Annotated in this window: 46 protein-coding genes (1 of these 46 running past the window's edge); 26 read left to right on the plus strand and 20 right to left on the minus strand. The window is 62.3% G+C overall.

Features of this window, described 5'->3' with window-relative positions; translation table 11 throughout:
- On the minus strand, window positions 1-311 hold a 311-nt coding region (locus AC0Z8Z_RS12335; protein WP_485619286.1), incomplete at its 3' end, for a hypothetical protein.
- 333 nt (window positions 312-644) lie between these two features.
- Window positions 645-1058: a winged helix-turn-helix transcriptional regulator gene (locus AC0Z8Z_RS12340; RefSeq protein WP_485619287.1), complete on the minus strand. Its 414-nt coding sequence runs from the start codon at window positions 1056-1058 to the stop codon at window positions 645-647.
- An 84-nt stretch (window positions 1059-1142) separates the two neighbouring features.
- Here AC0Z8Z_RS12340 and AC0Z8Z_RS12345 point away from each other — a divergent pair, with 84 nt between their 5' ends.
- From AC0Z8Z_RS12345 to AC0Z8Z_RS12365, 5 genes are all read left to right on the plus strand, one after another.
- The gene (locus tag AC0Z8Z_RS12345; RefSeq protein WP_485619288.1) at window positions 1143-2000 is read left to right on the plus strand and encodes an SDR family oxidoreductase; all 858 of its coding nucleotides are present in this window, start codon (window positions 1143-1145) and stop codon (window positions 1998-2000) included.
- A 143-nt stretch (window positions 2001-2143) separates the two neighbouring features.
- A complete protein-coding gene (locus AC0Z8Z_RS12350; protein WP_485619289.1) occupies window positions 2144-2452 on the plus strand; it encodes an RcnB family protein in 309 nt (102 codons plus the stop codon).
- Window positions 2453-2534: 82 nt separating this feature from the next.
- The gene (locus AC0Z8Z_RS12355; protein WP_172612454.1) at window positions 2535-2855 is read left to right on the plus strand and encodes an RcnB family protein; all 321 of its coding nucleotides are present in this window, start codon (window positions 2535-2537) and stop codon (window positions 2853-2855) included.
- A gap of 169 nt (window positions 2856-3024) precedes the next feature.
- Window positions 3025-3954 carry an AEC family transporter gene (locus AC0Z8Z_RS12360; RefSeq protein ID WP_485619290.1) on the plus strand — a complete coding sequence of 310 codons (930 nt, stop codon included), beginning with the start codon at window positions 3025-3027 and terminating at the stop codon, window positions 3952-3954.
- A 48-nt stretch (window positions 3955-4002) separates the two neighbouring features.
- Window positions 4003-4929, plus strand: coding sequence for a LysR substrate-binding domain-containing protein (locus AC0Z8Z_RS12365; protein WP_485619291.1), 927 nt, complete (start codon window positions 4003-4005; stop codon window positions 4927-4929).
- Between the two features lie 149 nt (window positions 4930-5078).
- Here the strand turns inward: AC0Z8Z_RS12365 and AC0Z8Z_RS12370 are convergent, their stop codons facing one another.
- A complete protein-coding gene (locus AC0Z8Z_RS12370; RefSeq protein WP_485619292.1) occupies window positions 5079-6320 on the minus strand; it encodes a serine hydrolase domain-containing protein in 1242 nt (413 codons plus the stop codon).
- Window positions 6321-6549: 229 nt separating this feature from the next.
- Window positions 6550-7569, minus strand: a complete 1020-nt coding sequence (locus AC0Z8Z_RS12375) for a branched-chain amino acid aminotransferase (protein WP_122625417.1) — start codon at window positions 7567-7569, stop codon at window positions 6550-6552.
- A 280-nt stretch (window positions 7570-7849) separates the two neighbouring features.
- On the opposite strand from AC0Z8Z_RS12375, the gene AC0Z8Z_RS12380 reads away from it, so the two are divergent.
- Window positions 7850-8674: an HDOD domain-containing protein gene (locus AC0Z8Z_RS12380; RefSeq protein WP_485619293.1), complete on the plus strand. Its 825-nt coding sequence runs from the start codon at window positions 7850-7852 to the stop codon at window positions 8672-8674.
- A 233-nt stretch (window positions 8675-8907) separates the two neighbouring features.
- A complete protein-coding gene (locus AC0Z8Z_RS12385; protein WP_485619294.1) occupies window positions 8908-9750 on the plus strand; it encodes an NAD-dependent protein deacetylase in 843 nt (280 codons plus the stop codon).
- A gap of 174 nt (window positions 9751-9924) precedes the next feature.
- Here AC0Z8Z_RS12385 and AC0Z8Z_RS12390 read toward each other — a convergent pair whose 3' ends face one another.
- The gene (locus AC0Z8Z_RS12390; protein WP_485619295.1) at window positions 9925-11040 is read right to left on the minus strand and encodes a DUF2817 domain-containing protein; all 1116 of its coding nucleotides are present in this window, start codon (window positions 11038-11040) and stop codon (window positions 9925-9927) included.
- A gap of 1198 nt (window positions 11041-12238) precedes the next feature.
- On the opposite strand from AC0Z8Z_RS12390, the gene AC0Z8Z_RS12395 reads away from it, so the two are divergent.
- The 9 genes from AC0Z8Z_RS12395 (at window position 12239) to AC0Z8Z_RS12435 (ending at window position 24075) form a co-directional block, all read left to right on the plus strand.
- Window positions 12239-13111, plus strand: coding sequence for an energy transducer TonB (locus AC0Z8Z_RS12395; RefSeq protein WP_485619296.1), 873 nt, complete (start codon window positions 12239-12241; stop codon window positions 13109-13111).
- Between the two features lie 52 nt (window positions 13112-13163).
- A complete protein-coding gene (locus AC0Z8Z_RS12400) occupies window positions 13164-13871 on the plus strand; it encodes a MotA/TolQ/ExbB proton channel family protein (RefSeq protein WP_205483110.1) in 708 nt (235 codons plus the stop codon).
- Window positions 13871-14272 (plus strand): ExbD/TolR family protein, encoded by a 402-nt coding sequence (locus AC0Z8Z_RS12405; protein ID WP_205483107.1) that lies wholly within the window; start codon window positions 13871-13873, stop codon window positions 14270-14272. Before AC0Z8Z_RS12400 ends, AC0Z8Z_RS12405 begins: the two co-directional genes overlap by 1 nt.
- 216 nt (window positions 14273-14488) lie before the next feature.
- Entirely contained in the window at window positions 14489-17227 is a 2739-nt protein-coding gene (locus tag AC0Z8Z_RS12410) for a TonB-dependent receptor (protein ID WP_485619297.1), read from the plus strand.
- Between the two features lie 60 nt (window positions 17228-17287).
- On the plus strand, window positions 17288-19240 hold the full coding sequence (locus AC0Z8Z_RS12415) for an extracellular solute-binding protein (protein WP_485619298.1): 1953 nt from the start codon (window positions 17288-17290) through the stop codon (window positions 19238-19240).
- Between the two features lies 1 nt (window position 19241).
- Window positions 19242-20312, plus strand: coding sequence for a microcin C ABC transporter permease YejB (locus AC0Z8Z_RS12420; RefSeq protein WP_485619299.1), 1071 nt, complete (start codon window positions 19242-19244; stop codon window positions 20310-20312).
- Window positions 20312-21334, plus strand: a complete 1023-nt coding sequence (locus AC0Z8Z_RS12425) for an ABC transporter permease (protein ID WP_485619300.1) — start codon at window positions 20312-20314, stop codon at window positions 21332-21334. The genes AC0Z8Z_RS12420 and AC0Z8Z_RS12425 overlap by 1 nt, the downstream gene beginning before the upstream one ends.
- Before the next feature lie 8 nt (window positions 21335-21342).
- On the plus strand, window positions 21343-22935 hold the full coding sequence (locus AC0Z8Z_RS12430; RefSeq protein WP_485619301.1) for an ABC transporter ATP-binding protein: 1593 nt from the start codon (window positions 21343-21345) through the stop codon (window positions 22933-22935).
- 84 nt (window positions 22936-23019) lie between these two features.
- Window positions 23020-24075: a permease gene (locus AC0Z8Z_RS12435; protein WP_485619302.1), complete on the plus strand. Its 1056-nt coding sequence runs from the start codon at window positions 23020-23022 to the stop codon at window positions 24073-24075.
- Window positions 24076-25096: 1021 nt separating this feature from the next.
- Here AC0Z8Z_RS12435 and AC0Z8Z_RS12440 read toward each other — a convergent pair.
- The 6 genes from AC0Z8Z_RS12440 to AC0Z8Z_RS12465 all read right to left on the minus strand — a co-directional run bounded on the left by AC0Z8Z_RS12440 (window position 25097) and on the right by AC0Z8Z_RS12465 (window position 31800).
- Complete coding sequence (locus AC0Z8Z_RS12440) at window positions 25097-25630, minus strand: GNAT family N-acetyltransferase (RefSeq protein WP_485619303.1); 534 nt, start codon at window positions 25628-25630, stop codon at window positions 25097-25099.
- Between the two features lie 7 nt (window positions 25631-25637).
- Window positions 25638-27122 (minus strand): xylulokinase, encoded by a 1485-nt coding sequence (xylB, locus tag AC0Z8Z_RS12445; RefSeq protein WP_485619304.1) that lies wholly within the window; start codon window positions 27120-27122, stop codon window positions 25638-25640.
- Between the two features lie 43 nt (window positions 27123-27165).
- Window positions 27166-28164 carry a LacI family DNA-binding transcriptional regulator gene (locus tag AC0Z8Z_RS12450; protein WP_485619305.1) on the minus strand — a complete coding sequence of 333 codons (999 nt, stop codon included), beginning with the start codon at window positions 28162-28164 and terminating at the stop codon, window positions 27166-27168.
- Between the two features lie 26 nt (window positions 28165-28190).
- Complete coding sequence (locus AC0Z8Z_RS12455) at window positions 28191-29132, minus strand: ABC transporter substrate-binding protein (RefSeq protein WP_485619306.1); 942 nt, start codon at window positions 29130-29132, stop codon at window positions 28191-28193.
- A gap of 64 nt (window positions 29133-29196) precedes the next feature.
- On the minus strand, window positions 29197-30189 hold the full coding sequence (locus AC0Z8Z_RS12460; protein WP_172612481.1) for an ABC transporter permease subunit: 993 nt from the start codon (window positions 30187-30189) through the stop codon (window positions 29197-29199).
- Between the two features lie 15 nt (window positions 30190-30204).
- Window positions 30205-31800, minus strand: a complete 1596-nt coding sequence (locus tag AC0Z8Z_RS12465; protein ID WP_485619307.1) for a sugar ABC transporter ATP-binding protein — start codon at window positions 31798-31800, stop codon at window positions 30205-30207.
- A gap of 686 nt (window positions 31801-32486) precedes the next feature.
- On the opposite strand from AC0Z8Z_RS12465, the gene AC0Z8Z_RS12470 reads away from it, so the two are divergent.
- Window positions 32487-33356, plus strand: a complete 870-nt coding sequence (locus AC0Z8Z_RS12470; RefSeq protein WP_485619308.1) for an isocitrate lyase/PEP mutase family protein — start codon at window positions 32487-32489, stop codon at window positions 33354-33356.
- 153 nt (window positions 33357-33509) lie between these two features.
- On the opposite strand, the gene AC0Z8Z_RS12475 is transcribed toward AC0Z8Z_RS12470, so the two are convergent.
- Window positions 33510-33953 carry a (R)-mandelonitrile lyase gene (locus AC0Z8Z_RS12475; RefSeq protein WP_485619309.1) on the minus strand — a complete coding sequence of 148 codons (444 nt, stop codon included), beginning with the start codon at window positions 33951-33953 and terminating at the stop codon, window positions 33510-33512.
- Between the two features lie 94 nt (window positions 33954-34047).
- Between AC0Z8Z_RS12475 and AC0Z8Z_RS12480 the strand changes: the two genes are divergently transcribed.
- The gene (locus AC0Z8Z_RS12480; protein ID WP_485619310.1) at window positions 34048-34947 is read left to right on the plus strand and encodes a LysR family transcriptional regulator; all 900 of its coding nucleotides are present in this window, start codon (window positions 34048-34050) and stop codon (window positions 34945-34947) included.
- A gap of 9 nt (window positions 34948-34956) precedes the next feature.
- Here AC0Z8Z_RS12480 and AC0Z8Z_RS12485 read toward each other — a convergent pair whose 3' ends face one another.
- The gene (locus AC0Z8Z_RS12485; protein WP_485619311.1) at window positions 34957-37326 is read right to left on the minus strand and encodes a DNA polymerase II; all 2370 of its coding nucleotides are present in this window, start codon (window positions 37324-37326) and stop codon (window positions 34957-34959) included.
- A 226-nt stretch (window positions 37327-37552) separates the two neighbouring features.
- On the opposite strand from AC0Z8Z_RS12485, the gene AC0Z8Z_RS12490 reads away from it, so the two are divergent.
- A complete protein-coding gene (locus AC0Z8Z_RS12490; RefSeq protein WP_485619312.1) occupies window positions 37553-38788 on the plus strand; it encodes a M20/M25/M40 family metallo-hydrolase in 1236 nt (411 codons plus the stop codon).
- Between the two features lie 611 nt (window positions 38789-39399).
- Here AC0Z8Z_RS12490 and mnmH read toward each other — a convergent pair.
- From mnmH to treS, 4 genes are all read right to left on the minus strand, one after another.
- Complete coding sequence (gene mnmH, locus AC0Z8Z_RS12495; protein ID WP_485619313.1) at window positions 39400-40509, minus strand: tRNA 2-selenouridine(34) synthase MnmH; 1110 nt, start codon at window positions 40507-40509, stop codon at window positions 39400-39402.
- The gene (gene selD / locus AC0Z8Z_RS12500; RefSeq protein ID WP_485619314.1) at window positions 40509-41543 is read right to left on the minus strand and encodes a selenide, water dikinase SelD; all 1035 of its coding nucleotides are present in this window, start codon (window positions 41541-41543) and stop codon (window positions 40509-40511) included. Before selD ends, mnmH begins: the two co-directional genes overlap by 1 nt.
- Before the next feature lie 364 nt (window positions 41544-41907).
- Window positions 41908-43056 carry an MFS transporter gene (locus AC0Z8Z_RS12505; protein ID WP_485619315.1) on the minus strand — a complete coding sequence of 383 codons (1149 nt, stop codon included), beginning with the start codon at window positions 43054-43056 and terminating at the stop codon, window positions 41908-41910.
- Window positions 43057-43408: 352 nt separating this feature from the next.
- Window positions 43409-45478 (minus strand): maltose alpha-D-glucosyltransferase, encoded by a 2070-nt coding sequence (gene treS, locus AC0Z8Z_RS12510; RefSeq protein WP_485619316.1) that lies wholly within the window; start codon window positions 45476-45478, stop codon window positions 43409-43411.
- 213 nt (window positions 45479-45691) lie between these two features.
- Between treS and pdxR the strand changes: the two genes are divergently transcribed.
- The 5 genes from pdxR (at window position 45692) to AC0Z8Z_RS12535 (ending at window position 51944) form a co-directional block, all read left to right on the plus strand.
- Entirely contained in the window at window positions 45692-47137 is a 1446-nt protein-coding gene (pdxR, locus tag AC0Z8Z_RS12515; protein WP_485619317.1) for a MocR-like pyridoxine biosynthesis transcription factor PdxR, read from the plus strand.
- Between the two features lie 644 nt (window positions 47138-47781).
- Window positions 47782-48888 (plus strand): Gfo/Idh/MocA family protein, encoded by a 1107-nt coding sequence (locus AC0Z8Z_RS12520; protein ID WP_485619318.1) that lies wholly within the window; start codon window positions 47782-47784, stop codon window positions 48886-48888.
- A gap of 250 nt (window positions 48889-49138) precedes the next feature.
- Entirely contained in the window at window positions 49139-50722 is a 1584-nt protein-coding gene (locus tag AC0Z8Z_RS12525) for an aldehyde dehydrogenase (NADP(+)) (RefSeq protein ID WP_485619319.1), read from the plus strand.
- Window positions 50723-50933: 211 nt separating this feature from the next.
- Window positions 50934-51509 (plus strand): DUF1349 domain-containing protein, encoded by a 576-nt coding sequence (locus AC0Z8Z_RS12530; protein WP_485619450.1) that lies wholly within the window; start codon window positions 50934-50936, stop codon window positions 51507-51509.
- A gap of 93 nt (window positions 51510-51602) precedes the next feature.
- Complete coding sequence (locus AC0Z8Z_RS12535) at window positions 51603-51944, plus strand: FKBP-type peptidyl-prolyl cis-trans isomerase (protein WP_485619320.1); 342 nt, start codon at window positions 51603-51605, stop codon at window positions 51942-51944.
- Window positions 51945-52018: 74 nt separating this feature from the next.
- On the opposite strand, the gene AC0Z8Z_RS12540 is transcribed toward AC0Z8Z_RS12535, so the two are convergent.
- Window positions 52019-52933: a LysR substrate-binding domain-containing protein gene (locus tag AC0Z8Z_RS12540; protein ID WP_485619451.1), complete on the minus strand. Its 915-nt coding sequence runs from the start codon at window positions 52931-52933 to the stop codon at window positions 52019-52021.
- Window positions 52934-53125: 192 nt separating this feature from the next.
- On the opposite strand from AC0Z8Z_RS12540, the gene AC0Z8Z_RS12545 reads away from it, so the two are divergent.
- Together AC0Z8Z_RS12545 and AC0Z8Z_RS12550 are read left to right on the plus strand one after the other, a co-directional pair.
- Entirely contained in the window at window positions 53126-54052 is a 927-nt protein-coding gene (locus tag AC0Z8Z_RS12545) for a DMT family transporter (RefSeq protein ID WP_485619452.1), read from the plus strand.
- Window positions 54049-54852 (plus strand): NAD(P)H-dependent oxidoreductase, encoded by an 804-nt coding sequence (locus tag AC0Z8Z_RS12550; protein ID WP_485619321.1) that lies wholly within the window; start codon window positions 54049-54051, stop codon window positions 54850-54852. Before AC0Z8Z_RS12545 ends, AC0Z8Z_RS12550 begins: the two co-directional genes overlap by 4 nt.
- Before the next feature lie 113 nt (window positions 54853-54965).
- On the opposite strand, the gene AC0Z8Z_RS12555 is transcribed toward AC0Z8Z_RS12550, so the two are convergent.
- Window positions 54966-57350, minus strand: coding sequence for a response regulator (locus AC0Z8Z_RS12555; RefSeq protein WP_485619322.1), 2385 nt, complete (start codon window positions 57348-57350; stop codon window positions 54966-54968).
- 68 nt (window positions 57351-57418) lie between these two features.
- A protein-coding gene (locus AC0Z8Z_RS12560) for a response regulator (RefSeq protein ID WP_122538564.1) crosses the window boundary here: on the minus strand, window positions 57419-57671 show its 3' portion. It continues 209 nt past the right edge of the window; only the last 253 of its 462 coding nucleotides appear in the window; its start codon lies beyond the right edge, outside the window; its stop codon occupies window positions 57419-57421.

A 57671-nucleotide genomic window follows, 5' to 3' on the forward strand; every position in this document is an offset into this window, starting at 1 on the left:
GGCAAGACGCCAATCAAATTGATGCCCAAACTGACCCAATCCAGCGGATCGCGCTTCTCACTCGTCGCCAGCCGAACGATGTCATTCAGCGCATCGACCAGCGCCATGATGTTGCCCACTACAGGCAAAAAGCCGGCAGCGCTCTTGATCCGTTCAAGGGAGACGACCCCGCCGCTGATGTCCTGCAGCCAGGCATCGACATTGGCCGCGCCGGCCCCGACGTCCTCAAGCTGAATCAGATCAAGCGGAACGATCGCCAGCTGAGGCTCGTTTTTTGCGTCGCTGCCGGACGTAACTGCGGGGTTTGCCAAGGATGCTCTCCGTGCTCAAAAAACCATCCGAAAAGGCGTGAATGCCAATCCGGGGGCCACGGGGATATCAAGGCTTGTGCCAGTTATGAATTAGCCAAGCAAAATCAATAACTTAAGAAGAATAACGACGGGTTTTTAGCGAGCGCCAACCCTAAGAACAAATAAAAGTGCGCAAGAAGTTGCGCACCCCTGCGCAACTTCTTGCGCACTCGTCTGCAGGCCACGAACAACGTGGCCTCAAACGTATTAACCACACAAACTTAAACGATCAACTGCGCAACTTCTTGCGCATCATGGCACTACAACACCAAGCCCCTAACCCACCCTACCCGATCACTCCACCACCGCTGCCCTACCCTCCCGCGCGGCCAGAATGCGCGGCAGATTTTCCTCGATCCAGGTCGTCAGCCCGTCCATTTGCAACGCCACCTCCTCGCCCATCGGCGTCAGGCGGTATTCGACGTGGGGCGGCACCACGGGCAGTGCCTTGCGGTCGACAAACCCGTCCTGTTCCAGGCTTTGCAGCGTCTGCGAAAGCATCTTCTCGCTAATACCGCCGATCTTGCGCCGCAGTTCGCTGAACCGGTGCATGCCGTCCAGCAACACCACGAGCACCAGCACGCCCCAGCGGCTGCACACATGATTGAGGATCTCCCGCGACGGGCAATCCCTGGCCAACACCTCACCGGTACGGATGCGCTCCAGCAAGGAAACGCTGCCTGCTGCGGGAATAGCACTGTCGTTCATCACGCTTACCTTTTTGTACGTACTTACGAAAGGTTAGCACGGTGATTATGCTGGAGGCTCATTCAATCTCGTTCGGGACTCATCATGATCGTCATCACCGGTGCATCAGGTCAGCTAGGCCGCCTCGTCATCGCTCAATTGCTCGAAACCGTACCCGCCTCGCGTCTTGTTGCGGCCGTCCGAGATCCGGCGAAAGTGGCCGATCTTGCCGCCAAGGGCGTGCAGGTCCGCCAGGCCGATTATTCACAGCCCGCCACACTGGACCGCGCCTTCGAAGGTGCCGAGAAGGTCCTGCTGATCTCGTCCAGCGAAGTGGGACAGCGTGTCACTCAGCATCAGGCGGTGATCGAGGCGGCCAAACGCGCCGGGGTGAAACTGCTGGCTTACACCAGCGTGCTCCACGCCGACACCTCCGCGCTGGGGCTGGCGGAAGAACACAGGCAAACCGAGGCGGCACTGGCGCAATCCGGCGTTCCGGCGGTGGTGCTGCGCAATGGCTGGTACCACGAAAACTACACCGCCGGCGTGGCCCACGCGGTGGCGAACGGCGCGCACTTTGGCAGCGCGGGCGAAGGCCGAATCAGCTCTGCCGCGCGGGCCGACTACGCACGGGCGGCAGCCGTTGTGCTGACAGCGGCTGAGGATCAAGCGGGCAAGGTGTACGAGCTGGCCGGCGACGAGTCCTACACGCTGAAGGAATTCGCCGCTCAGATCGCGGAGCAATCCGGCAAGCCCGTTATCTACACCGATCTTCCAGAAGCCGATTACAAGGGTGCGTTGCTGCAGGCCGGGCTTCCGGAATTCGTCGCCGAGCTACTCGCCAACTCCGATACCGCCGCCGCCAAAGGTGCGCTGTTCGACGACAGTCGGCAGTTAAGCCGCCTGATGGGCCGGCCCACCACGCCGCTGACCAGCAGCATTGCTGAAGCGCTATCCCGGTAACCTCGCTGCCGCCCCCCGTCCCGTAACAGCGGTCGCAACCGCAACCGCAGGCGGGCGGCGCGCCAGCACGGGCAGTGAATGATTTTCGCCCTGCACGGTCGGAACTAATGACAGCGCATCACGCGCTGGCCAAGGAGTTTCGAATGAACAGCAAATCGCTCATTGCCGGTCTGGCGATTCTGGGATGCATTTCCGTTGCGAGTTTCACGGTGCAAGCCGCCGACGCCACGGAGCCGACCATTCAACCTTCCAGAGACAACATGCGGGAGCTGGAAGTCGGCAGCCGTTCACCGCAGGAATTTCAGCGCCCGGCAGCGGCCATCAAGGACTGGAAAACCAAGGGTCTGGAAGAACCGGCCAAGATGAGTCAGTGGGTGCGCATCAACGACAAGTACGTCGAAGTGCAGACCACCAACGGCCAGATCACCAAGATTGTTCCGATTGAAAAATAGGCCGGGGCACTGACCCAGCGCGCCGGGTTTGCGTGGCGCGCGCCAACGCCAAGAACGTATAAGAACGACCAGAGGAATTCCCATGAACATGAAAAAACTGATGGCCAGTGTGGCCGTGGTCACTTGTCTGGGTGGGGCCAGCGCCGCTGCCATGGCGCAAACCCCTGCGACCAAGAGCGTGCAGGCGGAACACACCAATGAACAGTACAAGGTCGGCGACACCACCCATGACCTGTACAAAGACGAGCGTGTCGGCGTCAAGGACTGGGAGGGCAAGGGCCTGCACGCGCCAAAGGAAGGTACGCAATGGGTGCTGATCAGCGATAAATACGCGCTGATTAACATGGAAGACGGCAAGGTCCTCGACATCGCGCCGGGCAACCTCAAACCGCTGAAAAAGTAATTATCGCTATGCCCATCACCGTGCCCGACGCCCGTCGGGCATCGCTTTGTCCGCCTCGCCATACAAACGCCCGCCCCCTTCATTTTTTCGCTGACAAGAAAGGTTGCAGGCTAACGATCGCGCCCTCTACTCTGCCGCTCTCGTTTGTTGCGCCATAGGCCCGGGTTCGATGTCTTCCGTCTTGAATGTCTTGCTGCCCATTTTCGCCCTTATCCTGGTGGGTTACCTCTGTCGCCGTACCAACCGCCTCGGACCGACCGCCGCCTCTGAAATCAACCGTATGGTGGTCTGGCTGTGTTTGCCAGCACTGCTGTTCACCGCCACGGCACGCGCCACCTGGGAACAGATCTGGCACCCGGGCTTTGTGCTGACCTTTACCCTGTCGACCATGGCAATGTTCGTCATTACCTTGCTGCTGTGGCGCAGAAAGGCGGGTCATTTTGCCGATGCCAGCATCGATGCCCTCAGCGCTTCCTACGCCAACACGGGCTACATCGGTATTCCGTTGTGCGTCATGGTGCTGGGCCAGGAAGGCCTGGAACCTGCGCTCATCGCGTCGCTGCTGGTGGTCTGCGTGGTGTTCGGCATCGCCCTGGTGTGCATCGAAATCGGCCTGCAAAGCGAGGCCCGGGTTCACCGCATCGTGCTCAAAGTGCTGCTGGCGCTGGCAAAAAACCCGTTGGTGGTGTCGCCTATTCTTGGCGCCTGCTGGGCATCGACCGGCGTGGCATTGCCGGGTGCCCTGGATAAATTCCTGACCCTGCTGGGTGCTGCGACGACGCCCTGCGCGCTGATTTCCCTCGGCCTGTTTCTCGCCCAGAAACAGCAAGGCCCCCGTGAGGGCACGACGCTGCTGGTGCTGATCAAGCTGATTGCCCACCCGCTGTTGACTTGGTTTCTGGCCTTTCGGGTGTTCCACCTGCCGCCGCTGTGGGCCCACTCGGCGCTGCTGCTGAGCGCCCTCCCCACCGGCACCGGGCCGTTCATGCTGGCCGAGTATTACAAGCGCGAAGCGTCGGTGGTGTCGAGCACGATCCTGATCTCGACGCTGGGCTCGCTGGTGACGCTGTCGCTGTGCATTTATTACATCAACGGTTGACGGGCTGGCGTCGGGCAAAGGCTCGGGCATAGAGGTGGGTGCGTCGCAATGAACAAGCTGGATTTGCTGAAAACCTTCGTCAGGGTCGCCGAGCTGTCGAGCTTCACCCACGCGGGTGATGCCTTGGGCTTGCCGCGCTCCACGGTATCGGAGCACGTGCGCAGCCTCGAAGAACTGCTCGGCGCGCGTCTGCTGTTGCGCACCACGCGCAAGGTGCAGGTAACGCCCGACGGGCAGGCGCTGTATGAGCGCAGCAAGGATCTGCTCGGCCAGATGGACGAGCTTGAAGGTTTGTTCCGACAGGACAGCTCGGCGCTCAGCGGGCGGCTTCGGGTGGACATGCCTACCGCCATCGCGCGACGACTGGTACTGCCACGGCTGGGTGATTTTCTTGAGCGGCACCCGCTGATCGAACTTGAGATCAGCAGCACGGACCGGCGCGTCGATCTGGTCCGCGAGGGCTTTGATTGCGTGCTGCGCATCGGTGCGTTGCCGGACACGCCGCTGGTCGCGCGCAGCGTTGGCCTGTTTCGGATGATCAACTGCGTGAGCCAGGGGTACGCCGACCGCTTCGGCATTCCGCGAAATCTGGAAGAGCTGCAGCAGCACCGGCTGGTCAACTATGCGCCGGCATTTGGCGCTGCCGATGCGCTGTTCGAATATTGTCGCGAGGGCAAGGATTTCCACGTGTCGATGCCCTGCAGCGTGACGGTGAACAACATCGAAGCCTATGAAGCGGCGTGTGTCGGCGGGCTGGGTATCATCCAGATTCCGCGCCTGGCTGCCCCTTACCAGCAGCAGCGCGGTAACTTGATCGAAATCCTTCCCGAGTACCGGCCGACCGCGATGCCGGTGTCGCTGTTGTACGCCCATCGCCGGCATCTCCCCCAGCGATGCCGGGTGTTCATGGACTGGATGGAGGCGTTACTCGCGGAATATGGGGTCGAGCGCAAGGGCTCGCGGGAGCGGCGTTAGCGGGGCGGGTAGGACCGGCTTTAGCCGGGAAGGCGTCTGCGAAGACTCCGCAAAAATGATGTCGTTTGCACAGGCCTTTTCCCGGCTGAAGCCGGTCCCACTGAGGTCGCGTACATCCAGTGGACCCGGCTATATATCTCACTCATCAATCACTTCAACGCCGCGACCACCGCATCGAAGAAGGCCATCGGGTCGATGGGATCTTTGTCCACCGGTTTGGGTTGCGCGCCGAAGGTGACGATCACGACTTTATTGGCCGGGTTGACGTAGATGTTCTGGCCCTGAATGCCGACCGCCGAATAGGCGCCATCCTTCACCGACGGCGCGGTCCAGGCGGTCCACCACATGTAGCCGTAATCCAGGCTCTTGCCGCCCTTGAGGGTGGTCGGCCGCGTCGCTTCACTGACCCAGCCGTCCGGCAGAATCGAGGTGCCGTTGATCTTGCCGTCGTTCATGAAGAACAGCCCGAAGCGCCCGTAATCCCGCAGCGTGGCGCTGATCCCGCTGCCGCCGATCTCCACGCCGTCAGGGGAGTCCAGCCACCACGTCGCGTCGCTTTCCATGCCGAACGGCTGCCAGATTTTCTTCGACAGGTACTCGGCCAGCGGCATCTTCACCGCGCCTCGCACAATCTCGCCGAGGACCTGGGTTTCGCCGGTGCTGTAGTTGTTCACCGTACCGGGCTCGGCAGCGCGCGGCAGGCTCGCCATCAGCGTCATGGCCGAGTGAGGCTGCTGGGAAATCTGCGCCTTGAGCAAGGCCCTGCGGTCCGACGCCGGATCGGTGTAGGTTTCGTTCCACTTCACCCCCGACGACATCATCAGCACGTTGCGCACGGTCACCCCTTCATAGGCGCTACCTTTGAGGGCCGGCACGTAATCGACCACTTGGGCGTCGAGGCCCTTGATCAAGCCATCCTTGATCGCCGCCGCCGTCAGGGTCGAGGTGATGGATTTGGCCATCGACATCGACATCCAGCGGGTTTTCTCGGTGTTGCCGCGCTGGTAAGTCTCGAAGACGATCTTGCCGTCCTTGATCACCAGCATCGCGGTAATGCTGTCCAGCGCCACGAAGTCGTACAGGTCGTACTTTTTGCCCTCGACGGTGAAGCGCACGTTGGGCAGTTGCCGGTCTGACTTGGGCAGCGCATAGGGGTGTTCGCCGGCCTTGATGGTGTGGGTGGGAAACAGCCGGCCGATATTGCGATAGGTGCTGACCGCCAGGTCCGGGAGCATGGCGCCGTCGTAGATCTGCTCGACCGTGCCGATGGGCTCCTGGGCGTGGGGATAGTCGTCGGCCCACACGGTGGACACGGACACGGCGGCCAGCAAACCGAGGGACAGGGCCAGCGGCCGGCTGAAGGCGGCAGGACGAAAGACGGGTGAGTGCATGACGTATCCTTTTTTGTCGTCGGTAAAGGACGCTGAATTCCCGACTAAAGCCGGTGCTACTGAAAGCACGCGCCCGTTCCAACCATAGCCCACCCACCGGCGTTGCACCGGGCGATCAGTTCACTGATTTCATACCCTGACATCTGCGATGACGTACGTGAGCGAAGGGAGGGCGAAAAAAAACCACCGCACGAAAGCGGTGGTTTTCAGGCTTGCAGAACGCGTCGGATCAGACCTTGACGATCCAGCCCGCCGGGCCTTCGATGTCGCCGGACTGAATGCCCGTCAGCTCTTTGTACAGGCGCTGGGTCACGGGACCGACGTCGGTTTCGCTGTGGAACACGTGCAGTTTGTCTTTGTAGCTGATGCCGCCGATCGGGGTGATCACCGCCGCAGTGCCGCACGCGCCCGCTTCCTTGAACAGGTCGAGCTTGTCGATGAACACCTCACCTTCGGTGACCTTCAGGCCCAGACGGCTTTGCGCCAGTTCAATCAGCGACAGGCGGGTGATGCCCGGCAGCACGGACGGCGATTTCGGCGTGATGAACTGGTCGTCGTGGGTGATGCCGAAAAAGTTGGCCGAGCCGACTTCTTCGATCTTGGTGTGGGTCAACGGATCGAGGTAGATGGCATCGGCGAAGTTGGCTTTCTTGGCCTCGGCGCCGGGCATCATGCTCGCTGCGTAGTTACCGCCGACTTTCGCAGCGCCGGTGCCTTGTGGCGCGGCGCGGTCATAGCTGGAGATGACGAAGTTGTGCGGTTTCATGCCGCCCTTGAAGTACGGGCCCACCGGGATGCAGAACACCGAGAAGATAAACTCGGGCGCAGCACGCACGCCGATGTTGTCGCCGACGCCGATCACGAACGGACGCAGGTACAACGCCCCGCCGGTGCCGTACGGCGGAATGAAACGCTCGTTGGCGCGAACCACTTGCTTGCACGCTTCGATGAACTGCTCGGTCGGCACATGGGGCATCAGCAGGCGGCTGCAACTGCGCTGCATGCGCGCGGCGTTCTGGTCGGGGCGGAACAGGTTGATCGAGCCGTCCTTGGCGCGATAGGCCTTGAGGCCTTCGAAGCATTGCTGGCCGTAATGCAGCGCGGTGGAGCCTTCGCTGATGTGCAGCACGTTGTCTTCGGTCAGGGTGCCTTGGTCCCACGCGCCATCGCGCCAGTGAGCCAGGTAGCGTTTGTCGGTCTTGATGTAGTCGAAGCCGAGCTTGTCCCAGTTAATGCTTTCGTTACCCATGACACCCTCTATGTCCAGGCCAGCGCGGCCGGGAGTGTCCGGCGTCTGGCGTTTCATCGATAAGGCCCGGAGCAGGACGCGACCCGTTCCGGTGTGTCGCCATATTACTGATTTTTCTCCGCGCAAACCGCCTCGCCGGCAGATGAGCTGAAAAAGATCCGCCGGGGCCCGATTCAAGCGTTGGAGTTTGTGCCGTCTGTAGCAAAACCGCTGGCGGACCCGTGCAGTTTCGCCAATGTTGCCTATGGTGTGTAAATCGTCCGAGACAGGAGCAGCACCCATGGGTATCGATCAGTTGTTTGCCGATTTGAGCAGTCTTCCCAGCATTCCCAAGGTGGCGCAGGACCTGATCAAACAGTTCGACAGCCCGTCGTCGGACTTGGGCAGTATCGCCGGCAATATCGAAAAGGACCCGGTGATCGCGGCGAAAATCCTGCGGCTGGCCAACTCCGCGCGCTTTCGCGGGGCACGGGAATCGTCGAGCATTGAGGACGCGGCCATGCGCCTGGGCTTCAATACCCTGCGCACACTGGTGCTGGCGTCGGCGGCGACCGGCGCCTTCAAGGCAGGACCCAGTTTTGATTTGAAGGGTTTCTGGCTGAAGAGCTTTCAGGTGGCAGGGATCTGCCGTTTGCTGGCGAAGCAGTCCGGCGCCGATGGGGAAATCGCCTTCACTTGCGGGGTCATGCACGACATCGGCGAGTTGTTGATCCAGACCGGCGCGCCCGCCGTTGCCGAGCGCATCAACAGCGTGACCAAGACCGGTACGACCGGGCGTGCGGCGATTGAAACGTTGCAGTTGGGTTTTGGTTACCCGGAAGTCGGCGCCGAACTGGCCCGGCGCTGGGGACTGCCGGCGGTCATCCAGAACGCCATCGCCTATCAGGCGCGGCCGATGCAGGCGCCGGGGGACGCAACCCAGCCACGGATTGTTGCTCAGGCACTGACTATTTCTGCCGCGCTGGAAAATCACGGCGGCGCCACCGCGCAGGCGAAGCAGGAAGTGGATGGCCCGCTGCTGGAGGGTGTTGACCTGGATGCGGTGTTCGCGGCGCTGCCGAAGGTGCTTGAGGATGACAAGGCGTTTGCGGAGTTGTTGAGCTAGTCAGGGTCCGGGTTGGAGATTGATAGTGCTTACACCGGCTTCTTCCCGGCTGAAGCCGGTCCCACACATTGACCGCGGCCCGACTGACACAACGCGGTCAACCTGCAGGACTGGCTTCAGCCGGGAAAGCGTCAGGCCTCACACTGCAAAACCGATGGTGCTCAATCAGGCCCCTTCCCGGCTGAAGCCGGTCCTACTAGTATCAGCGCACAGCCGCGATTGAGGACCTGTGCATGCCTGATGTACCCGATACCCATGTCGACACCCTGCTGCACTGGATGCAAGACCGCTCGTTCGTCGTGCTGACCGGCGCCGGGATCAGCACCTCTTCCGGGATTCCGGATTACCGCGACAGCGAGGGCGTGCGTCGGGGTCGGCAGCCCATGATGTTTCAGGAATTCCTCAATGCGCCCGAGGCCAGGCGTCGCTACTGGGCAAGGGCGATGCTGGGCTGGCCGCGGGTTCGCGTCGCGCAACCCAACGCGGCCCACGAAGCGATTGCGCGCTTGCAGCAGCATGACCTCATCAGCGGCGTCATCACCCAAAACGTCGACACCTTGCACGATCAGGCCGGCAGTCATGACGTGGTGGAATTGCACGGCAGCCTGCATTGGGTCCTGTGCCTGGACTGCCGCCAGCGCTCAGAGCGGGACATCGTTCAGCTGACCCTCGTCGAGCAAAACCCTTACCTGGCGGGCGTCGATGCGGTTCAAGCGCCTGATGGCGACACTTTGCTCGACCCCGCCTTCGAAGAGCGCTTCCAGGTGCCCCACTGCCCCCACTGTGACGGTGAACGCATGAAACCTGACGTGGTGTTTTTCGGTGAGAACGTGGCGCCACCCACTGCAGCCAAGGCCATGCAGCGCGTGGACGACGCTCAGGGCCTGTTGGTGGTGGGGTCGTCGCTGATGGCGTTCTCGGCGTTTCGCCTGTGCCGCACGATCAAAGATCAGGGCAAACCGCTGATCGCCATCAATCTGGGGAAAACACGGGCCGATGATCTGCTGGATCTCAAGATCGAAGCCTCCTGCGAGGTGTTGTTGCCGGCCTTGGCGCAGCGGCTGCTGGTGGGTTAACGGAAGCAATGACAGGTGGGAGATCTCCGCCTTCCTGACCCAGGCCTGTCGCGCGGCAAACCTCGTCCATGTGGGAGTGAGCTTGCTCACGAAGAAGGCATTTCAGTCGCTGAAGATTTAGCGGATGGCCCACCCTATATCGTGAGCAAGTCCGCTCCCACCTTGCCCGATCCCTCATCTGATTGCGCGAATCCCCGGCAACGCCGCCAACGCCCTGTTCCACACCTGCCGCGTCCTCACCCACGCCACCTCCTGCCAGTCCGGGTCCACCGGATAGAACTGCTCCAGCAGCCCTTGCTTGATCCGCCGCCCCGTCTCGTCCAGCGGATCGCCGTGCAGGTGCAGCCAGTGATCATCACGCAAATGCCCATGCACCGCCGCCCCCGGGTACGTGCCGCACTCGATGACAAACGGCATTAAGTGCACGCCCGGCAGCGCGTCGAGGAGCATCTGCGAGGTGTAACCGGTGGAGGTCGCCGCGACACCGGTTGCGCTGACCCGATTGGCGCCGGTGATCAGCGTGAACAACCAGGGCCCGAACAACGCCCTGGCGTCCTCCAGCGCGGGGTAGGCTGACTCGACGATGCTCATCAGCATCGGATGACCGTAATCCCCCGCGCCGGTGTGCAGGTCAAAGCAGGTCACCACCTCGGCATCCTGCAAGTACTCCCCGACGATGCTGCGCAGCGTGCGATTGGACCAGCTCGGCTCGCTGCCGCCGAAAAACAACCCATCGGGGAATGCGTACTGCCCCGCTTCCACTACGGACATCAACCCTGCCCAGCCCAGCCCATCGATCGCGGCCTGAAACTGCGCATCCGCCTGGTCGCGCTTTGGCCCGCGCAGCTCCGCGCAGGCATAAATGTCATGGACGTCGCCATAGGCACGGTTGTCCGGCAATGGTCGGCTGAAGTCTAGGTAGTTGCGGTTCTGATCGAGGTTGTCCTCGTTGACCCGGCGCATCCACGCCGTGCCCCAGGGGTTGATCAGGTGAATCATCAGGATCGCCACGCCCTCGGGCAATGCGCGCGGATCAAAATCTTCCAGCCAGCGGCTCTGGCAATCGGAACCGTAATAGCCCTCGACGCCGTGGGTGCCGCTCAACGCCACCAATACCCGCCGCGCCTGCGGATCGCCGAGCCAGGCGACGTCCGTGGCCAGCGTCTCGCCAAAAGGCCCGGCCAGCGGATGGACGTATTCGCTCACCCGCGCACCCGCAGTGGTCGCTGCCGCAATGAAGCGCTCGCGAAGCTGGCGATAGCCCGGACGATCGGGAAAAAGGTGGCTCATGAATGCGCTCCAAAGGGGGTGACACCGAGCGTACAGGCCCGTACCAGACAGGCCGTACGCCACGAAGAAGAGACACTGCGTCAGAAATGTTACAACCGGACACGTTTTGGCACACTTCTTTCTAGTAATTCTCGAGTGGAACGTCAGTACCACGAAATGCCTCGCGTCCAGCCCAGGCTGCCGGGAGTCTACGCTGCCGAACGGTGCGAACCCCGCACCCGTGTGCAGGAACCGGACACTACCCCGTCCGAAACAGTGCAGGACGCCGACCAGAAGTCTGGCGTCCGTCGATAAGGAATTCGATTCGTGCCAGACATGCGCCCTTCATACCCCACACGCCCGCGCCGCACATTGCCTTTTCCGCTGCACCCATCTGTCAGCGAGCCTGCCGTCCGCCACATTTCCCTTCAGCGCTCCGGCTGAGACGCGGCGGTCACTCGCTGGAGTGCCCGATATTTTTTTCGTTTCAATGGCTGTCGCTTTTATAGCGATCCGGCCGCCACTTTTTATTGTCCTCTTTCGGCATAGATGCGCCCGCTCAAATAACGTTTTAAATAACGAGCAGGAGGGATTGCTGTTGATCCACACACACTAAAAACGATCAGTCATCATTTTTAGGAAGTGTGCGTCACTGTTAGCAACCCTTCACCTTATGACTGACAAGTCACACATTCAGGACTTACCACAATGATCACCTAAGCACTTACGCACCAACTTGCACCCACTTACTCAAGTTTGGTGCAACGCACTTCTGATTGAATCGGAACAGGTCACCGTGCAAACCCGCGGTGAACCTGAGTAGATAGGTTCGTCCCGTGGTTCGGCAACTTACCCTGCTTCCATAGAGTGAACAGACCCACCCCTGACGAAATTCGCTAAAAAGTTACAGGAATGCGACATCGCCCCTGTATAAGCCAGAAACCTCTAGCTAGAGCCCTGCACTGGCATAGCGGTTGCAATAGCGATGTTCGTTAGCCAGTGACGCTGAAACAAAGACGTACTTCTTCGTACTCAACAAGCAATCAGGGAACTGCAATGTCGTCTCCATAGCTCACGCTGCCACAGCACCTATAAGAGTGGTTCTTCAGAGACCTGCTCTCCCAGGCCTCGTGCTTGCGACAGCACGGACGTCAACTTCAAACAGGGCAACTTGTTTGAACGGACCCTTATTGCCCTTCAACGACCCGAGGGAGCTTTAATGAATGACGCGGTAAAAACGAAAGCCATACCTGGCCCGGCGCCGGACGCACTGTCCATGGCCTGGCCGCGTATTCCTTTCAAGGAAAACACATCGCGCCCGGGTGAATTAAGCCGGTCGCACGTGTTGATATTGATTGCCGCCTCGGTCCTTATTCACGGCGCCCTCTGGTGGTATATGCAAACCGCCAAAGCCGACGTCCCGGAAGTTGCGCCGCAAGTGCCCGAGATGACCGTGGAACTGACCAGCCCGACACCGCCAACCCCGGAAACTCCACCTGAGCCACCGCCACCGCCGCCTCCGCCTGAACCGCCACCGCCACCACCGCCGCCCCCTGAACCGGAGCAACCGGTCGAAGACCCCGACGCGGTCAAGCCGCCGCCGAAACCGGTGGAAAAGCCCGTCGAAAAACCGAAGGTCGAGAAGCCCAAGCCGGTGAAGAAACCTGAACCGGTGAAAAAGCCGACACCGCCCGCACCGCCCGCACCCGCTGCGCCTAGCCCACCGGCGCCTGCCGCCCCGTCACCTTCGCCAGCGCCACCTGCGCCGGCTGCTGCGCCGGCTGCTGCACCGGCGGCATCGGTCAAGGAGTCGGCGGCGATTTCCGGGCTCGCCAGCCTGGGCAACCCGCCACCGGAATACCCCGGCGCGGCGTTGCGCAAGGGCATGGAAGGCCGGGTAATCCTGCGCATCAAGGTGTTGCCGAACGGCCGCGCCGGCACGGTGGAGGTGACCAAATCCAGCGGCAAGCAGGTGCTGGACGATGCGGCGGTGGAAACGGTGCGCAACTGGAAGTTTATTCCGGCCAAGCGCGGCGACACCCCGATCGAAGGCTTCGCGACTCAAACCATCGACTTCAAGCTGCCCGAATGAACCCGGTCAGCCCATCAACAATAACTCTTAATATAGCGGGTGAGGTGTAACCATGAACGAATCGATCTCTTCGATGATAGTCCCCGGCGTACTCTGGGCGCTGGTGGTGTTTTCGGTGCTGAGCTGGGGACTGTTGCTGATCAAATCCGCACAGTACGTACGCTTGAAGACCCAGAACAAACAGTTCGCCAAAGCCTTCTGGGCGGCGCCGGATCTGCTCACCGCCGCCGAGCACTCCAGTCAGTACCCGGGCTCTCTGGCGCGGATCGCCAACAGCGGTTTCGAAGCCATGGCGGTGGACGAAACGCCGCGCAACACCCAGCAGCTCGCCCACACCATCAACCGCTCCGACCGCCTGGAACGCAACCTGCGCCAGCAGATCCAGAAAGAACGCCGCGCCCTGGAAGCCGGTCAGGCCATTCTCGCCAGTATCGGCAGCACGGCGCCGTTCATTGGCCTGTTCGGTACCGTCTGGGGAATCATGGAAGCGTTGCAGAGCATCGGCGCCAGCGGTTCGGCGAGCCTGGAAACCGTCGCCGGCCCCATCGGTCACGCGCTGATTGCCACGGGTGTCGGCATCGCCGTCGCCGTGCCGGCGGTGCTGATCTACAACTTCTTCCTGCGCCGGCTCAAGCTCGCCGTCGCCGACATGGATGACTTCGCCCACGACTTCGACGCCCTCGCCCAGCGCAGCGCCTTCGCCATCAACCGTCAGGCCATCGCCAGCAAGCACAGCCAGGCTGTGCGGGAGGCGAGCTGATGTCGTTCTCCACCCAAGACAGCGATGAAGTGCTCAGCGAAATGAACGTCACACCGCTGGTGGACGTGATGCTCGTGCTGCTGGTGGTGTTCATCGTCACCGCGCCGCTGATGACCAACGCGATCAAGGTCAACCTGCCGAAAACCGACGCTGTCGCCGCCGCCGACAAGAAAGACCCGGTGGTGGTCAGCGTTGATCAGGACGGCAAGTTCTACCTGGCCAAATCCGAAGTCGCGCCGGAATCCCTGGAGCTCAGCCTCAAGGACGTCAAGGCCAAGGACCCGGAGGTGCGCGTGCAATTGCAGGCCGACACCAACGTCAACTACGGCCAGGTGGCCAAGGCGATGGCGTCCATCGAGCGCTCGGGCATCACCAAGATTTCAGTGATGACCTCGAAATGATTGGCCCATGACCCGCCGTTGATCTGCACTTGAAGCAGACGCCGCACCCGCTGCGGCGCTGCTCACCCTTCTCCCGATTCACCGCCGTCCGGTTTTTTGCCCCGGAGGGGAGCGGCTTGCTTGAAATAAGGAAATTCCCGACCGCTACCACCGCGTCGGAGCAACGAGGGCTCACAAGGCCATTTCAATAACATCTGGAATAAGTCGGAAACTACCATGCTGATGAGCTTTCCCGGTTTTACCCTCAAGCCCCTTGTTGTTGCCGTACAACGCCACCCCCGTGCACTGATTTGCGCACTGGCGGTCGGCATGACCCCGGCCTATGGCGCCGACAGCACGGACAGCGCAGCCGAGGCCGCGACCGGCAGTGAAGCCGCTGTGCCCGCTGCAGCGGTGGCTGCCGCGCCGGCGACCACCCAGCTCAAACGGGTGGAAGTGACCGGTTCGGCCGTGCGCCGGGCCGATGCGGAAACCGCCGTGCCGGTGACCATCCTGCGCGCCGATGAACTGAAGAAACAGGGCGTAACTACCACCGAACAAATGGTCCAGCGCATCACTGGCAGCCAGTCAATGATGAACAGCGCAGGCTCGGTCGGTGCGTCAACCGGCGGCGCGTCCTATGCCGACATGCGCGGCATCGGTGCCAACAAAACCCTGATCCTGCTCAACGGCCGTCGTCTGGCCAACAACGCCTTGTCCGGCGTCGGCACGCCCAATGGCAGCGCCATCGACCTGAACATGATTCCGTTCGCCGCCATCGACCGCATCGAAGTGCTGCGCGACGGTGCCTCGGCGCTGTACGGCACCGACGCCATCGGCGGGGTGATCAACTTCATCACCAAGAAGTCGCTGACCGACGGCACCCTGAGCCTCGGCGGCGACACCCCGACGGCCAGCGGCGGCGGCGCCAGCAAGGACGTCAGCGCCAGCTGGGGTTTCGGCGATCTGGATGAAGACCGCTTCAACGTCATGGGCGTGTTCAACTACAACAAGCAGCAAAACCTCGACGCCAACGACCGCTCTTTCGACAAGGATTACGTCCCGGGCCGCGGCCTCAACCAGACCTCGGGCACCGCTTACCCCGGCAACTACTACCAAGGCAATAACAGCAGCAACCCCCTCGCGCCCAACTGCAACGGAGCCAGCCTGGTCAGCGTGAACGGGCTGTGCCGGTTCAGTACCCGCGAGTACATCGACCTGGTGCCGCAGACCGAGAAGACCTCGTTCTTCGGTCGCGCCACCGGCAAGCTGGCCGAAGACCACAACGTCAGCCTCGAATACTTCTTCGCCCGCAACAACAACGCCACCAGCATCGGCCCGGCGCCGTTGACCGGCCTGAGCATCGACCCGTCCTCCCCGTATTACCCCGGCAACGGCATTACCCCCGGCCCGAACAACTTCGCCCTCGACCCGACCCAGCCGGTGGACACCGCCTGGCGTGAAACGGCCGCCGGCCCCCGTGGCAGCAAGGACCAGAACACCAACCAGCGCCTGTTGCTGACCTTCGACGGCACCGTCGGCGGCTGGGATTACAACCTGGGCGCCAACTACAACCAGAGCAAGGTCGTTTCCAGCGTGACATCGGGTTACGCCAGCGACGCCGCCCTCAAGGCGGGCCTGGCCAGCGGCCTGCTCAACCCGTTCGGCCCGCAATCGGCGGCGGGTCAGCAGTACATCGACGATGCGGCGTACCACGGCGAATACTCCACCGCCGTTGGCCGCGTTTATGGCGTGGACGGACGTATCAGTCGCGAGATCGGTAACTGGTTCGGCGCCGGGGAATCCGGTCTGGCGCTGGGCGGCGAATACCGCAAGGAAAAGCTGCACCAGAACTACGAGGACTTCGTCGACGACATCAACAGCCTGGGCCTCGATTCGGCAGGCTCGGTGTCCGGCGATCGCACCGTGAAGGCCGAATACGCCGAGCTCAACGTCCCCGTCATCGACAGCCTGGAACTGACGGCCGCCGTGCGCCACGACAAATACAGCGACTTCGGCAGCACCACCAACCCGAAATACTCGTTCCGCTTCCAGCCGTTCAAAGAGCTGGTCATGCGTGGCGCGTACAGCGAAGGTTTCCGTGCGCCGTCGCTGTACGAGCTGTACGCCCCGCAGAGCCTGGCCTACAGCCAGGGTTACTACGATGATCCGACCCTTTGCGCCGGCGGTACCGTGCAACCGGGCGGTCAGGCGGGTCGTGACTGTAATCAGCAGTTCCTCAACCGCAGCGGCGGCAACGCGAGCCTGTCCCCGGAGAAAGCCCGCAACGTGACCCTGGGCTTCGTTTATCAGCCGATGAACAACCTCTCCATGGGCCTGGATTTCTGGTGGATTCACATCTCCAACCAGATCCAGTCGTTCCCGGAATCCACCGTGTTCGATCAGTCGGATCTGTATGGCGACCGCATCATCCGCAACGCCGACGGCTCCATCGCCAACATCGTGACGGGCAACTCCAACCTGGGCATCGTCAAGACCAACGGTGTCGACGTGACCCTGGACTACCGCTTCCCGAACACGCCGTATGGCCAGTTCGGCCTGGGGCTGACCGGTACCTACGTCAACCGCTACGACTTCCAGAACATCATCGACGGTCCGTACACCGACAAGGTTGGCGACTTTCAGGGTGATGGCGTGATTGCGCGCTGGAAACACGTGTTGATCGGCAGCTGGACCCTGGGCGACAGCCGTGCCTCCCTGACCAACCGCTTCACCAGCGGCTACAACGACTACGACCGCAGCACCAACGGCACCGTGCCGTCGTATTCGCTGTGGGACCTGTCGGTGGGCCATACCTTCGAGAAGGTGCTGGACCTCGATGCCGGCGTGCGCAACCTGTTCGACCGCGACCCGCCGTTCACCAACCAGGCCTACAACTTCCAGTCCGGCTACGACCCTCGTTACGCCGATCCACTGGGCCGCACGCTGTTCGCGCGGGCGACGTATCACTTCTAAGCGCTAGTGCCCGACGCGCCATTCCTGCGGCGCGTCGGGCTGCTCACAAGGATTGTCCGCATGTCTGCCACCCCCTTCTCCTTGCCGCGCCGCTTGCCGGGCACGGCATTGCTGTACACGGTGCTGTTTTTTACCTCGCTGTTGTCTGGCGCTCCTCAGGTGTTCGCCGCACCGGTGCACGCGCTGACCGTTTATGGTGAAGCGCCGAAATATGCCGCTGATTTTCAGCATTTCGATTACGTCGACCCTGATGCGCCCAAAGGCGGTTCCATGAGCCGCGCGTCCGAGGAGATCGGCCAGTTCAACTACCTCACGCCCTATGTCGATCAAGGCATTTCCGTGAGCCAGATCGATACGTGGGTATATGCGCCACTGGCCTACCGCTCACTGGACGAGCCCTACACGGTGTACGGGCTGGTTGCCGAGAAAATGGAACGCGATCCCGACAATCTGTGGGTGCGCTTTTACCTCAACCCCAAGGCGCGCTTCGATGACGGCACGCCGATCACCGCCGAAGACGTGCGCTACACCTGGCAGACGCTGATAACCCAAGGCAGCTTCAGCTATCGGCCGCTGTACGCCGACGTCAAGGACGCAGTCATCGAAGCGCCGGGGCAGATCCGCTTCGATTTCAAGACCGGCACCAACCGCACCCTCGCCCTGGACCTCGCCAGCCTGCGCATCCTGCCCGAGCACTGGTGGAAGACCCGCGACTTCACCAAGGGCGGCGGCTTCGAACCGCCGCTGGGCAGCGGGCCGTATCGGGTCGCGCGGGTCGACGCCGGGCGCAGCGTCAGCTTCGAGCGGGTCAGGGACTGGTGGGGCAAAGACCTGCCGGTCAGCCGTGGGCTCTACAACTTCGACGCGCTGACGGTGAATTTCTATGGCGATGTCGACGTGGCCCGTCAGTTGGTCCAGGCCGGCAACTTTGATTACAACCGCGAGTTCTCCTCGGCCGGCTATGTCGTCGGCTACACCGCGCCGAGCCTGCAGGACGGCCGTCTGCAAAAGACCATTCTGGCCAAGCGCCGCCCGGTGGCCGGTCAGGGCTTCGTGTTCAATCTCGACAAACCGATGTTCCAGGACCGGCGCGTGCGGGAAGCCCTGGCGATGCTCTGGGATTTCGAATGGGTCAACGGCCAGATCATGCGCAACTTCTATGTGCGCGAACAAACCTACTTCCCGAAAAGCGAAATGGCTGCCACCGAGCTGCCCGACGCCCAGGAGCTGAGCATTCTCGAGCCCTTGCGCGGGCAGGTGCCGGACGAAGTCTTCAATCAGGGCTGGCGCGCACCGAAGACTGACGGCAGCGGCTACATCCGCGACAAGCAGCTCAAGGCCCTGAAGCTGTTGGCAGATGCCGGCTGGCACGCGAAGAACAACCGGCTGGTGAACGCCGCCGGTCAGCCGCTGGAATTTTCCTTCCTCGACGGCCAGGGTGGTTTCGAACGGCTGGTGCTGCCGTACAAGCGCGTGCTCGCGCAGATCGGCATCACCCTGAATTTCCGTCGTGTGGACTCGGCGCAGTACATGAACCGATTGAACGCGCGGGACTACGACATGATCGTGGTCACCCTGCCCAGCAACGGCAATCCGATCCTCTCTCCCGGCCGCGAGCTGTACAACCTGTTCGGCTCGCAGAGCGCCCGGCAGGTCGGCAGCTCCAACGCCATGGTGCTGCGCAACCCCGCGGTCGACCGCCTGATCGACGGCCTGGTCGCGTCCAATAACCGCAACGACATGCTGCACTACGCGCGGGCGCTGGATCGGGTTTTGCTGTGGGGTTTCTACATGATTCCGAACTACTACTCCCAGGGCACGCCGGTGGTGTTTGCCAACCGTTTTGGCAAGCCGGCGATCGAGCCGATCTACGACGTCGGCCTGGAAAGCTGGTGGGAAGTCAGCCGAGTGCCACTGACCGATGCGCAAATGGCCGCGCAAATGCCCGCCCGTCCGGCGCCGCAGAGCAGCGTCGCGAATACCCATGCTGCACCGATTGCGGAGGGCCAGTGACATGCTCGCCTACACCCTGCGTCGCCTGTTGCTGATCATTCCCACGCTGCTGTGCATTCTGGTGGTCAATTTCCTTATCGTGCAGGCGGCGCCGGGCGGTCCCGTCGAACAAGCCATCGCCCGGGTTCAGGGCATGGCCCCAACGGGCGGCATTGGTGGCGGCGGTGGCGAAGTGGCGGCCACCGGCGGGATCAGCCGGGGCGCCCAAGGCCTGGACCCTGAACTGGTGGAAGCCATCAAGCACCAATACGGGTTCGACAAGCCGCTGCACGAGCGGCTGTGGCTGATGCTGACCCATTACGCGCAGCTGGACTTCGGCAGCAGCTTCTTTCGCGGCGCCACGGTGACCGGGCTGATTCTGCAAAAGCTGCCGGTGACGATCTCCCTAGGGCTGTGGGCGACACTCATCACGTACCTGATCTCGATCCCGCTGGGCATCCGCAAGGCCGTGCTGCATGGCAGCCGCTTCGATGTCTGGAGCAGCACGGTGATCATCATCGGCTACGCCATCCCGGCGTTCCTGTTCGCCATTCTGCTGATCGTGGTGTTTGCCGGCGGCAGCTACTGGAGCTGGTTTCCGGCCCAGGGGCTGTTCTCCGACGACTTCGACAGTCTCTCGCCGCTGGGCAAGCTGCGCGATTACCTCTGGCATCTGGTGCTCCCGGTCAGCGCGCTGGTCATCGGCGGCTTCGCGACCCTGACCATCCTCACCAAAAACAGCTTCCTCAACGAGATCGGCCGCCAGTACGTGGTCACCGCCCGGGCCAAGGGCCTCAGCGAGCAGCGCGTGCTCTACGGCCACGTGTTCCGCAACGCCATGCTGCTGGTGGTGGCGGGCATTCCCCAGGCGCTGATCGAGGTGTTCTTCGCCGGCTCGCTGCTGATCGAAACCATCTTCGGCCTCGATGGCACCGGCCGCATGAGCTACGAAGCGGCGGTGTCCCGGGATTACCCGGTGGTCTTCGGCACGCTGTTTCTGTTCACCCTGTTCGGCCTGTTGATCAAGCTGGTGGGCGACCTGTGCTACACGCTGGTCGACCCGCGCATCGACTTTTCCGCGAGGAGCGCCTGATGTTCGAGTTTTCCCCGCAAAACCAGCGCCGCCTGGCCAATTTCAAGGCCAACCGGCGGGGCTGGTGGTCGCTGTGGCTGTTCGTGGCGCTGTTGGTCATCTGCCTGTGCGGCGAACTGATCGCCAACGACAAGCCGTTGATCGTCCGCTATCAGGGCCATCTGTACTTCCCGGCCGTGCATCAATACCTGGAAACCGACTTCGGCGGCGAGCTGCCTTTCGAGCCGGACTATTCCAGCGACTACGTGCGCAAACTGATCGCCGACAAGGGCGGCTGGATGCTCTTCGCACCCATCCCCTTCAGCTACGACACGGTCAATTACGAACTCCGCGAGCCCTCGCCCAGCCCGCCCAGCGCGCGCAACTGGCTGGGCACCGACGACCAGGCCCGGGACGTGATGGCGCGGGTGCTGTTCGGCACCCGCGTGTCGATCCTCTTTGCCTTGGCGCTGACCGCCATCAGCACGGTCATCGGCGTGTTCGCCGGGGCGTTTCAGGGCTATTACGGCGGGCTGGCGGATTTGATCGGCCAGCGCTTGCAGGAGGTCTGGTCGGGGCTGCCGGTGCTGTACCTGCTGATCATTCTGTCCGGTTTCGTCGAGCCGGACTTCTGGTGGCTGCTGGGGATCATGTCGCTGTTTTCCTGGCTGGCGCTGGTGGACGTAGTGCGCGCCGAGTTCCTGCGCGGGCGCAATCTGGAGTACGTCAAAGCCGCCCGCGCCCTGGGCCTCAGCGACGGCGCGCTGATGTGGCGGCACATTCTGCCCAATGCCATGACCAGCACCCTCACCTACCTGCCATTCATTGTCACCGGCGCTATCGCCACACTGACCGCGCTGGATTTCCTCGGCTTCGGCATGCCCGCTGAAAGCGCGTCCCTGGGCGAACTGATCGGCCAGGCCAAACGCAACTTGCAGGCGCCGTGGCTGGGCGTCACGGCGTTCTGTGCCCTGGCGCTGATCCTCACGCTACTGGTGTTCATCGGCGAAGCCTGCCGTGACGCTTTCGATCCCCGAACTTGAGCGCTGCCATGACTGACCCTCTGATCCAGATCCGCAACCTGCGCGTGGCCTTCAACGGCGCCGAAGTCGTGCACGGCATCGACCTCGACATCCAGCCCGGCGAGTGTCTGGCGCTGGTCGGCGAATCAGGCTCGGGCAAGTCCGTGACCGCGCATTCGATCCTGCGCCTGCTGCCGGCCAAGTCCGTGAGCACCCAGGGCAGCATTCGCTACAAGGGCGTCGATCTGCTTAAAGCCAGCGACAAAGCACTGCGGGGGCTGCGCGGCAACCGCATCGCCATGATCTTTCAGGAGCCGATGACCTCGCTGAACCCGCTGCACACCGTGGAGAAACAGATCGGCGAAATCCTCGCCCTGCACAAAGGCCTCAAGGGCAAGGCCGCCCGCGAGCGCACCCTGGAGTTGCTCGGGCTGGTGGGCATTCAGAACCCGCCGCAGCGGCTCAAGGCCCTGCCCCATCAACTGTCCGGCGGCCAGCGCCAGCGGGTGATGATCGCTATGGCCCTGGCCAACGAACCCGAGCTGCTGATCGCCGACGAGCCCACGACTGCGCTGGACGTCACGGTGCAGTTGAAGATTCTGGAGCTGCTCAAATCCCTGCAACAACGGCTGGGTATGTCGCTACTGCTGATCAGCCATGACCTCAATCTGGTCAGGCGCGTCGCCCAGCGGGTCTGCGTGATGCGCGCCGGCGAAATCGTCGAACAGGCCGAGTGCCAAACGCTGTTCGCCGATCCGCAACACCCCTACAGCCGCCTGCTGATCAATGCCGAACCCGACGGCGAACCGGTGCCCGGCGAGCACACCCAGACGCTGCTGTCGGTGGACGCGCTCAAGGTCTGGTTTCCCCTGCCCAAACCTTTGTTGCGGCGCGAGCGGCAGTACATCAAGGCGGTGGATGGGGTGAGTTTCGAGCTGTTGAAGGGCCAGACCCTCGGCATCGTCGGCGAGTCCGGGTCGGGCAAATCGACCCTGGGCCAGGCGATCCTGCGGCTGATCGATTCCGAAGGCAGCATCCGCTTCGGCAACAAGGAGCTGAGCCTGCGCAGCCAGCAACTGATGCGGCCCTTGCGCAAGCGCATTCAGGTGGTGTTTCAGGACCCGTTCGGCAGCCTGAGTCCGCGCATGACGGTGCAGCAGATCATCGCCGAAGGGCTGCTGACCCACAGCATCGGCACCCCGGCCCAGCGTGAAGAGACAGTGATTCGCGTGCTCGGCGAAGTCGGTCTCGACCCGGGCAGCCGCCATCGTTACCCCCACGAATTCTCCGGCGGTCAGCGCCAGCGCGTGGCCATTGCCCGGGCGCTGGTGCTGGAACCGGAGCTGATCCTCCTCGACGAACCCACTTCTGCGCTGGACCGCACGGTGCAAAAGCAGATCATCGCGCTGCTGCGGGATCTGCAGATTCGCCACGGCCTCAGTTATCTGTTCATCAGCCACGACCTGGCCGTGGTTCACGCCCTGGCCCACGACGTGCTGGTAATCAAGGACGGCAAAGTGGTCGAGCAAGGCGCGGCGCGGGAGATCTTCGGCAACCCGCGCCAGCCCTACACCCAGGAACTGTTGCGCGCCTCCGGGCTGGATTTCGGCGGACGGGCGTGAGCCGACATACCTTGCGACACCTACTATAATGCCCGGCCACGGCGTATCATGCCGCCCCCTCGATTTCCTGCTCTGGTGCCTGTCATGACTGCCCTTCCGCTCACCTCCGAACGCCGCGGCTGGTCGTTCTGGTGGAAACCCCTGGCCTTCCTGCTGGTGGCCGCCATCGGCTTGTACTACGTCAAGTGGTCGCCGTATTACCTGAAGTCCTTCATCGCCGCCGACACCCATAACATCGGCGGCTCGATCATCAACGACAACCCGGCCACACCGTGGGCCGCCGCGCTGGCCTACGCCCAGGTCTATTTTCTGGCCATCTGGAAGGCCGCCGTGCTGGCAGTCATCCTCGGCTCGCTGCTGCAGGTGCTGATCCCCCGGGACTGGCTGCTGAAAATGTTCGGCCGCGCCGGGCTGGGTTCGACGATTCGCGGCGGCCTGTTCGCCCTGCCGGGGATGATGTGCAGCTGCTGCGCAGCGCCCGTGGCTGCGGGCTTGCGCAAGCAGAACGTCTCGGTGGGCGCGGCATTGGCCTTCTGGATCGCCAACCCGGTGCTCAATCCGGCCACGCTGGTGTTCATGGGTTTCGTGCTGGGCTGGGGTTTTACGGCCCTGCGACTGGTGGCGGGCCTGGTGCTGGTGATCGGTGTTTCCCTGATTGCGCAACGCATCTCCCGCCCGGAAGTGGTGCCAGAGCAGGCGCTGGAGGCCGTGGCCAACGCCGAAATGCCGGACGAAGGCAGCCTGCTGGTGCGTTGGGGCAAGACGATTTGGCAGTTGTTCTGGACCACCATCCCGATTTACGTCATCTCCGTGCTGATTCTGGGCGCCGCGCGGGTCTGGCTGTTCCCACACGTGGACGGCGCGATGGGCAACAGCCTGTTGTGGCTGGTGCCGCTGGCGATCGTCGGCACGCTGTTTGTGATCCCGACCGCTGCTGAAATCCCGATCGTGCAGACGCTGCTGGCCTTGGGACTGGGGACGGCGCCGGCTGTGGCACTGCTCATGACTCTGCCGAGCGTGAGCCTGCCGTCGCTGCTGATGCTGCGTAAATCCTTCGACGCCAAGGTGCTGGTGATCGTGGGGGTGTTGACCATGCTGGTCGGGGTCCTGAGTGGCCTGGTCGGGGCCGCTCTGTTGTAAGGCCAGGATCAAGATCTCAAGATCAAGATCTCAAGATCAAGATCTACAGCGGCTCTGCCTAACGGCAGAGCATTTCGCCTTCGGCGAGTTACTTGGAAAAGCACCCCAAGTAACCAAAGGTGCTTGCTCCTGGTTGGGTTCCTCCTTCGTCGGAATACCCTCACTCCGACGACGCTCCGTGGGCCCGCGCCGAACGGACATCCATGTCCTGACGGCGCTCTCGCCGCATCCATGCGGCTCGGCCCACTGCGCATCGTCTGCGTTCGGCCTGCACCCAAGTCGCGTTTTGCGGTGTTTGTACTATCGCGGTGGAAGATCAAGATCAAGGGCAGATCAAAGGCTTCCCGGCTAAAGCCGGTCCTACAAAAACACCGCGTACCCCTGTAGGACCGGCTTCAGCCGGGAAAAGGCCAGCCCAGACGCCAACAATCTTGATAGTGCCTACGCTCCACGTGGGCATGCATCCCAGGACGCTCCGCGTCCATTCCCGGCTAAAGCCGGTCCCACATGAACACCGCGGGCAGCCACGATCTGTAGGAGCCGGCTTGCTGGCGAATGCGGTGGGTCAGTCGATATCTTCGTTTCAGATCCCCCGAGTTCGCCAGCAAGCCGGCTCCCACAGTGAATGCGCATTTAGTCAGTGGGACCGGCTTCAGCCGGGAAGCTTTTGATCTGCATCTGCCTTTGATCTGCTTTTGATCTTCCTACACAAATAGCCCAGACACCGCCAATCGCGACTTGGGTGCAGGCTGAACGCAGGTCTCGCGCAGTGGGCCGAGCCGCATGGATGCGGCGAGAGCGCCGTCAGGGCATGGATGCCCGTTCGGCGCGGGCCCACGGAGCGGGACCGGAGTGAAGGAACCCGACGAAGTCGGGCCCAACCAGGAGCAAGCACCCTTGGTTACTTGGGGTGCTTTTCCAAGTAACTCGCCGAAGGCGAAACAGTCTGCCCCCAGGCAGACGCTCTTGACTTAAGGATCTTGATCTTAAGAATCTTGACCTTAAGGATCTTGATCTGCCCTCAATCGCCTGCCGTTATCCCTTTCAAATCGCACCACATATGCACCTTTGAAACATACCCCTCGCCCACCGCCACCGCATACGGCTCCACGCCAAACACCTCAAACCCCATCCGCTCATAAAGGCCCTGGGCGCTGCGATTGCCCTGCGTAACCGTCAACTGAACAAGCAACAGCTGCGACTGGCCCCGTGCATGATCCAGCACGCCTGCAACCAAATCCCGCCCGAGACCCTTGCCGCGATGGGCGTGCGGAACGTACATCCCGAACAGCGTGGATTTATGACGGGCCTTCTTTCTGCTTTCAACAGAAAGACCGGCAACCCCCAACAGATGGCCCCCATCAACAGCGCCAAACACCACATCCGCCACCTCAGAGCCCACTCCCAGCCGCTTCTCCCACCAGCCGATCGGCAACGCTTCGCGCTCGCTGACATCGGAGGTAAACGCCTCCGGGTGCAGACGGTAAGCGTCGAGCATCAGTGCTCGATAAGCCGCCGCATATTCAGGGGTTAGTCGCTTGATCGTCGTGGTCATCTCGGTTTCACTCCCGTAACCCCTTCGCTGCCGTCAATAACCCGCGAAATCTCTGATGACGCACCTGCAACGTACCCTGCACTTCCGGCATCGGCTGATAGCGCGCCTTCACCGGCATTCCCCTTTTCAACAGCTCAGCCCCTTCGCCGATCGACAAAAACCCAAGCTTTGCCGCGCCGATGCACGCGCTGAGTTCGCTGCCGTGCAGCGTGTACACCTCGCGATCCAGAATGTTGGCCAGCAACTGCGCCCAGTATTCGCTGCGTGCGCCGCCGCCCACCAGGGCGCAGGCGTTGACCGTGGCGCCGGCCGACAGCGTAGCGTTCATCGCGTCCAGCAGCCCGAAACCGACGCCTTCAAGCACCGCGTAACCCAACATTGCGGGCGTGCTGTCATGGCCCAGGCTCATGAACCCACCGCGCAACAGCGGGTCGTTGTGGGGCGTGCGCTCACCGGCGAGGTACGGCAGAAACAGCGGATTTGAAACCGCCACCGGCCGATCGACCGGCAACGCAGCGTGAACCTGATCGAGCAAGGCCTGCTCACTGGTCTGACCCAACAATCGAGTGACCCAGCGCAGGCAACTCGCTCCGGCCAGCATTGCGCCCATGGTGTACCAGCGCTGCGGCAGTGCGTGGCAAAAGCTGTGTACGGCGCTGGCCGGATGGCCCGCCGGATGATCGGTGATCGCGACGATGGCCGCGCTGGTGCCGAGGGTGACGAACGCATCGCCGGCGTTGATCGCGCCGATGCCCACCGCCGAGACCGGGTTATCACCACCGCCTGCGGCCACGGGCAGACCCTGCGGCAAACCCAGTGCCTGCGCCGCGTCGGCGCCGAGTACGGCGGACATTTGATCGGCTTCCAGCAACCGGGGCATCTGCTCCAGGTTCAGCCCGGTGGCGCGGAGCATCGGCGCATACCATTGGCGCTTCGCCACATCCAGCCACAAGGTGCCGGCGGCGTCGGACATGTCACTGACCTGCTCGCCGGTCAGCAGCAAGCGCAAGTAATCCTTCGGCGACAACACGCTGGCGATGCGCGCGAACACCTGCGGTTCGTTCTGCTGCATCCACAACAGCTTCGGCGCGGTAAGCCCGGCCATGGCCAGGCTGCCGGTGACCTCGGCGTAATGCGGGAAATCTTCGTTAAGCTGCGACGCCTGCTGCACGGCGCGGGAGTCGTCCCAGAGAATCGCCGGATACAGCACCTGCTCGGCCGCATCCAGCAGAACCGCGCCGTGCATCTGCCCCGACAAACCGATGCAGCCGATCCTCGCCCATGCCTGAGGATCGCTTGTCCGCAACTGCCCGAGGGCTGACAGGCAGGCCTGCCACCAATCATCGGGGTTCTGCTCCGACCAGCCCGACTGCCGCCGACTGACTTCCACGCGCGCACCGGCCTGGGCCAGCACCTCGCCGTCGGCATCCAGCAAAATGGCCTTGAGTTCGGACGTGCCGAGGTCGATGCCCAGGGAAACAAGCTGATTCATGAAAGTCCGGTTCCTGAAATATTCGGTGCCTGGCAGCGGCCCCTCAAGGGCATCCACACGAATTGCGAATGCGTAGCGTCGGCGCCAGTCGCTCCGACACTCGTTTACCCTCGGGTGCATCAATGCGCTGCAGCAGCAACTGCACCGCGCGCGCGCCCAGGGCCTGCACCGGTTGGGCAATGACGCTCAAGCGCGGCAAGAAAAAATCCGCCCAGTCAAAATCATCGAAACCCACCAGCGCCATCTGCCCCGGCACCTCGATAGTGGCATCGCGCAGCGCGTGCATGGCGCCGATGGTCATCAGGTTGTTCGCCGCCAGAATCGCCGTGGGCGGCGGGTTCAGGCGCAACAGTGCTGAAGTGGCGACCCGCGCGGATTCGCTGTTCGACTCACCGTCGATCAACAACTGCGGATCCCACGGCACATCAGCTTCAACGAGCGCCTGCCGGTAACCCTCGATGCGTTCCTCCGTCGTGCTCAGCCCACGATGGCCGGCGATCATGCCGATGCGCCGATGACCATGGCCGATCAAGTGCGTCACCAACTCAGCGGTGGACTGGCGATTCTCGACGCCGACCTGATCGAAACCCTCGACCGCCATGCGGTCCACCAGCACGCTGGGAATGGCGTTGCTGCGCAAGTAAGTCAACGCTGCCTGCTGCGGATCGCTCGACGGCGCAAGCAGAATGCCGTCCACACGCCGATGGTGCAGCGCCTGAACCACCTGCAGTTCCTGGTCGGGATCGTCGTGGGTGTCCACGAACAACATCATGATGCCGTGGCGCGCGCATTCGGTTTCGATGGCGTGCACCGTCTCGCTGAAATAGTGGTTCGACAGCGCCGAGATCGCCACACCGATGGTGTGGGTGCGCGAACGGGCAAGCGAGCGCGCCAGGGTATTGGGAATGTAGCCCAATTCCTGAACCGCTCGCTGCACCGCTTCAATCGTTTTGGCGCTGACCTTGCGCGTGCCGTTGAGCACATGGGAGACGGTCGACGTCGATACCCGCGCCCGCTTCGCCACGTCTTCCATCTTGATCACTGCGCCGACTCCTTAAAGCCTGCGTCTCAGTGCTTGCTGGACCAGCCGCTGTAAGTACCAACGTTGTCGCGGGTGATCAGTTTCGGCGTCAGCTGGGTGACCGCTTCAGCCGGCTTTTTGTCGTTGAGCAGGTCGTTGCCGATGACCACCGCCTGCTGCGCCATCGCCCACGGATCCTGGCTGGCCGAGGCCTGAATCGAGGTGTCGGCCTTGAGGGCCTGCTCGATGTCCGGCGCGCCGTCCACCGACGTAATGATGATGCCGCTGCGTTTCAGTTGCTTGGCGGCCAAGTCACTACCGATCGCCTGAGGGTCGTTGATCGCGAACAGACCGTCGATTTTCGGGAAGCGGGTCAGGTAACCCTGCATCGCATTCAGGCCACCTTCGCGAGAGCCTTTGGCGTCCTGATCGTCGGAGAGAATCTTGATGTCCGGCGCAGCGGCGAAGGCCGATTTGCAACCGGCGACGCGGTCGGTGACGGCGGTGACTTGCGGGCCGTTCTGGATGATCACGTTGCCCTTGCCCGACAGCTTGTCGACGATGAACTGGCAGGCCAGCTTGCCCGCTTCGACGTTGTCGGTCTGAACGGTGGCGTCGACGCCGGCGGCGCTCACGTCCACGGCCACGACCTTGATGCCGGCGGCCTGGGCCTTCTTGATCGCTGAAGCAATGGCTTTCGGGTCCACGGCGTTGATCAGGATCAGATCGACCCCCGACGCAATGAAGTTATCGATTTGCGAAAACTGCTTGCTCAGGTCGTAATCGGCGGAGACGGAGGTCACTTTGACAGCGGGGTTGAGCTCCATGGCCTTGGCCTTGGCGCCGTCGGCCAGGGTGACGAAATACGGGTTGCCCAGGGAACCCAGGGTGATCCCGACGGATTTCAGCTCGCGGGCTTCGACGCCCTGAGACAGCAATGCCGCCAGGCACAGGGACACGACAGCGGGGAATTTGCGTTTGACGTTCATGGGTTCTCTCTTGTGATTATTGTCGGAGTCTTGGTTGAAACGCATGGAGCAAAACAGCGGTTGATCAGGTCCGCGCACCGGACTGGCGATAGCGATCCAGCGCCACCGCACCGATGATCACGATGCCTTTGATGATGTATTGCCAGATATCGGAGACGCCCAGCAGCACCAGGCCATTGGTCAGCACCGCGATGATCAGCGCACCGATCAGCGTGCCACCGATGGTGCCCACGCCGCCGGTGAAACTGGTGCCACCGAGGATGACCGCTGCAATGGCGTCCAGCTCGTAGGACTGGCCCAGCTGCAGCCCGTTGGCGGCGAACAGGCGCGAGGCACTCATCACTGCGCCGAGCCCGGCCAGCGCACCGGACACCGCGTAGACGAACAGCAACACCTTCCACACCTTGATCCCGGAAAGCCGCGCCGCTTCGGGGTTGCCGCCCACCGAGTAGATCTGCACGCCCATCACCGTGCGGCGCAGGATGAACCACGAGACCGCGATGACCGCCACAGCGATGATCACCAGCCACGGCACGCCGAGCACCGAGTCGTTGCCGATGAAGGCAAACGGCAGGTCGGGATTGAACACGGTTTTGTCGTCGGCGAGCAGACGCGCCAGGCCGCGCATGGCGGTGAGCGCGCCGAGGGTAACGATGAACGGCGGCAGGCGCATGAACGCAATGAGCCCGCCGTTGACCAGCCCCAGCAGCAGGCCGAAACCCACGCCGGCGGCGATGCCAAACATGCCGAACTGCGGCGACATCGAGGCTTGCAGGGCAACCACCGCTGAAGCCGCGAGAATCGCGCCCACCGACAGGTCGATGCCGGCGGTCAGGATCACAAAGGTCATCCCCGCTGCCAACACCACGTTGACCGACGCTTGCTGGGTGATGATCGAGAGGTTCTGCCAGCTCATGAAGGTGTCGGTCATCAGCGAAAAGCCGATCAACAACAGAATCAGCACCGGCAGCATGCCAACGGTGCGCATCAGTTCGCGCACGCGTTCACGCTTGCTGATGGCGGCAACGGTGGGCGAGTTTTCCAGGGGCAGACTCATGGCCTGGTTTCCTTTTTATTGTTGTTGAATGGGGTGGTCGGAAGTATCGCGGGCGCCGTGGGCCGCGGCGGCTGCGGCGTTCTCGCTGCCTGTCGCCAGATCGATGATCCGCTCCTGGGATATCTCCTGCCCGGACGCGCCGCCGACTTCGGCCACCAGTTCCCCTTCACGCATGATCAGCACGCGGTCGCAGGTGCCGATGATTTCCGGCAGCTCGCTGGAGATCACCACAATGCCGACGCCGGCCTTGGCCAGTTCGTTGATGATTCGGTAGATCTCGGACTTCGAGCCGATGTCGACGCCGCGGGTGGGCTCGTCGAGAATCAGCACGTGAGGCTTGACCTCCAGCAGCCGCGCCAGCAGCACCTTCTGCTGGTTGCCGCCGGACAGCGCGCCGACATTGACCTTGCCCGAGGCCACGCGGATCGACAGCGAACGAATCGCCTCGATTGCACGCTGTGCGCCACGGCCGCGATCCAGCACGCCACCGGCATGGGCGTCAGGCACGCAGGCGCAGACATTGATGTTGTCGCGCACGCTCATGTCGAGAAACAGGCCTTGGGACTTGCGATCTTCGGTCAGGTAAACCACGCCGGCTCGGATGGCGTCGGCGGGGTTGCGTAAATCAGTGATCGCCTTGCCAGCAACTTCGAGGGTGCCGGAGGTGCGTGAGTCGGCGGCGAAAATCAAACGCGCCAGTTCCGTGCGCCCTGCCCCGACCAGTCCGGCAATGCCCAACACCTCGCCGGCGTGCAGATCAAAACTGCACGGCTTGACGCGCTTGCCGTCGGCCATGTCCCGCACGCGCATGACCACCGCGCCGGGGTCGTAAGCGGCGTGCTCTTTCTTGTAGAAACCGGACAGGTCGCGGCCGACCATCATCTTCACCAGCGCCTCGGCCGACAACGCGTCACGCTCCAGCATGCCCACGTACTCGCCGTCGCGCAGCACCGAGACCCGGTCGGACAGTTCGTAGATTTCGGCCATGCGATGGCTGATGTAAATGATTGCCAGGCCCTGATCACGCAGCTGTTTGATCAGCGCGAACAGGCGGTCGGTCTCCCGGGACGACAGCGGCGTGGTCGGCTCGTCCATCACCAGGATCTTCGCGTTCGCGTGCAGCGCCCGGGCAATCTCGACCAGTTGCCGCTCGGCAATGGACAGCACGCTGACGGTGGTGGACGGTTTGAAATCGGCGCCCAGTCGCACCAGTACGTCAACGCAGCCGGCTTCCATCGCCTTGCGGTCGATGCTCCAGCCACGGCGCAGTTCGCGGCCCAGGTAAATGTTCTCGGCGACGCTGAGGTTCGGGCAGAGGCTCAGTTCCTGATAGATCACGGCGATGCCGCGCGCTTTGGCAGACAACGGGTCGAATGCGCTCAGGGCCTGGCCGTCGATACGGATCTCCCCGCCGGCGTCGGCCTGGTAAGCGCCGGAGAGAATCTTCATCAGCGTCGACTTGCCCGCGCCGTTCTCGCCCATCAGGGCATGAACTTCACCGGCGTAAACCTTCAGGGCCACATCTTTCAGCACGCGCAGGCCGTTGAAGGTCTTGGAAATGGCGGTCATTTCCAGCACGGGCTGGGGAGTCAGAGAGAGGACGGCGCTCATGGCCGGACGGCCGATGATTCCGAGGGGACAAACGCGGACAGCACACGCGGCAATCGAGCAGTCGAGCTGATCATGTGAATCTCCGAGGTTTCTTGTTTTTATGCCTGGGCCACCTCTTCGCGGGTGGCACTCGGGTATTGCTTTGAAATATTTCGGAACAGCTGAATCCTAAAACAGCTGAATCGATTCACGCAAGCGCTTGCTTTGGTATTTACCGTTTGGTGTTTGCGGCGGAAGGCCTGGCCCCTTCCCGGCTGAAGCCGGTCCTACCAATCGCGGCAGAGGTCAGCCCTGCGCTTGATCGTCCCCACGCTCCGCGTGGGGATGCATCCTGTGACGCTCCGCGTCACCTCCCGTTCTCGAATGCGTGTCCTCTGCTGGACGCTGAGCGTCCGGGGCGGCGTTACCACGCAGAGCGTGGGAACGATCGGCATCACCTGGTGGCAGAAAGACTGCTCCCGCAGGACCGGCTTCAGCCGGGAAGACGCCGGTGTGATCACGTCAATTCTGCGGCGTGGTGCTGACGCCTTCCCGGCTGAAGCCGTTCCTACCAGGCGCTGTGGAGATCAGCCCTGCGCGGCCACCCATGCAAATCAATGCACATCGCTCGTCGAGGTGAGACGTTTCAGCCTGAATTTGCGGTAGCATTGCTGGCATTTCGATGACGGCCTGAATCAGGAAGCCTTATGTCCAGAATTTCCCACTCCGCTTTGCGTCGCAAATTCCGTGAGCAGTTGGCTTCGCAGCAATGCGTCGAGACGGCTTCAGTGTTCGATCCCATGTCGGCGCGCATTGCCGCGGATCTGGGCTTTGAGGTCGGGATTCTGGGGGGGTCGGTGGCGTCGCTGCAGGTGTTGGCAGCGCCGGATTTTGCGCTGATTACCCTGAGCGAATTCGTCGAGCAGGCCACCCGCATCGGTCGTGTCGCGCAGTTGCCTTTTATCGCCGACGCCGACCATGGCTACGGCAACGCCCTGAACGTCATGCGCACCGTAGAAGAACTGGAGCGCGCCGGTGTGGCGGCGCTGACCATCGAAGACACCTTGCTGCCCGCGCAATTCGGGCGCAAATCCACGGACCTGGTCTCCATCGAAGAAGGCATCGGCAAGGTCAAGGCCGCCCTTGAAGCCCGCGTCGACCCGGAACTGACGATCGTCGCCCGGACCAACGCCGGCGTGCTGCCGGTCCAGGACATCATCGAGCGCACCCTCGCCTACGAAAAGGCCGGCGCCGACGGCATCTGCATCGTGGGCATCAAGGACTTCAAGCATTTGGAACAGATTTCGGAAAAGCTCAGCGTGCCACTGATGCTGGTGACCTACGGCAATCCCGAGCTCAATGACCCTCAGCGCCTGGCCGATCTGGGCGTGCGGGTGGTGGTCGCCGGCCACGCGGCCTACTTCGCCGCGATCAAGGCCACCTACGACAGCCTCCTCGCCCAGCGCCAGGTGACCCACAGCACCTCGAACCACAGCGCCACGGAGCTGACCCACACCTACACCTTCCCGGAAAATTACGTGGCCTGGGCCAAGGATTTCATGGATGTGAAGGAGTGAGGCTGCGGCGTGACGCCTTTGTGCGTCACGCCCGTTACCTGCTTTACCCAGCGACCGCTGCGGTCTGCGACATCTTCCACGCCACCTTCCACGCAAATAGCGCGGCGATGAGCAGGAACACCCCGCTCGCGATAAACGTCGCCCGCCAGCCCCTCAGTCTTTTTTCACTGGCCCGGCCAGGTACGTCTGCTCGGTCACCGGCTCCAGCCAGTCGACCGGCTTGCCGTCCAGCGCTTCATTGACCGCGACGTGTTGCATGGCGGTGGTGTCGGTCGCGCCGTGCCAGTGACGACGGCCGCAATTGCACCAAATCAGATCGCCAGGACGGATTTCGGTTCTCGGCCCGCCTTCACACTGGGTCCAGCCGACGCCGTCGGTGACCAGCAGGATCTGGCCCAGCGGATGGGTGTGCCAGTTGGTGCGCGCGCCCGGCTGGAAATTCACGATGGCCAAACCGACCCGCGCCGGTGCCGGCGCGTTGAAAATCCGGTCGATGCGCACGTCGCCGGTGAACCAGTCTGCGGGGCCCTTGATGGCCTTGGCCGAGCCGGCGCGGTGGATTTGCATGTCTTCAGCAGATAAATCAGTTGAGCTCATAGCGACCTCCAGAAAGTGTTCAGGCAGCGTAACAAGGGCGCATTGCCGACAGTATCCGTAGAATGCTTCGATCAAAATGAAGGAGCGCTTCGCAATGGCGGATTACAAACTGGATGACCTGGCGGTGTTCGTTGCAGTGGGCCGCGAAGGCAATTTCACCCGCGCCGCCGCCGCGCTGGGCATATCACCCTCCGCCGTTGGCCAGACCATGCGCTTGCTTGAAGAGCGTCTTGGCGTTCGCTTGCTCACCCGCACGACCCGCAGCGTGACCCGCACCGAGGCCGGCGAGCAGTTATTCAAGGGCCTGGCACCGCTGCTCGACGGCATCGAGGAACAGGTCAACGCCGCCATCGCCCACAGCGGCCGCCCGTCCGGCACGGTGCGCATCACCGCCGACGAGTTCGCCGCGCGTTACGTCCTGTGGCCACGGCTCAAACCCTTGCTTGATCAATACCCTGACATGACCATCGAACTGGTCACCGACTACGGCCTGACCGACATCGTCGCCCAGCGCATCGACGCTGGCGTGCGCCTGGGAGACACCCTTGCGGCGGACATGATCGCCGCGCCGATTGCCCCGCCGTTGCGGCTGGTGACCGTGGCGTCCCCCGAGTACCTCGCGCGGCACACCATGCCGCGGGTGCCCGAAGACCTGCCCGGCCACCGCTGTATCAACCTGCGCTTGCCGACCCACGGCGCGCTGTATCAATGGGAGTACGCCAAAGACGGCCGCGACATCCGCGTGCGTGTCGACGGCCCGTTGATCATGAACAGCGTGTTTCAGATTCTTCAGGGGTGCCTGGACGGCGTCGGTCTGGCGCAGCTTCCCGAGGGGCTGGTGGCCGGGCACATCAAGCAGGGCGAACTGGTGGAAGTGCTCGCCGACTGGTGCGAGCCGTTCGAGGGCTATCACCTGTATTACCCCAGCCGGCGCCAGCACACGGCAGCGTTTCGCGTGGTGCTGGAGGCGCTGCGGATCAATCCGCTGGCGTGAGAAGACGGGTCAGAAGTCGAAGCTGAACTGGTCCTGGGAACTGAGATCGATGGTCCGCGAGATCACGAACGGCAGGATCGCGTCGGCAATCGGCTGCAGCTGTTTGCTGATGTAGTGGTCGTAGTCGATCGCCGCCGTCCGCACTTCCAGCGGCTCGGGTCCGGCGACGGTGATCACGTAGCTGATCCAGCCGCCATTCTGGTACTGCAACGGCCGACCCTGCTGGCGGTTGTACTCATCGGCCAGCCGCGCGGCGCGCACATGGGGCGGCACGTTGCGCTCGTAATCGTCGAGGGCCCGGCGCAGGCGCTTGCGGTAGATCAGTTGGCCGTCGAGCTCGCCGGCGAGGGTTCGGCCCACGTACTCGCGAATGTATTCCTGAAACGGCTGACGCTGGAAAATCCGCAGGTACAGCTCTTGCTGGAAGGTCCGGGCCAGCGGCGACCAATCGGTGCGCACCACCTCCAGCCCCTTGTAGACCATTTCGTCTTTGCCATCGGCGCGGGTGACCAATCCCGCATAGCGCTTCTTGCTGCCCTCCTCCGCGCCGCGAATGGTCGGCATGAGAAAGCGCTTGAAGTGGGTTTCGAATTGCAGCTCGAGCGCACTCTCTAGCCCGTATGCCTCTTTCACATGAGCGCGCCACCAGTCGTTGACCTGCTTGACCAGCGCGGTGCCGATCTTCGCTGCGTCATCCTGCTCGTGGGCTTTTTTCAGCCAGACGAACGTCGAGTCGGTGTCGCCGTAAATCACTTCATAACCCTGGGCTTCGATCAGCAGCCGGGTCTGGTGCATGATCTCGTGCCCGCGCAGGGTGATCGACGATGCCAGCCGCGTGTCGAAGAATCGACAACCGCTGGACCCCAGCACGCCGTAGAAAGCGTTCATGATGATTTTCAGCGCCTGGGACAGCGGCGCATTGCGCTCGCGCTTGGCGACCTCGCGCCCTTCGGCCACCCGCGAAACGATGGCCGGCAGACAGTGCCGGGTTCGGGAAAAACGCGCGCCACGAAATCCTTCCACCGACTCGCTGTCGTCGGGGTGCTTGAGGCCTTCGATCAAGCCCACCGGGTCAATCAGAAAGGTGCGGATGATCGACGGATACAGGCTTTTGTAATCGAGCACCAACACCGATTCATACAGCCCAGGCCGTGAATCCATGACGAAACCGCCGGGGCTCGCCTCCGGCATGCGCTCGCCCAGGTTCGGCGCGATGAAGCCCTGGCGGTGCATCAGCGGGATGTACAAATGCTCGAACGCGGCCACCGAGCCGCCGCTGCGATCCACCGGCAGGCCGGTCACCGTGGCGCGTTCGAGGAGGAAGGTGAGCAGCTCGGTCTTGGCAAAAATCTGCGTGACCAGTTCGCAGTCCTTGAGGTTGTACCGCGCCAGCGCGGGCTTGTCCTCGGCGAACATACGGTTGATTTCGTCCATGCGCTGATACGGATTGTTGATGGCTTTGCCTTCTCCCAGCAGCGTCTGCGAGACGTTTTCCAGGCTGAACGAAGGAAAGCTCCAGGTCGCCGAACGCAGCGCCTCGATGCCGTCGATGATCAGCCGCCCGGCCGCCGCCGCGAAGAAGTGATTGTTGCGTGCGCCGTGTTCGCGCCAGGTCATCACCTCGCCGCCCCGGCCCAGGCGCAGCGGCACATTCAGGCGCCGCGAGTGCTCGTGCAGCACGCGCAGATCGAACTGCACGACGTTCCAGCCGATGATCCCGTCCGGGTCATGGTGGGCCATCCATTCGTTGAGTTTTGCCAGCAGCGCGACGCGGGTGTCGCAGTATTCGAGCTTGAAATTCACCTCGGCGTCATCGCCGTTGGCCGGGCCAAGCATGTACACCTGACGCTCGCCGCAGCCATGAAGGCCAATGCAATACAGCTCGCCGCGCTCGGTGGTTTCGATGTCCAGCGACACCAGTTTCAGGGTCGGTCGATAATTTGGATCAGGCCTGAGTTGCGCGTCCAGCAACAGGCCATTGGCGTCCGGCCGCCCGCCGAACTGCACCGGCGCGGTGATGAAACGCTCCATCAGGTAACGCTCGGGCGGGCGGATATCGGCTTCGTAGACGTCGACGCTGGCCTTGCGCAGGTCGCTTTCCAGGTTCATCAACTGGCGGTGCTGACGCGTGTACAGCCCGAGCACCGGGCGATGGCGGAAATCACACAACGCCAGTGGCTTCAGCTCGACGTTGCGCTCGTTGCGCAACACAGCCTCGGCGCGCTCGCGGTGCTGCTCCGGGATAAACGCGACGGAAGTCTGATACGGCAGGCGCACCTGGCGCGGACCCTCATCGGTGGCCAGCCAGAATTCCACCTCGGTGCCGGCGTCCGTGTCGCGCCAATGCCGGGTCAGGACGAAGCCCTGCTGTAAATCCAACGCTGCAACCTCGTCGCTGTTTATTTCAGACGAGGATTCTACTGTGAATGCTGCAGGAAAGCGCGGCGGTTGCGGGAAGGCGCCATGCCCGGCCGATGGCCTGTCAGCCAGAAGCGGCTCTCCCGGAAAATCCGCCGCACGGGCAGTGCCTGACGACCTATGCTGCGGGAACGATGTGGCCCCCATGGACATCACAACAACTCAACCATCCTCTGAGGGATCCAGCATGCACGTTCGACGTACCGCCCTGAGCCTTTCCATCCTCGCCGCCCTGTTTGCCTGCGGCGCCTATGCCGCCGACGTCACCCCCGAGCCATTGTTAAAGAAGGCCGAAGCCGAGCAAAAACCCTATCTGGCCACGGTCAAGCAACTGGTCAACATCGACACCGGGACGGGTCAGGCGGCGGGCCTGAAAATGGTCAGCGCGGTGCTGGTCGAAAGGCTTAAGGCCTTGGGTGCATCAGTCGAGACCACACCGGCGACGCCTTCGGCGGGCGATAACATCGTCGGCACCCTCAAGGGCACGGGCAGCAAATCCTTTCTGCTGATGATCCATTACGACACCGTGTTCGGCCCGGGCACTGCGGCCAAGCGACCTTTCCGCGTCGACGGGGAGCATGCGTATGGCCCCGGCGTCGCCGACGCCAAAGGTGGCGTGGCCATGGTGCTGCATACCTTGAAGCTGCTCGAGGACGAGAAATTCAAGGACTTCGGCACGATCACCGTGCTGTTCAACCCTGACGAAGAAACGGGCTCCGCCGGCTCGAAAGCCCTCATCGCCGAACTGGCGCGCAAGCACGACTACGTGTTCTCGTTCGAGCCACCGGACAAGGACGCGGTGACGGTGGCGACCAATGGCATCAACGGCGTGTTCGTCGACGTCAAAGGCAAGTCCTCCCACGCCGGCTCCGCCCCGGAAGCCGGCCGCAACGCCGCCATGGAACTGGCCCACCAACTGGTGCAGCTCCAGGACCTGGGCGACCCGGCCAAGGGCACCACGGTCAACTGGACGCTGATCAAAGGCGGCGAGAAGCGCAACATCATCCCCTCCAGCGCTGCGGCCGAAGGCGATATGCGCTACTCCGACCTGAGCGAATCCGACCGCGTGCTGGCTGACGGACAACGCATCGTGCAAGGCAAAATGATCGACGGCACCGACGTCACCTTCCGCCTCGATAAAGGCCGCCCGCCGCTGGCGAAAAACCCCGCCACCGACGACCTCGCCAAAACCGCGCAAGCGATCTACGCCAAAACCGGCCGCACCCTCGAACCCATCGCCATGCGCTTCGGCACCGACGCCGGTTATGCCTACGTACCCGACAGCCAGAAACCTGCCGTCCTCGAAACCATGGGCGTCGTCGGCGCCGGCCTCCACGCCGACGACGAATACATGGACCTCAGCAGCATTGCCCCCAGGCTCTACCTGACCGCGGCGATGATCATGGAATTGTCCGTGAAATAAAGCGCACCGTCAGAGGCGGCATTGCCCTGCAGAGCGTGGGAATGACCAAAAAATAGCGGCGTTTACACCGGCCTCTTCCCGGCTGAAGCCGGTCCCACTAACCGCACAGCGCTCAGCCAGAGGGACTAGCTTAGGCCGGGAGTGGACGCAGGGCGTCCTCGGATGCATTCCCACGCAGAGCGTGGGCACGATCATAAATAGCAGTGTTCTACCGGCCTCTTCCCGGCTAAAGCCGGTCCCACTGACGGAACGCGATGCTGTTAGTGGGACCGGCTTCAGCCGGGAAGCTTTTGATCTGCTTGTGATCTGCTCTAAACGCGCTTTTGATCTTCAAACACAAGAGGCCCAGACACCGCAGAACGCGACTTGGGTGCAGGCTGAACGCAGGTCTCGCGCAGTGGGCCGAGCCGCAGGGATGCGGCGAGAGCGCCGTTGCGGACATGGATGTCCGTTCGGCGCGGGCCCACGGAGCGAGACCGGAGTGAGGGTACTCCGACGCAGGAGGAGCCCAACCAGGAGCAGGCACTTTTGCTTACTTTTGGTGCTTCTCAAAAGTAAGTCGCCGAAGGCGAAACAGTCTGCCCTTAGGCAGACGCTCTTGACCTTGCCCCTCAATCGCAGGAGTTAACTTTCCGCTGTTTTAAATACTCCACAACCGCCCCCTGATCCCCGGAAAACTCAACCCGCGCGTCCTTGCTGTCCCGCTGAAACGCATACATCGGATCGTAATACTCACTCAACATCCCGCTGATCCAGCCACGGTGCGAATCAACCGCCCCCGTGCGTGCCTGCTCAGCCAGCGCGCTGTCCATAATCGCCGCCAGCCGCTGATAACGCTCCCCGCCCAGCCGCCGAACAATGCTCGACAGACTCTGTTTCAGCCGCTCGGCGTACGCCGCAAAACCCGTTTCAACGCCCTGCACGGCGATGAACTCCGCACACAGATCCGTCACATAATCCTTCAGAATCCGCTCGACGCGGCTGTCAAAACTGTCCTCCAGCCACACCAGCGGCGCGTCCTGCATCGTCCGGTACAACTCAAGGGGCACAGCGCGACTGCCCACGATGCGCCCCTCATCCTCGACCACAAACTGGTCGAGCTGCCGGGCGCGCTTCTTGAGAATGTCGACCGCCAGCAGGTTCTCGAAATCGATCTGTCCCGGTTGCGGCGTCGCGTGCTTGCCGAAGCTCGAACCACGATGATTCGCATGCCCTTCCAGATCCAGGCCGTTGTCGAGTTGCTGCAGCACCTCGGTCTTGCCGCTGCCGGTCAAGCCGCCGATCAGCACGAAATCGCACTCGGCCACCGCCTGTTCGGTCACTTCGATCAAAAAGCTGCGCATTGCCTTGTAACCACCGATGACCCGGGGGTACTCGATGCCCGCTTCGCTCTTGAGCCACTGCTGAGTGATCTGCGAACGCAGGCCGCCGCGAAAGCAATAGAGAAACCCCTCCGGGTGGTTGCGGGCAAAACTCGCCCACGCGTCGATTCGCGCCTGTTTCAGCTCGCCAGCCACCAGCTTGTGGCCCAATTCGATCGCCGCCTGCTGACCGTCCTGCTTGTAGCTGGTGCCGACCTTCTGCCGCTCGACGTCATTCATCAGCGGCAGATTAACCACGCCAGGGAACGCGCCCTTGGTGAATTCCACGGGTGCGCGGACGTCCATCATCGGCACGTCGCGGAGGAAAATCTCGCGCAGGTCGGCGCTGTTGTCGCGCATCAGAACACCTCGACCGCGAGTGGCTGTCGCTCGATCAGTTCGCCGATCGGCGCAAGGCTCAGGCCCAGTTCTTCTGCCATGGCGAGGAACGCCGCTTCTTCGGCAGGCTCGACGGCAATCAGCAGGCCGCCGCTTGTTTGCGGATCGCAGAGCAGCAGTTTTTGTGCCTCGGTCAACGGGCCGATGCGCTCGCCATAACTGTCGTAATTGCGGTGGGTGCCGCCGGGGATGCAGTCCTGTTCGATGTAGAAATCGACGCTGCCAAGACGCGGCACGGCGGCAGCGTTCAGTCGTGCAGTGACCTGACTGCCGTCGGCCATCTCAACCAGATGCCCGAGCAAGCCGAAGCCGGTGACGTCGGTCATGGCTGTCACGCCGGCCAGTCGGGAAAACCGGCTGCCGGGCTTGTTCAGCGTACACATCACGTCACAGGCCAGGCCAATGTCTTCTTCGCGCAGCAGGCCTTTCTTCTCGGCCGTGGTGAGGATGCCGATGCCCAGGGGCTTGGTCAGGAAGAGCTTGCAGCCCACGGTGGCGGTGTCGTTGCGCTTCATGAAGCGCTTTTCAACGAGGCCCGTGACGGCCAGACCGAAAATCGGCTCGGGCGCATCGATGGAGTGACCGCCCGCCAACGGGATGCCCGCTGCATCGCATACGGCACGCCCGCCGCGGATGACTTCGCGGGCGACTTCCGGGGCCAGCACGTTGACCGGCCAGCCGAGAATGGCGATGGCCATCAACGGATCGCCGCCCATGGCGTAGATGTCGCTGATGGCGTTGGTCGCGGCAATGCGGCCGAAGTCGAACGGGTCGTCGACGATGGGCATGAAGAAATCGGTGGTGGACACCACGCCCTTTTCGTCGTCGATGGCATAAACCGCCGCGTCATCGCGGGAGGCGTTGCCGACCCACAGGCGCGGGTCGAGGTTCTGCGCGCCGCTGCCGGCGAGAATGGTTTCCAGCACCTTGGGCGAGATCTTGCAGCCGCAGCCGGCGCCGTGACTGTATTGGGTAAGACGAATCGGGTCGGTCATGGGGAGCCCCTGAGTTTCAAGGCGCCGAAGTCTAACAGAGGCGCCGGTGGGTTGAAGGGTTGCTGGATGGCTGGATGTCGGGACAGACACTTCACCATCAGGCTAACGCGCACTTAGTGGGATCGGCTTTAGCCAGGAAAGCGTCAGATGCCACACCGCAAAACTGAGGGTGTTCACCCCGGCCTCTTCCCGGCTAAAGCCAGTCCTACAGTCAACACCGCGTGCTGTCGGTGGGACCGGCTTTAGCCGGAAGGCGCCAGATGCCACACCGCAGAATTGATGGTGTGCGCACCTGCCTCTTCCCCGCTGAAGCCGGTCCCACTAAGAGAATCGAGTTCATAGAATGAGCTCGGCGTGGCCCTTTTCAGCCCTTCGCCATGCGCCGTGCCGTCAGCACCTGCGCGAGCATCAGGGTGCCGACACACAACAGCGCCTCCCGCAAACCGATGACATGGGCCGCGAAACCAATCAACGCCGGCCCCAGCAAAATCCCGCAATAGCCAATGCCGGTAATCACCGCAATCGCCAGCCCCGCCGGCATTTTGGTCTGTGCGCCAACGACCGAGCAATACACCGGAAAGGTGTTGGACAGCCCCAGACCGATCAGCGCGAAGCCCAGCAGGAATAGCGGCCACGGTTCCAGCAGGATCGCCATGGCAAACCCGACCATCACCAGCAGCCCGCCGCCAATCAGCAGGTTTACAGCGCCCAGGCGATCCCTCAACCAATCACCGGAAAACCGTCCCGCTGCCATGGTCAGCGAAAACACCGCATAGGCACCGCCGGCCACCGACACATCAATCTGGTGCATGCGGTTCAAGAACACCGCGCTCCAGTCGAGCATCGCGCCCTCCACCAGCAGCGCGATGAAGCAGAGAATCCCGATGATCACCACTTTGCTGGTCGGCCGGGCGAAGGGTGCGGACGGATCGTCTGCGCCATGGGGCACGAGGTAGCGCGCGTGCCAGAGCAGCATTCCGGCAATCAGCGCCACCACCACGGCCACCGCCAGTAACGGCGACGCCCCCAGCCACAGAAGCCATGTCATCAGCAGCGCACTGCTGATGCCGCCCAGGCTGAACAGCCCGTGAAACCCCGACATCATCGGACGCCCGTGATCGCGCTCGACCATCAAGCCTTGCACGTTCATCGCCACGTCGATGCTGCCCAACCCCGCGCCGAACACGGCCAGCGCTACTGCGAGCGCCGGCAGGGAAGACAGCGTGGCAAGCAACGGCAGCATGCAGCAGATTAACGCGCCGCCGATTAACGAGACAAAACGGCAGCCCTTGCGCGTGGTCAGCATCCCCGCCAGCGGCATCGCCAACATCGAACCGAGGCCGAAGCACAACAGCAGCAGGCCAAGCTGGGCTTCTTCAAGTCCGGCCCGGTCGCGGGCGAATGGCACCAGTGGCGCCCACGCGCCCAAGGACATCCCGGACAGCAGAAACGTCAGGCGATAACTCCAGAGGTGAACGAAGACGGGGGCACGAACGGATTGGGCAACTGACACAGAAAACGACCTGAACAGGTCTGCGCGAGCGGCAGACGGTGAATAAAAAAAGCGATCCTTCGCTGAACGCACTCCCTCGCAGGACCGGCTTCGGCCGGAGAGAGGCCAGTATCAAGACCCTGATTTCTGCAGCGTGACACCTGGCGCCTTCCCGGCTAAAGCCGGTCCCACTAACAGCAGCACGTGCATTCAGTGGGACCGGCCCAGCCCTGCAGATGTGCACTATCTCCCGTAGGACCGGCTTCAGCCGGGAAGAGGCCTGTGCGTACACCCTCAGTGCAGCGATGTGGCGACTGACGCCTTCCCGGCTAAAGCCGGTCCTACCTAGAGAAGAAGCCAGCTCCGCAACCAATCACATCATCGGTGCTGCCATGCTGACCACGCGCAGCGCGAGGCCTTCGTAGGCGTCCAGCGTGATGGTGAATTCACCCTCTTCGGTCAGGTCGCCTTCGACCCGTTCGTTGATGATGTCCACCACCGGCCCCGGGGCGATGCCCGGCAGGTGCAGGGTCTCGACGATGGCTTCTGCGCTGAAGTTCAGCGCAGTGATCTGGGTGCCCTTCCCGGCCGGCAGTTCGTGCACCATGATCAGCAGACCCGGGTGTTCGACGTCGGGAATCAGAATCTGCCGGCTGGCGGCGATGTCATAGGCGCGGCGCACGGCCAGCAGTTTCTTCAGCTGCGAGGCGAACGAGTCCGGCCGCTTCAATTGCTCGACCAGGCTGCCATACAGCGCGCGAGCCCGTGGCATGCCGCCCTCCGAGATCTCGCAGTCCGGGTCCATGTCGACCAGATCATAGCCACCGCGATGGATCCAGCGTGTGTCGCCGTCCCCCATCAGGTGCTCAACCTGCTCGACCGGCAGCGGCAAGGCGCCCACCAGGTCCCAGCCCGACAGTGCGAACACGCCCGGTTGCATGGCGTTGAACATCACCAGCAGCAAATGGATGTGCTGGATCTTGTCGATGTCGGCGGCGGTCATGCTGTCCAGTTCACGAATGCCCAGGGCCGCGGTGATGATGCTCGCCGTCGTGCACGACACGCCGTTGGTGACGAACTTCAGGTTGTAGGGCGCATGCTCGCCCGCCAGACGCTCGTACATCTCCTCGCGAATGTGCTCGCGCAGGATATTCCCCGGGAAGGTCTGACCCTGATACAGGTATTGATCGTGGGCATGCAGCGTCCAGAAATGCACCAGCTCCAGGGTCAGTTCATCGTGGTTCTGCAGGGCGTGAATCAGCGACGCAGGGTCGATGCCGAACTCATGGACCTGACGCAACATCAGGCGCAGGAACTCCGTGCGGCCGGTCAGCAGCGCGTGCTGATACGCCGGGCGGGTGATGAAGTCATAGGACAGGTCAGCGCCGCCGTGGGACATCGCCGCGATGTCATCGATGGTCAGGTTCAGCTCCTGGAAGCTGAAGCCGCCGGCCTTGCGAATTGCCCCGGCCAGCAACTGGTTGCCGGTGATCGACAGCGGGTGGCTCTCCGACCACGCCGTGCCGTCGGCCTTGCGTTCCACGCCGAGGAAGCCGTTGGCGTCCAGACGCAACACCCGCGCGCCCATGACGTCGATGGCGTGCAAGGCATCGCCGATGATCATCTGCTGCGCGGCGAAACTTGGGTCCAGCCAGTTCAGCGACGGCTGGCCTTCCTTGAAGTAGTGCAGATAGACCCAGCGGCGGTCCTTGCCGTCGACGCCGGTGACGATGGGCGTGGCGCTCCAGTCGGTTTCCTTGACGCCGGGTTCGAAGAAAATCACCCGCTGCAACTGACCGACGATGTAATGCTTGTCGCGCAGCGCATCAACGATGGCAGGCTGAAGGTTGACGGCGTCGCGGCCGACCGGGACTTCCGGGAGCAGCGACCAGTCTTCTTCCTTGATCTCCACCATGTGGTAGAGGCCCGGGTACTCTTCGTAGGCCATTTCGGCCAGGCGGAAATCCGCGCCTTTGCCGGTGTGGGAAGGGATCACGTCATCGACGACGATCGCGTTGTGCGCGGCGGCGATGCGGCTGAGGTTGAGAAACTGCGCGTCGGTGCCCAGTGACGAATCCACCTCAAAGCTGATGCGGTCGAAGTTGCCGTCGATGCTCGGCGTGCGCTCACGGCCTTTCAAACCGCCGGAGGCTTTCAACGGGCCGTTGTGAATGCCCTGGATGCCGACTTCGGACAGCGCGTGCCAGAGGGTTTCATCGGCCAGCGCTTCGAGCACCGAACCACCTTCGCGGGTGATGATCGACGCCGGATACGCGGTGAACCAGACCGAGCCGATGGCCGAGGCATCCCTCGGACGGGCCTGGGCGTAAGGCCGCTGCCAGAGACGGCCCTGGCCGCCATACAGTTTTGCGCGTTGCTTCGCGGCGTTGAGCATCGATTGCTCAACCAGCCATTCGACGTACTGCTTGTCCGGGGTGGTCATGTATTCGGGGTTCCATCTTCAAGTGGATGGGAGCGGCGGTCCAACGGCTCTGCGAGCGCTGTCCGGACCGTCCTGCCTGGGCGTGTCAGGTTTATGCCTAACTCTAAGAGCACCTTGGCGCGTAAACGTTGCATCCGTTGCTGTGACGCGCGCCATGCACTGGCTAAAATCCCCGGGGTGCATGGGCACCGTCGGCGCTGTTCAGGGGTTTGCGTGGAATTACACATCGTTATCGAGGGCCGCAAGGACCTTGCCCGTCAGGTCTATGAACAGCTGCGCGACAGTATCGTGTGCGGCCGCTTGGCGGCAGGCGTGCAATTGCCGCCCAGTCGGCTGCTGGCCGCGCAGTTGGGGCTGTCGCGCAAAACCATCTCCGACACCTACAGCCGACTGACCTATGAAAACTACCTGGTAGGCAAGGTGGGCAGCGGCACGTTCGTCAACGCCCTGAACGCCCACAGCCCGTCTCGGCCTGCGCCATCGAAACTGGCCAGCGCCCACATCGTGGCGAAATGGGAGCGGATCTCCCTGCCCCTGCGCCATCCGACCCGCGCGGGCACCCTGCGCTACGATTTTCTCGGCGGCGCGACCGCGAAAACCCAGTTTCCCCACGACGAATGGCGGCGCTGTGTGCACCACGCAGTGCGACAGATGTCCACCGAACGCGGTTTCTATAGCCAGCCCGAGGGCCTGCCCGCCCTGCGGGCCGCGATTGCCGGGCACATCGCCTTCGCGCGCGGCGTCCGCTGCGGGGCCGATGACGTGGTGGTGTGCAATGGCGCGCAACAGGCCCTGGACCTGATCGCCCGCGTGCTGGTCGAACCGGGCAGCCGCGTGGCCATGGAAGACCCGGGCTACACGCCGGCACGCCTGCTGTTTGCCGCCCAGGGCGCTGAGGTCGCCAGTGTGCCGGTCGACCGCGAGGGCATCATCGTCGAACAGATTCCCGACGACGCCTGCGCCATTTATGTGACCCCCTCCCACCAGATGCCGCTGGGCATGCCCATGAGCCTGGCGCGCCGCCACGCCCTGCTGGAGAAGGCGCGGCGAATCGGCGCGATCATCATCGAAGACGACTACGACAGCGAATTCCGCTACGAAGGCCGCCCGACTGACTCGTTGCAGAGCATGGACGAGCACGGCGTCGTGGCCTACGTCGGCACCTTTTCAAAGACCCTGCTGCCGGAACTGCGCCTGGGCTACGTCGTGCTGCCGGCGGCGATCCTCGAAGCGGTGATCAAAGCCAAGCAGCTGACCGACTGGCACACCTCGACGCTGCCGCAATGGGCCCTGAGCAAATTCATCAGCGAAGGCCTGCTCAACAAACACATCCGCCGGTGCCACAGCACCTACGCCGGACGCCGCGAACGAATCCTGTCCCGCATCGCCGGCGACCTGTCGCCCTGGCTGGAAACCATCCCGTGCACGGCGGGCTTTCACATGGCGGTGATGCTCAAGCCCTCGCTCCAGCCGGCGATCGACCTGCACCTGCTGGTCGACCGCGCGCGGGACAAGGCCTTAGGCCTTTATCCCCTCCACGGCTTCTACAGCGACGCGCCACCGCGTGACGGGTTGATGCTGGGATTCGGCGCCATCGACCTGCTCGACATCGACCCGGCACTGGATAGGTTGCGGGATTTGTTGATGGTGTTTGATTAACAGGGAAAATTGAGGGCGCACACACCGGCCCCTTCCCGGCTGAAGCCGGTCCCACTAACAGCGCGCGTTGCATCAGTGAGACCGCTGACGCGGAGCGTCATGGGATGCATTCCCACGCGGAGCGCGGGCACGATCAGAAAATTGATGGCGACTGCACCGGCCTCTTCCCGGCTAAAGCCGGTCCCACTAAAAGCAGACCGCGTACCCCCCGTGGGACCGGCTTTAGCCGGGAAGCTTTTGATCTGCTTTTGATCTTGATCTTCGTACACAAAAAGCCCAGACAACGCCAATCGCGACTTTGGTGCAGGCTGAACGCAGGTCTCGCGGAGTGGGCCGAGCCGCATGGATGCGGCGAGAGCGCCGTCAGGGCATGGATGCCCGTTCGGCGCGGGCCCACGGAGCGAGACCGAAGTGAAGGAACCCTGACGAAGGAAGGGCCAAACCAGGAGCAAGCACCCTTGGTTACTTGGGGTGCTTTTCCAAGTAACTCGCCGAAGGCGAAACAGTCTGCCCCCAGGCAGACGCTCTTGATCTTGATCTTGATCTTGAAAAGCGACCCACGATTGGATTGAACTTCTAACCCCGGAACCTGCCGACTACAGAGCTGCCGGACACACCGTCCGCTGAGAAATGGAGGCTTATACATGCCAGACGCAAACGGCAAAATCCGCTACGCAGTGGTCGCTGGAGGCTGGATCTCCCAAGGCGCTTTCATGCCGGGACTTGAACAGACCGACAACTCCGTCATGACCGCCCTGGTCACCGGCGACCCCGTCAAAGCCGACCAACTGGCCGCACTTTACGACCTCAAAAGCTACCACTACGACGAATTCGACACCCTGCTGAAATCTGGCGAAATCGACGCCATTTACCTGGCAACCCCCAACTTCCGCCACCGCGAATTCGCCGTGCCGGCACTCGAAGCCGGCATCCACGTGCTGCTCGAAAAACCCATGGCTGCCAATGAACAAGACTGCCTGGCCATTGCCGAAGCCGCCAAACGCTCGGGCGCCAAACTGATGGTCGCCTACCGCCTGCACTTCGAGCCCGGCACCGTCGAAATGGTCCACCGCGTGCGTGCCGGCGACCTCGGCGACCTGCGCCTGTTCACCGCGACCTTCGCCCAGACCACCGACCCGGCCAACCACCGCATGCAGAGCGGCTTCGATGCAGGTCCCGTGGCCGACATGGGCCCCTACCCCATCAACGCCGTGCGCAACCTGTTCGCCGCCGAACCGATCGAAGTCCACGCCGTCGGCATCAAAACGCCAGGGCGCGAAATCAACACCTTCGACACGGTCAACGTGACATTGCGCTTTGCCGAAGAACGTTTGGCGACCTTCACCGTGAGTTACAGCCTGCCGTCCACCGAGCGTTTCCAGCTGATCGGCACCAAGGGTGAGTTCGAAGCCTCGCCGTGCTTCGGTTTCGGCGAAGGCGTGGCAATCGGCTACCGGGCGATCATCGACGGCCAGACCACCGAACACACCCATCCGGTGGTCGATCAGTTTGGCGGCGAGACCCAGTACTTCTCCGACTGCATCCTGCAGGACCGCGAACCCGAGCCGGACGGCGACGAAGGCTGGCGCGACGTGCGTGTGGTCGAGGCCATTGAACGTGCGCTGACCACCGGCCAGCCGCAGGAGCTTGAGCCATTGCCGGAGCGCCCGGGCATCAGCATCGAGCAGGCCCGTCGCCTGCCGCTGGCCAAGGTGCCGGAGTACATCAATACCGATGAGCCGAATGCCTGAGCGTCTGGTTGATCAGGTATGACGGCGTACACACGTTGATCGCAATCCAGAGCCCGGCTATTTTGTTCGCCGGGCTTTGGACATTGCCTCTGCGAGGCGCGCCTTGCGGCTGAAAAAATGCAGTTGTATGATGACTGTCGACTTTCCGATGAGCCCTTACGCTCGTCACCGCTACGCTTCATACGATTACGAATTCCTCCATCAGGCTCCACGCCTGATCGATTCGCCCCAAAAATAACAGGAGAAGCAGATGCCTACCGTTCTCGGTCAGAACTTCATCGGCGGCGCCCGCAGTGGCCTCGGCGAAGCACGCCATAAAAGCCTCGACGCCACTACTGGCGAAGCACTGCCTTACACCTTTCATCAGGCTACCGACGCGGAAATCGATGCCGCCGCCTCGGCTGCCAAAGACGCCTTCCTCGAATTCCGCCAGTTGAGCCCGGCCCGTCGCGCTGAATTTCTCGATGCCATCGCTGACGAACTCGACGCCCTGGGCGATGACTTCGTTGCCCTCGTTTGCCAGGAAACCGCGCTCCCGGCCGGTCGAATCCAGGGTGAGCGTGGCCGTACTTCCGGCCAGATGCGCCTGTTCGCCAAAGTCCTGCGTCGCGGTGACTTCCTCGGTGCGCGTATCGATCAAGCCCTCCCTGACCGCAAGCCACTGCCACGTGTCGAACTGCGCCAGCAGCGCATCGGCGTTGGCCCGGTGGCCGTGTTCGGCGCCAGCAATTTCCCGCTGGCCTTCTCCACTGCCGGCGGCGACACCGCCTCGGCACTGGCTGCCGGTTGCCCGGTTGTGGTGAAAGCCCACAGCGGCCACATGGCAACGGCTGATCTGGTCGGTAACGCCATCGTCCGCGCCGCCGAGAAGACCGGCATGCCAAAAGGTGTGTTCAACATGATCTTCGGCAGCGGCGTTGGCGAAGGTCTGGTCAAGCACCCGGCCATTCAGGCCGTCGGCTTCACCGGTTCGCTGCATGGCGGTAACGCCCTGTGCAAACTGGCGTCCGAGCGTCCGCAGCCAATCCCGGTGTTCGCCGAGATGTCGAGCATTAACCCGGTGGTCCTCCTGCCCGGCGCACTGACAGCGCGCGGCACTGCCATCGCGGGCGAACTCGCGGCCTCCGTGGTCATGGGCGCAGGCCAGTTCTGCACCAACCCGGGCGTTGTGATCGGCATTCGCTCCCCCGCCCTGACGGCGTTCACCGAGCAACTGACCGAGCACATGGGCGGTCAGGCACCACAGACCATGCTCAACGAAGGCGGCCTGCGCAGCTACAGCAAAGGCGTCGAGAAGCTGCTGGCACACCCAAGCGTCACGCACCTGGCCGGCAAGCCGCAGGAAGGCAAGCAGGCCCAGGCTCAGCTGTTCAAGGCGGACGTCAGCATGTTGCTCAACGGCGACGAGTTGCTTCAGGAAGAAGTCTTCGGCCCAACCACGCTGCTCATCGAAGTGGCTGACGACGCTGAACTGAAAGCCGCACTGCTGGCGCTGCGCGGCCAACTGACCGCGACGCTGATCGGCGAAACCGCCGACCTGCAGAAGTACCAGTGGCTGGTACCGGTGCTGGAAGAGAAAGTCGGCCGCATTCTGGTCAATGGCTACCCGACCGGCGTCGAAGTCTCTGACGCGATGGTGCACGGCGGTCCTTATCCGGCAACGTCCGATGCCCGCGGTACTTCGGTAGGCACCCTGGCGATCGATCGTTTCCTGCGCCCGGTCTGCTACCAGAACTACCCGGACAGCCTGCTGCCGGCCGCTCTGCAAAACGCCAACCCGCTGGGCCTCAAGCGCCTGGTGAACGGCGAGTGGAGCACTGACGTCATCGCCTGATGAAGGGGCCTGATTCGTCAGGTATTGTTCATCAGATCCGATGCGTCAGACCAACGAAAAAACGGCGCGACCCTGTGAGGGGCCGTGCCGTTTTTTTTTGCCTTGCGATCGGTGTGGAGCGTTGGCACGGCTGGATTTAGCTCTTAATGGAGGGGGTAACTTGGTGGATGATAAGCAGATTGAAATGGCCAGCCTTACCGGCGAAGCGTCAATTTGGCTAGCTGGCAAATGGCTGAACAAGCCGAGCCGTTGCCGTGTGGATGACCACACGCTGGAGCTTGTGACGGATTTCCACACCGATTTCTGGCGTGAAACCCATTATGGGTTCATTCGAGACAGCGGCCATTTCCTGGGGTTTGAGACCAGGGGAGGCTTTACCGCGCAGGTCAGAATCAACGCCGATTTTCGCGAGCTCTATGACCAGGCGGGGATTATGGTCAGGCTCAACGAGGAGACCTGGCTCAAGGCAGGAATCGAATACAACGATGGAATGCCAATGATCAGCAGCGTGCTGACCCAGGGCAAGTCGGATTGGGCACCCGGCTGCTTTTCCGGCGACCCGACCGATTTCTGGCTTCGTGTGACCGTTTCCGATGGCGTGCTGCGTTTGCAATACTCCACCGATGGCATCACTTGGCCGCTGCTTAGACTTGCTCCCTTTCCAGACGCGGACAGCTACACGGTGGGTCCTATGTGCTGCACACCGGAGCGCCAAGGGTTAAGGGTGAGCTTTTCCGAATGGTCGTTGAGCCCGCCTGTCGGGCGAGACCTGCATGACCTGAACTAGCCAATCTGCCGGCCGGGCCAGTCAGGCAACTGATTTGACCGGCTGCTGACGCCCGGCTGACCTGCATCCCCCCTCTCGTGTGGACACCTGAACATGAATGAAGAACTGAGCATCATTGATCTGCACGAGGGCGACGGAAAGGCCGTCGTCAAAGGCGCGCTGATCACCACGCAATACACCGGCACCCTGGAAGACGGCACCGTGTTCGATTCCTCATGGGAACGCGGCAAGCCGTTTCAGTGCGTCATCGGCACCGGACGGGTGATCAAGGGTTGGGACATCGGGCTGATGGGCATGAGGGTCGGCGGCAAGCGCAAGCTCTGGGTGCCTGCGGCGCTGGCGTACGGTGAGCGGTCGATGGGCGCGCACATCACACCCCATTCAAACCTCGTGTTTGAGATTGAATTGCTGGAAGTCCTTACGCGGGAGGATTGAGGCCGGGTGCCGTCACCCTCGATCACTGCCATTCGCGTTGAACAACAAGCCTTAGATTCAAATTATCAACGTGATCAAACCCGCTGCGCCACGTCGCAAAACCACTGGCGAAGGCGTTGTGCTGCCTCACCCAGCACCACATCTTTGGCCTGCACAAGATAATAGCCCTTGCCAGTTTTCAATGCGGAGGCAACGACAGGGACGAGCAAGCCCCTTTGGACATCTTCTTCAACCAGCCAGGGGCTCGTGAGCACCAGACCTTGATCGCGGCGCGCCGCGTCGATTGCCAGCTCCGACTGATCGAACCTGAGGCTGCTGGAGAAGCTATCAGGGGACATGCCGACCGATGACAGCCATTGAGACCAGTGAGCATGTGAGGTCGTATAGAGCAAGGTTGCTCCCGGCAAGGAGTCAAGGCTATGCAGCTGGAGCCGTTCACGGTAAGCCGGGCTGCAATAGACCCTTACCTCGTCTGGCAAGAGCAGTTCTGCGTTGACGTCACCGCCATATCCATCGAAATGCCGCACCGCCAGGTCGCAGGTACCGTCATTGAAATCCACGGTATCGCTGGACGCGCTAAGGTGCAGTTGCACCTCCGGGTATCGCTCCGTGAACAATGGCATCCGCTTCGCAAACCAGGAATTGGCAAACGCCGGCGGCAGGCTTAGCCGTACCTGCCTGTCTCTAAGACCTCGAACCGCGAGATTGGCGGTTTCCAACTGGCGCAGAGCCGGCTTCACCTGCTCCCAATAGCCCAGCGCTTCAGCCGTTGGCTCCAGCCTGCGCACACTGCGCACAAACAAAGACGTTCCTAACCAACCTTCCAGCTTGCGAATCTGTTGCCCGACCGCTCCCGGCGTGACGAACAGCTGGCTTGCAGCAAGGATCATGCTGCCGGTGCGCATGACTGCGTCAAAGCAAGCAATGGCCCTGAGGGGCGTATCCGCTCTCATGGCGTAGTTTTTCTCTTCTATAGACCGAAAACACATGATTTGTAGCGGCTTGCGAACGTTCCCACAATCGAATTTCGCCACAGCGCTGCAACTCAATCCGATTTGCAAAGGGGAAACGCCAGTGCCAAATGGCCGAGTCACCGGGGTGAGGAACAAATTGATGACCAGGTCAGTGACAAAAGGTGCCGATAAGTGAGGAAGTCAGTAGATGGAACTGCCACGGCGGTTATGGTGCTGCTGTGTGTCGTTTGGGGGGCGCAGCAGGTGGCAATGAAGGCAGTTGCCGGTGACATAGCACCCATCATGCAGGTCGCCGTTCGCTCCGGAATCGCTGCCGCCCTGGTGTGGATAATCGGAAAATGGATCATGCGCGAGGTGTGGTTACCCGGCGTCTGGTGCCGCTCGGGATTAGTCGTCGCCGTTCTGTTTGCGGGTGAATTTCTGTTCGTCGCAGAAGGGTTACGCCGGACAAGTGCCTCGCACATGGCGGTGTTCCTTTATACGGCCCCCTTATTCGCCGCCATTGGTCTGCACCTGCGCTTGCCGGAGGAGCGTCTTGGTGCGATTCAGTGGTTGGGTATGTCGCTGGCCTTCGCAGGGATTGCAACCACCTTTCTCATGCCGCGGGATGGGACAGCCATTCAAACCGTCAACGCGAACAGTCTGCCGGGTGACCTGCTGGGCTTGTGCGCGGGCGCTACCTGGGGATTCACGACAGTAGCGGTGCGCACCAGTCGCTTAAGTGAAGCAACCGCAACCCAGACCCTGTTTTACCAACTGGCGGGTGCTTTTGTCCTTTTGCTGCCGTTGAGCCTGCTCGCAGGCCAAAGCTTGATGAGCTTTTCAACGGGTGCGGTGGCCAGCCTGGTTTTCCAGACATTAATCGTGTCGGTGGCAAGCTACTTGATCTGGTTCTGGATGCTTCGTCGCTACCTCGCGGCTCGCCTGGGCGTGCTGGCCTTCATGAGTCCGCTGTTTGGCGTACTGATGGGTTATCTGTGGCTAGGTGAGCAGACAAGCTTCGGTTTTTTGCTGGGCGCAAGCCTGACTATTGCCGGCCTGCTCGTGGTGAACCTCAGCAAAGTGGCGGCACAGAATCGACGCGATACAAGTGGCCCTGCACCGAAACATCCCAAGGAGAAGATCCCGCTATGAAGACATTAATCGTATTGGCGCACCCGGAACCACGCTCCTTTAGCGGCGCCTTAAAGGACGTTGCTGTCGAAACCCTGCGCGAACTCGGTCACCAGGTTCAGGTGAGCGATCTCTACGCGATGAATTGGAAGGCTGAGCTGGGGATTGATGACTTCATGGATAATCGTGCCGATCCTGACTATCTTGATCTTCCCCGCGAGCAAGAACATGCGTTTGCAAACGGGTCCCACACCGGCGACGTCAAGACTGAGCAATCGAAGGTCATGTGGGCTGACCTCGTGATTTTTCAGTTTCCTGTGTGGTGGTTTTCGATGCCCGCCATATTGAAAGGCTGGGTAGACCGGGTATTGAGCCGGGGATTCGCATACTCATCAGGGCACAAGTATGGATCGGGGCTCCTCAGAGGAAAGAAGGCCATGCTTTGTCTCACCACGGGCACTGCAAACAGCCTTTACACACCCGCAGGGATTGACGGCGATTTGCATCACGTCCTCTGGCCTATCCATAACGGCATTCTGGCCTATACCGGCTTCACCGTTTTCCCCCCGTTTGCTGCATGGATGCCAGCGCAGCTCAGCGATGACGAACGTCAGCAGTGTCTGAATGCATATGCCGACTACTTGCGGCGCCTTGAAACGCTGGAGCCGCTGTTTTTTCACCCCCGTGAGGACTACGACGACAACCAGCAGCTGAAACCGGGAATCAAAGCCCGCTCAGGCGTGCAGTGGAATCCTCGTGCCGGACAATGTTTTGAACAGGCTGCTTCGTACTTTGCAGAGCATTCAAATGACAAAGTCTGACCTTGCCAGGGGAAAAGCCATGGCCGTCGTCATGCTGGCCAGCACCGGAAAAACATCCAGTACAATAGCTGAAGCCCTGGCCTGACGGCAAGAGGATCCGATGCAGCGGGTTATCACCCGGCCGATACCTTCATCAACACATCGGCCAGTTTCTTCGCCAGCTCTTCTTCCTTGTACGGCTTCTGCACGATCAGCTTTGGGTCGACATCGAGGATGTCGATGTCGGCGAAACCGGTGATGAACATGATCGGCAGCTGCGGGTGGTCGCGGCGGACGATTTCGGCCAGTTCGCCGCCGGTCATGTTGGGCATGGCGAAGTCGGTGAGGAGCAGTTCGATGCTCGGGTCGAGTTTCTTCAGCGCCTCGTCACCGCTGTCCGCTTCGACCACCGAATAACCCAGTGAGACCAGCATCATCGCCGTCACCGAGCGTACGTCCGGGTCATCGTCGACCAGCAGAATCGTGCGGTCCTTGTCGTCGGCGTCGGCACGACCGGGCATGTCGGAGGCGCTGATCACCGGGACTGCGGTGCGCGCAACACTCGGCAGATAGACTCGCAGCGTGGTGCCGGCGTTTTCGGCGGTGTCGATGCTGACGCCGCCACCCGATTGCTTGGCGAAACCGAACACCTGCGCCAGACCCAGTCCCGAACCCTTGCCCACCGCCTTGGTGGTGAAGAACGGCTCGAAGGCCTTGGCCAGCACTTCGGGGCTCATGCCACAGCCGGAGTCACTCACCGACAACACCACGTAGGCGCCGGGTTCAGGGTCTTCAGGCCGTAGCGGCAGGCGATAGACCATCTCGTTCCAGGTGCTCAGGCGCAGTTGCCCGCCCTGGGGCATGGCGTCCCGGGCGTTGATCGCCAGGTTGAGAATGATCATCTCGGTCTGCGTCGGGTCGACCAGCGCACTCCACAGGTCTTCGGCCAGTTCGGTCTCGACCCATACACTGCCACCCAGCGCACGGCCAAGCAGTTCGCGCATGCCGGCTATCGTGTCGTTGAGGTTCAACGCCACAGGCTCCAGACGCTGGCGACGGGAGAACGATAAGAGCTGACTGGTCAGCTTGGCGCCCCGCTCGCCCGCTTCGCGGATGTTTTGCAGGCGCTGGGGAGACTTGGTGAACACCCCTTTTTCCAGATCCCGGCTGAGGAAGTTCGCGCTGGTCAGAATCACGGTCAGCAGGTTGTTGAAGTCGTGGGCAACGCCGGCGGTCAACTGGCCGACCACCTCCAGCCGCTGCATCTGCTGCAGGGCGGCCTCGACGCGCTCGCGCTCCTTGATCTGATCACGCAGGCGCTTGTTGGTCGCCGCCAGCTCGTCCACCACCGCCCGCTCGCCGGTGATGTCGCGGACTGCGGCGTACATCAGCCCGTCGTCCGGCACGATGGTCCAGGACAACCAGCGGTAGCCACCGTCGGTATGGCGCATGCGATTGACGAAACGCGTCGAGACATGGCCTTCGGCGACGCTGGCGGTTTCGCGCAACGTGGCTTCGAGATCATCCGGATGAATCAACTCGCTCAAACGCTGCCGCCCGACCTCATCGCGCGCCCAGCCCAGCGTCGATTCCCATGCCGGGTTGAGGGCGATCGGCGTCATGTCGAAATGCAGCACGCCGAGCAGCTCCCGGGACAGCTCCCAGGTTCGGTCGCGTTCGCGGGTTCGCTGCACGACACGTTCACCGAGAATGTCGTTGAGCTGATGCAGCGCCTGAGTGGCGTGCTTGCGCTCGGTAATGTCCTGCATGACGCCGGTGAAGCGCACGCAGCGGCCCTCTTCAAACACCGAGCGGCCGTTGGAGAACACCCACCGTTCCTCGCCCTCATCAGTGACCAGTCGGTGCTCGATCTGGAAGGAAGTGTCCACCGTCAGCGCGGCCATGACCTTGCTGTGCAGCTGATCGCGGTCGTCCGGATGGCAGAGCAGAAACATCAGCGCCAGGCTGACGGGAGCGTCGGCGCCAACGCCGTAAAGCGCCTTACAGCGCTCGTCCCACAGCAGCGTGTCGGTGCGCGGGTCGTACGTCCAGACCCCCATGTCCGCGGCTTCGATCGCCAGCTGCGCGCGCACTTCCGCCACTTGCAGCGTCTTCTCGGCGTACAGTCGCTTTTCCCGCTCCTGCACTTCGGACACCGCGCGCATGACCGCCTTGGGCAGCATCTTCATGTTCTGCTTGAGGACGTAATCGATGGCGCCCATGCGCATCATTTCGACGGCATGCTGCTCGCCGAAAATCCCCGACAAAAAGATGAAAGGCGTCTGCGGCGCCAGACGCAATGCGCTGTTGAGCACATCCGCACCTGAAGAGCCCGGCAGCAGAAAATCGCTGAGAATGAGGTCAAAACGCGCGGCCAGCAGCTCACGCTCGACGTCCTGATGGTTGTAGACCAGCGTGGCGTCGATCTTCAGCCCGCTGTTTTCGAGGGTGAGCAGGATCAGTTCGGCATCCAGCGAACTGTCTTCGACCAAAAGCAATTTAAGCTGCGATAACGGCATGAATAAAAGTCATTGTTCCAGAAGGGGCTGGTTCGGCGTTTATAAGTGCCGGTCCGAAAGCCCCGGAGTCAGGAGCCTGGACGGCGTGCGAGTCGCAGGGAGCCCGGTGGTGGCTCATTCAAAACGGCCCAAAACACGCCGAGGTCCGAGATCGCCGAGACAAATTCCTTGAATTCGACCGGCTTGACCACGTAAGCGTTCACACCCAGTGAATAGGCGCGGTTCAAATCCGGCTCTTCGCGGGAGGACGTCAGCATTACCACGGGAATGCTGCGCAGTTCCTCGGTTTCGCGGATGACTTTGAGCACTTCAAGGCCATCC

The sequence above is a fragment of the Pseudomonas sp. 1L-C-7-B-C1 genome (genome assembly GCF_057291635.1).

Bases quoted from the DNA above. Each gene is read 5' to 3' on its own strand.
- AC0Z8Z_RS12340 (WP_485619287.1), bottom strand. From the start codon at position 1,058: ATGAACGACAGTGCTATTCCCGCAGCAGGCAGCGTTTCCTTGCTGGAG.
- AC0Z8Z_RS12345 (WP_485619288.1), top strand. From the start codon at position 1,143: ATGATCGTCATCACCGGTGCATCAGGTCAGCTAGGCCGCCTCGTCATC.
- AC0Z8Z_RS12350 (WP_485619289.1), top strand. From the start codon at position 2,144: ATGAACAGCAAATCGCTCATTGCCGGTCTGGCGATTCTGGGATGCATT.
- AC0Z8Z_RS12355 (WP_172612454.1), top strand. From the start codon at position 2,535: ATGAACATGAAAAAACTGATGGCCAGTGTGGCCGTGGTCACTTGTCTG.
- AC0Z8Z_RS12360 (WP_485619290.1), top strand. From the start codon at position 3,025: ATGTCTTCCGTCTTGAATGTCTTGCTGCCCATTTTCGCCCTTATCCTG.
- AC0Z8Z_RS12365 (WP_485619291.1), top strand. From the start codon at position 4,003: ATGAACAAGCTGGATTTGCTGAAAACCTTCGTCAGGGTCGCCGAGCTG.
- AC0Z8Z_RS12370 (WP_485619292.1), bottom strand. From the start codon at position 6,320: ATGCACTCACCCGTCTTTCGTCCTGCCGCCTTCAGCCGGCCGCTGGCC.
- AC0Z8Z_RS12375 (WP_122625417.1), bottom strand. From the start codon at position 7,569: ATGGGTAACGAAAGCATTAACTGGGACAAGCTCGGCTTCGACTACATC.
- AC0Z8Z_RS12380 (WP_485619293.1), top strand. From the start codon at position 7,850: ATGGGTATCGATCAGTTGTTTGCCGATTTGAGCAGTCTTCCCAGCATT.
- AC0Z8Z_RS12385 (WP_485619294.1), top strand. From the start codon at position 8,908: ATGCCTGATGTACCCGATACCCATGTCGACACCCTGCTGCACTGGATG.
- AC0Z8Z_RS12390 (WP_485619295.1), bottom strand. From the start codon at position 11,040: ATGAGCCACCTTTTTCCCGATCGTCCGGGCTATCGCCAGCTTCGCGAG.
- AC0Z8Z_RS12395 (WP_485619296.1), top strand. From the start codon at position 12,239: ATGAATGACGCGGTAAAAACGAAAGCCATACCTGGCCCGGCGCCGGAC.
- AC0Z8Z_RS12400 (WP_205483110.1), top strand. From the start codon at position 13,164: ATGAACGAATCGATCTCTTCGATGATAGTCCCCGGCGTACTCTGGGCG.
- AC0Z8Z_RS12405 (WP_205483107.1), top strand. From the start codon at position 13,871: ATGTCGTTCTCCACCCAAGACAGCGATGAAGTGCTCAGCGAAATGAAC.
- AC0Z8Z_RS12410 (WP_485619297.1), top strand. From the start codon at position 14,489: ATGCTGATGAGCTTTCCCGGTTTTACCCTCAAGCCCCTTGTTGTTGCC.
- AC0Z8Z_RS12415 (WP_485619298.1), top strand. From the start codon at position 17,288: ATGTCTGCCACCCCCTTCTCCTTGCCGCGCCGCTTGCCGGGCACGGCA.
- AC0Z8Z_RS12420 (WP_485619299.1), top strand. From the start codon at position 19,242: ATGCTCGCCTACACCCTGCGTCGCCTGTTGCTGATCATTCCCACGCTG.
- AC0Z8Z_RS12425 (WP_485619300.1), top strand. From the start codon at position 20,312: ATGTTCGAGTTTTCCCCGCAAAACCAGCGCCGCCTGGCCAATTTCAAG.
- AC0Z8Z_RS12430 (WP_485619301.1), top strand. From the start codon at position 21,343: ATGACTGACCCTCTGATCCAGATCCGCAACCTGCGCGTGGCCTTCAAC.
- AC0Z8Z_RS12435 (WP_485619302.1), top strand. From the start codon at position 23,020: ATGACTGCCCTTCCGCTCACCTCCGAACGCCGCGGCTGGTCGTTCTGG.
- AC0Z8Z_RS12440 (WP_485619303.1), bottom strand. From the start codon at position 25,630: ATGACCACGACGATCAAGCGACTAACCCCTGAATATGCGGCGGCTTAT.
- xylB (WP_485619304.1), bottom strand. From the start codon at position 27,122: ATGAATCAGCTTGTTTCCCTGGGCATCGACCTCGGCACGTCCGAACTC.
- AC0Z8Z_RS12455 (WP_485619306.1), bottom strand. From the start codon at position 29,132: ATGAACGTCAAACGCAAATTCCCCGCTGTCGTGTCCCTGTGCCTGGCG.
- AC0Z8Z_RS12460 (WP_172612481.1), bottom strand. From the start codon at position 30,189: ATGAGTCTGCCCCTGGAAAACTCGCCCACCGTTGCCGCCATCAGCAAG.
- AC0Z8Z_RS12465 (WP_485619307.1), bottom strand. From the start codon at position 31,800: ATGAGCGCCGTCCTCTCTCTGACTCCCCAGCCCGTGCTGGAAATGACC.
- AC0Z8Z_RS12470 (WP_485619308.1), top strand. From the start codon at position 32,487: ATGTCCAGAATTTCCCACTCCGCTTTGCGTCGCAAATTCCGTGAGCAG.
- AC0Z8Z_RS12475 (WP_485619309.1), bottom strand. From the start codon at position 33,953: ATGAGCTCAACTGATTTATCTGCTGAAGACATGCAAATCCACCGCGCC.
- AC0Z8Z_RS12480 (WP_485619310.1), top strand. From the start codon at position 34,048: ATGGCGGATTACAAACTGGATGACCTGGCGGTGTTCGTTGCAGTGGGC.
- AC0Z8Z_RS12490 (WP_485619312.1), top strand. From the start codon at position 37,553: ATGCACGTTCGACGTACCGCCCTGAGCCTTTCCATCCTCGCCGCCCTG.
- mnmH (WP_485619313.1), bottom strand. From the start codon at position 40,509: ATGCGCGACAACAGCGCCGACCTGCGCGAGATTTTCCTCCGCGACGTG.
- selD (WP_485619314.1), bottom strand. From the start codon at position 41,543: ATGACCGACCCGATTCGTCTTACCCAATACAGTCACGGCGCCGGCTGC.
- treS (WP_485619316.1), bottom strand. From the start codon at position 45,478: ATGACCACCCCGGACAAGCAGTACGTCGAATGGCTGGTTGAGCAATCG.
- AC0Z8Z_RS12520 (WP_485619318.1), top strand. From the start codon at position 47,782: ATGCCAGACGCAAACGGCAAAATCCGCTACGCAGTGGTCGCTGGAGGC.
- AC0Z8Z_RS12525 (WP_485619319.1), top strand. From the start codon at position 49,139: ATGCCTACCGTTCTCGGTCAGAACTTCATCGGCGGCGCCCGCAGTGGC.
- AC0Z8Z_RS12535 (WP_485619320.1), top strand. From the start codon at position 51,603: ATGAATGAAGAACTGAGCATCATTGATCTGCACGAGGGCGACGGAAAG.
- AC0Z8Z_RS12540 (WP_485619451.1), bottom strand. From the start codon at position 52,933: ATGTGTTTTCGGTCTATAGAAGAGAAAAACTACGCCATGAGAGCGGAT.
- AC0Z8Z_RS12545 (WP_485619452.1), top strand. From the start codon at position 53,126: ATGGTGCTGCTGTGTGTCGTTTGGGGGGCGCAGCAGGTGGCAATGAAG.
- AC0Z8Z_RS12550 (WP_485619321.1), top strand. From the start codon at position 54,049: ATGAAGACATTAATCGTATTGGCGCACCCGGAACCACGCTCCTTTAGC.
- AC0Z8Z_RS12555 (WP_485619322.1), bottom strand. From the start codon at position 57,350: ATGCCGTTATCGCAGCTTAAATTGCTTTTGGTCGAAGACAGTTCGCTG.